Origin of the sequence: Hymenobacter jeollabukensis, from assembly GCF_005771675.1 — a bacterium.
In the GTDB taxonomy this organism is placed as follows: domain Bacteria; phylum Bacteroidota; class Bacteroidia; order Cytophagales; family Hymenobacteraceae; genus Solirubrum; species Solirubrum jeollabukense.
The window spans coordinates 1-57,671 of sequence record NZ_VAJM01000003.1 but is presented as its reverse complement, the minus strand read 5'-3'; the positions used below and the strand labels follow the sequence as shown (position 1 = coordinate 57,671).

The window sequence follows — 57,671 nt, the reverse complement described above, 5'->3', positions numbered from 1 at the left end:
CTCCTCGATCCACTTGAACAGGCCGTTCCAGTAGGCCGAGCCCACCAGCACGATGGGGAAGCGGCCGATTTTGCGGGTCTGAATCAGGGTAATGGCTTCGAACAGCTCGTCGAGGGTGCCGAAGCCGCCGGGCATGCCGATGAAGCCCTGCGAGTACTTCACGAACATCACCTTGCGCACGAAGAAGTAATCGAAGTTGATGACTTTGTCCGGGTCGATGTAGATGTTGTGGGTCTGCTCGAAGGGCAGCTCGATGTTGAGGCCCACCGACTTACCGCCTTCCGAGCGGGCACCCTTGTTGCCGGCTTCCATGATGCCGGGGCCGCCGCCGGTGATAACACCGTAGCCGTGGCGCACCAGCTTGGCCGCAATTTCCTCGGCCAGCTGGTAGTAGGGGTTGTCGGGCTTGGTGCGGGCCGAGCCGAACACCGATACGCAAGGCCCGATCTTGGCCATCTTCTCGAAGCCCTCCACGAACTCGGCCATGACCTTGAAGATCTGCCAGGAGTCGGCAATCTTAATCTCGTTCCAGTCCTTGTCGACGAAAGCCTTGCGGATGCGGTGCTCGTCGTCGAGCTGGGTGGTCCGCTCGCCGTGGGCCTGCTCGCGCAGGTCGCTGATGGTGGTAATCTTGTTGTCGTTGACGTCGGGCTGCACGATGGTCTTGCCGCTGCCGACGTTGTGGGCTTCTTCTTGAAGCTTGGTTTTGCTGGTTTTCTTCAGTTTGGTCATAGCCGCGCTGATGGTAATGGGCCGGGCCGCCTTCGTCGTCAAGGGCTGATGCTACCGCACAGGTTCAGGCACGGCGGGCCGGGAAGTGAGAAATGGGAATGTATGAGGGGGCAAAAGAAAGGCCGTTCAACGCCTTGGCGGCGGAACGACCAAAAGTATGGGCGCCCAAGTTAACAATTTGTTAACATCCAACTAGCAAGTATGGCGAATTTGTTATGCTGCCGAATGTTCCTCGAACGTCATGTCGAGCGCAGTCGAGACATCTCGCTGGATAGTAATCTGCTCGTTGAACAGAACGCTACTATCAAGCGTCAGCCCGCGAGATGTCTCGACTGCGCTCGACATGACCTCTTTTTTCAACTGGCTTTACTTCGCCCGGATGGCGTCCACGGGGTCCATCATAGCAGCTACCACGGCGGGCACAATGCCCGAGATGATGCCGATTAGCACCGACAGCCCCAGGCCCAGGATGATGCGGTTCAGCGTCATGAAAATGCGGAAGGAATCCTGGGGTATCAGCGTGACCAGCCACACCAGCAGCAGCCCGGCCGCCCCGCCGAGCAGGCACAGAAACACGGCTTCGAAGAGAAACTGCGAGAGAATGAAGTAGTTCTTGGCCCCGAGCGACTTCTGAATCCCGATGAGGCTGGTGCGCTCCTTCACCGACACGAACATGATGTTGGCAATGCCGAAGCCGCCCACCAGCGTGGCCAGCCCCCCAATCAGCGCCCCGGCCACTCCGATGACGCTGAACAGCTTGGTAATGGCGTCGGCCAGCATTTCGGGGCGGTTCAGGGCGAAGTCGTCCTCCTCGCGGGGCTTCAGGCCGCGGATGGTGCGCATGGCGCCCTGCACCTCGGCCTCCAGGTTGAGCAGGCCCGGGTCACTGTCGGCCCCCTTGATGCCGATGGTGCCCTGGGCCCCGCCCATGCCGCCGGTGCTCAGGGCATAAATCTTGGTGAAAGCGCCCAGGGGCACTAGGCAGTTGGTGTCGTTGCTGGGCGTGTCGATGAGCTTTTTGCCCTCGCGCTCCATCACCCCGATGATGACGAAGCGCCGCCCGTGCGTCTGGAACTCGCGGCCAACCGCCGAGCCCACGGGGTAGAGGTTGTGGGCAATGTCGTAGCCCACCACGGCCACGTTGCGGGCCGCTTCCACCTCCTGCGGGGTAAAATAGCGGCCTTCCTGAATCGGCACGTCCGACACCAGCCGGTACTCGAAGGTGACGCCCTGCAGGGCAATGCTTTCCATACTGTTGGAGCCGGCCTTGAGCGTATTGCCGCCCCGGGCCGCAAACAGGGCAATGCCGCGCTGGTTTTCCGGCGTGAGCAGGCGTTGCAGCTGGCGGAAGTCGCGCATGGTGGGGCTGGGCCGGTTGAAGTACTTCCACCAGGGGTAGTCGCCGCCGAAGGCCCAGGGCCACTTGGCCACGTAAATCACCTTGTCGCCCACGAAGCTCATGCTCTGCCGGATGCTGGCCTCCAGCGAGTCGACCACGGTGAAGACGGCAATGATGGCGAAGATGCCGATGGTGACGCCCAGCAACGAAAGAATGGTGCGCAGCAAATCAGCCTGCAGGGCCTGCCAGGCAAACCGGAAGCTTTCAAAGGTGAGGCGCAGGGTTTTCATAGCGGTGAGATGGGGAGGTGGGGAGATGGAGAGGTGGTGAATTGGTGGGTTCGACGTTCAGGCATTCGGAACAGCACTCACTATTTCACTATCTCACCATTTCACCTTTTTCGGGCGGAAGGTAACGATATATCCGGGCGGGTTCCGTACTTTTGCAACTCGAAAAAAATGCGTATTCTCCCCGCATTGTTGCCTGTCCCCAACGCTGGCCATGAAGCTTTCTGAGTTTAAGTTTGAACTGCCCGAGTCCCTGGTAGCGCAGCATCCTGCCAAGCAGCGCGACGAATCGCGCCTAATGGTGTTGCACCGCGACAGTGGCCGCATCGAGCACCGCACCTTCAAAGATATCATTGAATACTTCGACGACGGCGACGTATTTGTGGTAAATGACACGAAGGTATTTCCCGCCCGCCTCTACGGCAACAAAGAAAAAACCGGCGCCAAGATTGAAGTGTTCCTGCTGCGCGAGCTGAACAAGGAACTCCACCTCTGGGACGTGCTGGTGGACCCGGCGCGCAAAATCCGCGTCGGCAACAAGCTGTACTTCGACGACGACGGCGTAATGGTGGCCGAGGTCATTGACAACACCACCTCGCGCGGCCGGACCATCAAGTTCCTGTTCGACGGCCCGGAGGAGGACTTCTACAAAGCCCTGCACGACCTGGGCGAAACGCCCCTGCCCAAGGAGGTCATTACCCGCGAGCCGGAAACGGCTGACAAGGAGCGCTACCAGACCATCTACGCCAAGCACACGGGCGCCGTGGCCGCGCCTTCGGCCGGCCTGCACTTCACCCGCGAAGTCATCAAGCGCCTGGAAATCAAGGGCGTGGAAATGGTGCCGGTGACCATGCACGTGGGCCTGGGCACGTTCCGCCCCGTCGACGTGGAGGACCTGACCAAGCACAAGATGGATTCGGAAAACTTCATCGTGCCGGCCGATTCGGCGGCGGTGGTGAACCGGGCCCTCGACCAGAAAAAGCGCGTGTGCGCGGTGGGCACTACGTCCATGCGCGCCATGGAGTCGTCGGTGTCGGCCAACGCCCGCCTGAAGCCCACGGAAGGCTGGACGGATAAATTCATCTTCCCGCCCTACGAGTTCAAGATTGCCAACGCGCTGCTCACGAACTTCCACATGCCGGAAAGCACGCTGATGATGCTGGCCTCGGCCTTCGCCGGCTACGACCTGCTCATCGAAGCGTACAAGCTGGCTATCAAGGAGAAGTACAAGTTCTTCAGCTACGGCGACGCCATGCTGATTCTGTAACCGGGTGATGAGGTGAGAGGTGACCCGTAACAGGTCCCGGTAGCCTTAGCATCCAGCAAAAAGCCCGACTGCCAACCGCGGTCGGGCTTTTTTGTGCGCGTTTGACGGGCTATTCGGCCGGATTACGCTCGGCGGCTGCGCCGGGGGCATCCAGGATTTTGCGGACGACCAGCTCGTCGACCTGCAGCCGCCGGATGGTCAGCTCCCCGACTTCCAGCTTCTGCAGCCGGGCCTGGGCCACGCTCAGCCGCCGAATGGCCACCACGCCCACCGCCAGCGCCCCGACGGCCAAGGCGCCAATGGCCGCCGCGCCGACGGCCAACGCGCCGCGGGCGCCGGCGCCGGTGGCCTGCGCCCCGATAGCCGAAGCGCCCGTAGCCTGGGCGCCGATGGCCTGGTGGCGCAGGTGGGTAGCGGATGCTCCGGCAGCAGAGGCGGGGCTTGATGAACGGGAGGCGTAGTCAGCGGCTGGTTTCATGGCGACGAGCGTAAGGTGAAAGGCCTAAACCCGTTAAGACGCAGTCCCGGCGCCGAAGTTGCGGGCGGATCGGTGGCCGTTGGCCGCTTACTTTTGCGCCGGCTTCGTTTGCCGATCCTGTCTTCTCTGCCCGTGCCATCCACTCCCGCTCCCGTTACTTCCTCTCCCGATACCCGCCTGGCCATCATCGTGGCCGGGGGCAGCGGCACGCGCATGGGCGCCGACCGGCCCAAGCAGTTTCTGGAGCTGCGCGGTGAGCCGGTGCTGGTGCACACGCTGCGGCGCTTCGCCGAGCCAAGCCTGGGAGTGGCGCGCATCGTGCTGGTGCTGCCCGCCGAGCAGCTGAGCGTGTGGCAGGAGCTGCACGCCCGCTACGCGCCCGAGCTGGCCCTCACGGTGGCCACGGGCGGCGCCACGCGCTGGGCTTCGGTACGGCAGGGGTTGGCCCAACTCAAGGATTACGGCGCCGGCGTGGTGGCCGTGCACGACGGCGTGCGGCCCCTCACCCCCACCAGCGTTATCGAAAATACCTACGTGGCCGCCGCCCGGCACGGGGCCGCCGTGGCCGCCGTGGCCCCCAAGGATTCGGTGCGCGGCCTTTCGGCTACGGGTTCCTACGCCCTGGACCGCTCGCGCCTGCGCTTGGTGCAGACGCCGCAGTGCTTCGAGCTGGAGCTGCTGCGCCGCGCCTACCAGCTGCCCGAGCTGCCCACCTTCACCGACGACGCCAGCGTGGTGGAAGACCTGCACCCGATTCAGCTGGTGCCGGGCGACTACCGCAACCTGAAAATCACCACGCCGGAGGATTTGCTGCTGGCCGAGGTGCTGCTGGGGTAGCACCGGCGGGCGGTGTAGCTGGCAGTCAGTGCGAGGTGTAGCCGAAGCAGCCGCAGGAAGGCGTCGCTGATCGGGCCTGGCCAACGGGCTACACGTACAATGCCCTCCCGCCCGAAACCGTCTTTGTACAGTTTCGGGCCGTGTCGTTTTCGGTGGGTGCCGGTTGAGTCGGCGGTGAATGCGTGCTGGCCTTCAGTGCAAAGCGCAAGCCTGCATTTTCGAGTCAGTAAAGATTTAACCGTAGTTAGCCTTCACGACCTGCTGTCGGCAACGAGGGCTGGGCGTTTGCTTTTGTGGGGTTTTACTGCCTGCCGCATTAGCTTAAAATAAAATTAAAATTGAAGTATACCCATCATTAAACTTTCATTATTCCTACGCATCTTAGAGCTTACAACCGACCACTAAGCCAAGCACGCGCTGGTTATAAGGCTTTTTTCGACCAAAACCCCTGCCTATGGACCGTAGAGCTTTTCTCCGCAAACCGGCTTCGGCACTGACGGCCCCGGCGGCAGTCCTGGCCGCCCCGGCGCAGCAAACCGATCCGCCCGGCGAAACCGTCAGCCCCTACGCCAACAAGACGCTGCCGGTGCTACCGCGCACCAACGCGGGCCTCACGGCCTACACCGGCACCTGGGGCAAGGCGCAGGCGGCTCACCTGCTACGGCGCTGCCTGTTCGGCCCCACCCGGGCGCAGATTACGGCGGCGACCAGCTCCACCCTCTCGCAGGTGCTGACCAGCCTACTGACCGCTCCCGCGGCGCCCGCGCCGCCGGTCAACGTGTCGGCTACCGACACGAGCGTGCCTATCGGGCAGACCTGGGTGTCGCAAGTTTTCGACCAGAACTTCGAGGGCGTGCGGCGCTCTTCGCTGCGGGCGTGGTGGCTGGGCCAGCTGCTGGCCGACAACACCCTGCAGGCCAAGATGTGGCTGTTCTGGCACAACCACTTCGTCGTCGAGCTGGCCGATATCAACGACGCGCGCTACGGCTACCACTACGCCGAGCTGCTGCGCGGGCAGGCCCTGGGCAACGTGAAGCAGCTGTGCAAGGACGTGACCGTGGCCCCGGCCATGCTGCGCTACCTCAACGGCAACCAGAGCACCGCCACCGCGCCCAACGAAAACTACGGCCGCGAGCTGCTGGAGCTGTTTACGGTGGGCAAGGGCCCGCTCATCGGCGCCGGCAACTACACCAACTACACCGAGGCCGACGTGCAGGCTGCCGCCAAGGCCCTCACCGGCTGGCGCGACAACGCCACCACCATTGCCGGCTACTACACCGCCTCCCGCCACGATACCACCGTCAAGCAGTTCAGCGGCGCGTTTCAGAACCAGGCCATTCCGAACGGCGGCGACCAGGAATACAAAACGCTGGTGGACATGATTTTCGGGCAGGCCGAAACCGCCCGCTACCTCGTGCGCAAGCTCTACCGCTGGTTTGTGTACTACGTCATCGACGCGACGACCGAGCAGAACATTATCCAGCCCTTGGCCACCCAGCTGCAGCAAAATGGCTTCAACATCGGGCCGGTGCTGCGCACCTTGCTGGCCTCCGAGCACTTCTTCGACGCGGTGAACGTGGGCTGCTACATCAAGAGCCCGCTCGACTTCAGCCTGGGCCTGCTGCGCCAGCTGGAAGTAGCCCAGCCGACTTCCGCCAACGTAGCCCAGCAGTACTCGGTGTGGGACTATTTCAACGGGCTGACCAACCTGCAGCAGCAGTACCTGGGCGACCCGCCCAACGTGGCCGGCTGGGCCGCCTACTGGCAGACCCCGCAATTCAACGAGCTGTGGATCAACGCCGTGACCCTACCGCGCCGCACCCAGGTATCCGACGCGCTGCTCACCAGCACCGGCGTCACCCGCTCGGGCTTCCTGCTCATCGTCGACCCGGTGGCCTGGGTGCAGAGCCTGCCCGCCGCCACCGCCCAGGACCCGAACCTGCTCATCCAGGCCTTCGTCGACGTGCTGATGCCCTTCGCGCTGACCACCACGCAGCTGGCCTACCTCAACGACACGCTGCTGCCCGGCCTGCCCGACTTCGAGTGGACCGACGAGTGGAACCAGTACCTGGCCGCGCCCACCAACACGGCCAAGAAAAACGCCGTGGCCACCAAGCTCCGCGCCCTGCTCAAGGTCATGCTCAGCCAAGCCGAATACCAACTCAGCTAAGTGGTGAAATGGTGAGATGCTGAACTGGTGAGTGCCGTTCTGCTTGCGCAAGCTGCGCAGTGCTGGCCTCCAGAGCATCAAACTCACCAATCACCATCTCACCATTTCACCATCTTCTGATGAAACGCAGAGAATTTATCCAGACCGCGGCGGCCGGGGCGGTGCTGCCGGTGCTGCTGAACGGCTTCTCGGTGGCGGCTTACGGCCAGGAAAATGCCGTGCTGGCGGCTTTGGTCAACACCGCTATTCAGACCGACCGCGTGCTGGTGCTGGTGCAGCTCAACGGCGGCAACGACGGGCTGAACATGGTCATTCCGCTGGATCAGTACAGCGGGCTGATGACGGCCCGGCCCGACATTGCCATTCCGCAGGCCCAGGTGCTGCCGCTGACCACGCTCACCGGCATTCACCCGGCCATGACGGGTATCAAGAGCCTCTACGACAACGGCAAAATTGGCGTAGTGCAGAGCGTGGGCTACCCCAACCCCAACTTCTCCCACTTCCGCGCCACCGACATCTGGACCTCGGCCTCCGACTCCAACGTGACCTGGAACACCGGCTGGACCGGCCGCTACCTCGACGGCGAGTACCCCGGCTTCCCCACCGGCTACCCCAGCACCCAAAACCCCGACCCGCTGGCCATTACCGTGGGCTCGGTGGTAAGCAACTGCGTGCAGGGCCCTACCGTGAACATGGGCATGGCCATTGCCAGCACCAGCTCGTTCTACCAGCTGCTCACCGGCACCGTCGATACCGCCCCGAACACCCCGGCGGGCCACGAGCTGACGTTTATCCGGCAGGTGGTGCAGCAGACGCAGGTGTACACCTCGGCCATTCAGCGGGCGGCCCGGGCGGCCACCAACCTCTCACCGATGTGGCCCACCGCCGGGCAGAATGCCCTGGCTGATCAGCTCAAAATCGTGGCCCAGCTGATTGCCGGCGGGCTGCAGACGCGCATCTACTGCGTCAACCTCGGCGGCTTCGACACCCATGCCCTGCAGGTGCCGGCCACCGGCAGCACCGCCACCGGCACCCACGCCACGCTGCTGGGCAAGGTGTCGCAGGCCGTCGAAGCCTTCCAGGACGATTTGCGCCGCCTCGGCGTGCAGGACCGGGTGGTGGGCATGACGTTTTCGGAGTTCGGGCGGCGCATCAAGGCCAACTCCGGCAAGGGCACCGACCACGGCGCGGCGGCCCCGCTGCTGGTGTTCGGCACCAGCGTCAACCCGCGCATCCACGGCCAGAACGTGCAGGTGCCGACCAACGCCGGCGTCAACGACAACGTGCCGATGCAATACGACTTCCGCTCGGTGTACGCCTCCATTCTGCAGGACTGGTTCGCGGTGCCCGCCGCCACACTCAGCACCCTGTTCGGCCGCGCCTTCCCCTACGTGCCGGTGCTGCGCGCCGGCGTGGCCACCGGCACCACCGCCGCCGCCGACGTGAACGTGCCCAACTTCAGCGTGTACCCCAACCCCGTGCGCGAGCGGGCCACCATCACCTTCGACACCGACGGCGGCCACGTGCAGGTGCTGCTCTTCGACGGCACCGGCCGCGAAGTCAGCCGCTTGGTGGACCGCGCCCTGCCCCGCGGCCCGCAGCAGCTGCCGCTCGACGCCACAGCGCTGGCGGCGGGCACTTACTACTGCCACGTGCAGGAAGGCTCGCGCCTGAGCACCCGGCTGGTGGTGGTGGAATAAATGCTCGGCAAGCCGCCTTTTTCGGGCCGGCCTCAACCGTTACCATCAAAACTTGAAAAACTCCCCGCTCGGGCGTAGCCCTGGCGGGGAGTTTTGCGTAATGCCCAAACACGCCCGCCGGCCCCCGCCGCCGGGCGTTTGTTCCGACCCCCTAACTACCTCATCCGTTCCGTCATGGACACCCAGATCCAAAAACAGCTGGAAGACATTCTCCCGGAGGACATTGCGCGCACCTTCGAAAGCGCCTACCACGTGATTAAGGGCGACAACGAGCACGTCGAAGACCTGCTCCGCCACGGCGGCGCCCTGCTGCGCAAGGCCAGCCAGCGCCTCACGCCCACCCAGTTGGTGCTCGGCATTGCCGTGCTGGCCGCCGGCGCCGTGCTGGTGCTGACCAAGTACTCCGACCAGATTCAGGACGCCATTGAGGACTTCACCGACGGCGACGACGACAAAGAGCCCGCCAAGGATGCCAAACCGGCCGGCAAATAGCCGCTTCCGGACCCTATCAGCCGACGCAGTCCGTTTCCCTTTGAGGCGGGCTGCGTTTTGCTGAGCCCCAATAATTATAACAAATCATATTATTTATTGCATAATACAGTACAAAAGTATTATTATTGCTTCTCAACTCGCACGTTCCTTTTCCACCAACACAACCACTTACCCCTATGCGTAAGCAGCTTTACTATGCCCTGGCCGCACTGATCTTGGGCGGCGCGGCCGTGCCCGACGAGAGTTACGCCGAGCCCATGGCCCCAGTGGCTCCGACTACTGCCATTCTGAAAGCGGATGACGCGAGTCATGCCAGCAGCGTGGCCAAACGCAAAAAGCGCAAGAAGCGCCGGGCCGGTCGGCGGCGGCGCTAGCCTCGCATATTTGGGGTGGTAAAACCTTGGCCTGATTTGGTGTAAAATACTATCATTCAGCTGATAGCGCCACCCGTTCTCGTTTCCTCGGCGTAGCTCTGAGCTGCGCCAACCGACGGCTTCACATCTTCATGTGAGGCCATTTTTTTTTGGGCAGCGGCCTGGGCAGCGTAGCATTGCATCGTCAAACGATTCTAGGATTTCTCCACTTCTTCTTGCTCCACCGCTATGAAAACGCTTTGCTTCTCCCTGCTGCTTGCCGTGCTGGCCAGCGCCCCCTTCGAGGCCGCCTTCGCCGGCGCGCCCGTGGCCGAAACCACCTCACTCACCACGGCCGACCACGACGCGTTCGGCGGCGGGTACAAGTTCAAGCGCAAAAAGCGGAAGAAGAACCGTGGCAACCTGCGCCGCAAGCGCCACGGCCTGTTCGGCTTGGGCCGCTAACTACCCACGCTAGGCCGCGGCGGGCTGCAGCACCGCCGGGTCGTTGTGGGCCGGCGAGTTGACCAGGGTGGTTACCGCGTACTCCTTCAGCAGGCCGTCGGGCAGCGGGCGCAGCAGCGCCTGGTGCTCGGCGGCCGTTGTGCGGTCATCGAGCCAGGCCAGCTCGGCGGCGCGGTCGGGCAGGATGACGGGCATGCGGTTGTGCAGCTGGGCCATCAGGGCGTTGGGCTCGGTGGTGACGATGGTAAAGGTAGGCACCACTTCGCCGGTGTCGCGGTCGGTCCACTCGTCCCAGAGGCCGGCGAAGGCGAAGGGTGCTTCGTCCTGGCGCAGGATGCGGTGCGGAATCTTGCCGCGGCCCGTCTGTTGCCACTCGTAGAAGCTGTCGGCCAGCACCAGGCAGCGGCGACGCTGCAGCAGCTGCCGAAACGAGGGCTTTTCGGGCAGCGTTTCGGCGCGGGCGTTGATGGGTTTGGGCGCCTGCTTCACGTCCTTCACCCAGCCCGGAATCAGTCCCCACTGTACCGCCTGAATGTCATGCGGGGCCAGGTTGGTAATGATGGGCATACGCTGCGAGGGCGCGGCGTTGTAGTTGGCTTTACTGGGCGCCGCCGGCTTGGCATCGAAGCGCTTGGCCAGGCCCGAATCGGGGGTGATGATGGTGTAACGGCCGCACATAGCTGCAAGGGTTGGAAGTAGGAAGGAACGCGCCGGGCTGGGCGCTGTCGGCATAAAACTAAAACAATTAGCCACACAACTAAGTGCATTAGCCACACACTTTTCAGCCTGGCACGCTGATTTGCAGCTCGCCCATGAACTGCCGCAGGGCGCTAGCCACTTCACCGGGCGCTTCGAGCGGCAGCAGGTGCCCCGCCCCTTCGATCAGGTGGAAGGTGGTGGTTTCGGCCAGACAGGGCAGCAGCTCGCGCTGGTGTACCTGCGGGGGCAGCACGGCGTCGGCGGTGCCGGCAATCAGAAACACGGGCACCTGCACCCGGGGCATCAGGGCGCAGATGTCTTCCTTGCTGCCCTGCAGCAGCCAGGCGTCCCAGGCGGCTTGGCTGGTGCGCAGGTTGTCGGCAATGACCTGCTGGCGCAGGGCATCGGGCAGCGGGCGGGTCGTGATGTGCTCGAAGGTGGCTTCGGCGGCGGCCGGGTCGCCGTAGCTGCGCAGGCTGGCCTGCCGTTCTTCCTCGCGCATGGGCTCGGGCGTGGGCGGCGAGGGCGTGAGCAGGGCCAGGCCGCGCAGGCCGGGCGGCTGCCGGGCGGCCACGTCCAGCGCGATTTTGCCGCCCATGCTGTGGCCCACGAGCACGTAGTCGGTGAGCTGCTGGCGGCTGACGAGGGCTTCTACCTCGCTGGCATAGGCCTCCACGGAATAGCCCCCGGCCGGGGCCGGCGCGTCGCCGAAGCCGCCGAGGTCGGGCGTGAGGCAGCGGTAGCCGGGTTCGAGCGCCTCGACGACGGCCGACCACTCGCGGCCGGAACCGGCCCAGTAGTGCAGAAAAACGAGGGTGACGGGCGCGGGGGCAGCGGACATAAGCGAGGGGACAGACGGCAACATCGAATTGCTTACGGGAAAGTGGCGACGGAGTGGCATGGCGACGGGGGAGCATTACCGCTAGGTGGAATGCCGGTTATGGGTTGGTCGGCTGTCATCCTGAGCATGTCGCTTACGAATCATCCCCCAACTCATTGCCGAATGCCCAGCTGAATGACGGGAGGCCGTTTTTCGGCCTCGTGCTTCAGTCATCCGAGTCTGCAGGAAGCCTGATTATATAATTCTGATTATCATTAGCCTCACCTGTTGCCCACCCGCCGATGTCCACTTCCCCCGCCCCTTCGCCCTGGCCTGCTCTACCGGCCGATTCCTGGACCGCCACCCGCCAAACGCTGCACATGTGGACGCAGATAGTGGGCAAAACGCGGCTGGCCCTGAGTCCCATGCTCAACCACTGGTGGCAGGTGCCGCTGTACGTGACGCCCCGGGGCCTCTCCACCGGCTCGATGCCCTACGCCGGCGGCGCCTGCGAAGTCGTGTTCGATTTTCACCACCACGAGCTGCAGCTCTATACCAGCGACGGGGAGGTGCGCCGCATGGCCCTGGCCCCGCGCTCCGTGGCCGATTTCTACCACGAATACCGCAGCCTGCTGCGCGCGGCAGATGTGGCGGCGGCCATCTGGCCGGTGCCGGTGGAAGTGGAGGATGCTACCCCGTTTGCGCAGGACCGGCACCACCACAGCTACGACGCCGATGCCGTGCAGCGCTTCTGGCAGATTCTGCTGCGCGCCGATCAGCTGCTGGGCGAGTTTCGCGGGCACTTCACCGGCAAGGCCAGCCCGGTGCATTTCTTCTGGGGCTCGTTCGATCTGGCCGTCACGCGCTTTTCGGGGCGGCCGGCGCCCCCGCACCCCGGCGGTGTGCCCAACCTGGCCGACTGGGTGACGCGCGAAGCCTACTCGGCCGAGGTGAGCAGCGCGGGCTGGTGGCCCGGCGGCAACGGGCAGGACGCGGCCTTCTACAGCTACGCCTACCCCACGCCGGCCGGCTTTGGCACGGCCCCGGTGCGCCCCGACGCGGCCAGCTTCAGCGAACAGCTGGGCGAGTTTCTGCTGCCCTACGAAACCGTGCGCACCGCCGCCGACCCGCGCCGGCTGGTGCTCGATTTTCTGCAGAGCACCTACGAAGCCGCCGCCAACCTCGCCCACTGGGACCGGCGCCACCTGGAGCGGCACTGAGCCGCCACCGCAGCCTTACTTCCAACGGATTTTCTGCCCGGCGCCGCGGGCGTGCAGCCGCTCGGGCGTGCGCCGCAGCATGGTGTCGCGCAGCAGTGTGAGCAGGGGGCGCCGCACGAAGCTGTGGTGCACCACCAGGCTGATTTCGCGCACTGGCTCGGGCGCCTCGAAGCGCTTGATCATCGGGTTGTGGTCCAGCTCGCCGAGCACCGACAGCTCGGGCACCAGCGTGTAGCCGTGGTTTTGGCGCACCAGCTGCTTGAGCGTTTCGATGGAGCCGCTTTCGTAGGTGAAGGGACGGGCGTCGTTGGCGGCGCTGGGCGTGCAGATGTTGAGCGTTTGCTGCCGGAAGCAGTGGCCCTGCTGCAGCAGCCACATGTTGTCGTGGGCCTGCAGGTCCTGGGGGCGGATGGTGGCCTGCGCGTGCAGCGGGTGGTCGTCGGCCACGTAGACGAGGAACGGCTCTTCCAGCAGCGGTATTTCCTGCAGGGCGCGGTCGTCGAGCGGGGTGACGAGCAGGCCCACGTCGAGCTGATTGGCTTTGAGGCGCTGCACGATGTGCTCGGTTTGCAGCTCTTCCACCTGCACGCGCAGCTGCGGGTGCTGCTGCACCAGCTCCAGCAGAAACAGCGGCACCAGGTAGGGTGCCAGCGTGGGGATGATGCCCAGGCGCAGCTCGCCCACCAGCTCGCCTTTTTCCAGCTGCACCGTTTCGCGCAGCTGCTTCACCGAGCGCAGCACCTCGCGGGCATGCTGCACCACCTTGGCGCCCACCGCCGTGGGCTCGATGCCGCTTTTGGTGCGGTGAAACAGCAGTACGCCCAGTTCGCCTTCCAGCTTCTGCACCTGCATGCTGAGCGTGGGCTGGGTGACAAAGCACTTCTCCGCCGCCAGTACGAACTGCCGGTGCGTGTCGAGGGCGACGAGATACTCCAGCTGCTGCAGAGTCATATAATCATTATCAATACCTGAATCAAAACTATCAATTTTCTTGATAATCCTTTAATAAACAACTTTGCGGCACCTCAACCACAGAAATAACCGCTGCTTACGATGTCCGAAAATCAGAACCCGAACCGCCTGACTACTGCCGCTGGCCGCCCCATCTGGGACAACCAAAACTCGCAAACTGCCGGGCCGCGCGGGCCGGTGCTGCTGCAGGACTACCTGCTGCACGAAAAGCTGGCGCACTTCAACCGGGAGCGGATTCCGGAGCGCGTGGTGCACGCCAAGGGTTCGGGCGCCTACGGCACCTTCACCATCACGCAGGATCTGACCGCGTTTACCCGCGCCAAGGTGTTTTCGGCCGTTGGCAAGCAGACGCGCGTGTTTCTGCGCTTCAGCACCGTGGGCGGCGAGAAAGGCTCGGCCGATACAGAGCGCGACCCGCGCGGCTTCGCGGTGAAGTTCTACACCGAAGACGGGAACTGGGATTTGGTGGGCAACAACACGCCGGTGTTCTTCGTGAAGGACCCGGTGAAGTTCCCCGACTTCATCCACACCCAGAAGCGCGACCCGCAGACCAACTGCAAGTCGGCCACGGCCATGTGGGACTTCTGGAGCCTGAACCCCGAGTCGCTGCACCAGGTGCTGATCCTGATGTCGGACCGCGGCACGCCCTACGGCTACCGCCACATGCACGGGTTCGGCTCGCATACCTTCTCATTTATCAACGCCGCCAACGAGCGGTTCTACGTCAAATTCCACTTCATCACGGAGCAGGGCATTCGGAACTTCACGGCCGAAGAAGCTACCGAAATGAAGGGTTTGGACCCGGATTTCGCCCAGCGCGACCTGTTTGAGGCCATTGAGCAGGGCAATTTCCCGCGCTGGACGCTGAAAGTGCAGATTATGCCCGAGGCCGACGCGGCCACCTACCACCTCAACCCCTTCGACCTCACGAAGGTGTGGCCCCACGCCGACTATCCGTTGCGGGAGCTGGGCGTGCTGGAGCTGAACGAAAACCCCGTGAACTACCACGCCCACGTGGAGCAGGCCGCCTTCGCCCCGGCCCATGTGGTCGACGGCATTGGTTACTCGCCCGACAAGATGCTGCAGGGCCGCCTGCTGGGCTACCCCGACGCGCAACGCTACCGCCTGGGCACCAACTACGAGCACCTGCCCGTGAACCGCTGCCCCTTCGGCTTCAGCAACTACCAGCGCGACGGGCAGATGGCCCTGGGCGACAACGGCGGCAGCGGCCCAAACTACTTCCCGAACTCCTTCGACGGGCCGCGGGAAGACCCGGCCGTGGGCGAGCCGGCCGAGGCCCTGCACGGCTTGGCCGCCCGCTACGACCGCAACGCCCCGGGCGAAAACGACCATTACTCCCAGCCCGGCGCCTTGTTCCGCCTGATGACGCCCGAGGCCCAGCGCAGCACCATCGACAACATCGTGGGAGCCATGAGCGGGGTGAGCGGGCCGAAGCGCGAGGAAATCCTGCAGCGCCAGCTCTGCCACTGGTTCCGCGCCGATATCGGCCTGGGAATGGCCGTGGCCCGGGGCCTGGGGTTGGATGTAGCCGTGCCGACCCACCACGCCCCGGCGGCAGCCATATAAGGAACTTAGTAAGCCTTTTATCGTAGGCGCATCTTTCCTTCCGAAAACCAAGAACCCGGCTTCAGGCCGGGTTCTTGGTTTTCTGCCGGCCCTTCCTAACCTTTGTTAGTCAGGCCACTCCGGTTGTCGGCACCTAAACTAACCTGTCAATTAATAACAGATAATGAACAACATAGGAGGACTATATTAACATCAAGCTTGATAAAACCCTTACATTGGCATTTGATTAACCTTGATTCGTTTTCCCTTTCACTTTTTTTCTTTTTACATGAGTACAAAACTCTACTCTCGCTCCGCTTCATTGCGGCGCAAGCTGCAGGGTGCCTTGGCAGCACTGGCCATTAGTGCCGGCCTGGCGCCGGCTGCAATGGCTCAGGTGGTAGTGCCTGCCGGCAACCCCAACTCCTTCGTGAGCCGCTACCCGTTCGGCACCTACTACGGCTACGAGCGCAGCGCCATGATTTACACGGCGGGCGAAATCGGCTCCAGCGGCAACATCACGCAGATCGGGTTCTACACCGCCAGCGTAAGCACGCCCGGTAACGCCCCGACGAAAATTTACATCAAAACCACCACCGCCAGCTCGTTCGCCGCCGCCACCACGGTAGCCGCGGAGGAAGCTGGCGCTACGCTGGTATACGACGCGACCATCCCGGCTTCGTCGTTTACGGCCAACTCCTGGGTGAACGTGCCGCTGACCACGCCTTTCGCGTACAACGGCACCAGCAACCTGGAGGTAATCGTGGAAACCAACGCCACGGGCGCCGGCAACGAAGACGCAACGAGCAAGCGTTTCCGCATGACCGAGCTGGGCGTTAACCGCTTTCAGATCTGGGCGACGGATAACGCCGCGCCCACCACGGCCGGCACCCTGGCTACGCCCCGCCCCAACATTCAGCTGACGGGCCTGACGGCTCCGAACTGCGCGGGTCCGACTGCTCCGGTGGTATCGGGCATCACCACCACCGCGGCCAGCGTAGCCTTTACGCCGGCCACGGGCGCTACCAACTACACGGTTACCTACACGCCCCAGGGCGGCACGGCTACCACCGTTACGCCGGCTCCTACGGCTTCGCCCATTTCCCTGTCGGGCCTGACGCCGGGCACCGCTTACACGGTGACGATTGCCTCGAACTGCGCGGGCAGCACTACCTCGCAGCAGACCACCATTGGCTTCACCACGCTGGCCAACGCCCCGGCCAACGACAACTGCGCGGGCGCGGTGCTGCTGACGGCGGCTGCTACCTGCACCACCACCAACGGCACGGTAAGCGGCGCCACCCAGAGCCAGGCGCCCAGCACCTGCTCGCAGGCCACGTCCTCTACCGCGCTTGACGTATGGTACCGCTTTGTGGCCACGGGTACTTCCCACGTAGTTACCGTTGCCGGTGGCTTCGACGGGGTACTGGAAGGCTTCAGCGGCGCCTGCGGCACCCTGACGAGCCTGGGCTGCATCGATGCTATCGGCAACGGTGAAACCCTGACCCTGACCGGCCTGACCTCGGGCAGCACCTACTACGTGCGCTACTACGCGTTCGAAGACAGCAGCCTGCCCCAGCCCACCAACGGCGCCTTTACCATCTGCGTAACGAACCCGGCCACTTCGACGGGCCCGGCCAACGACAACCCGACCGGCGCCATTGCCCTGACCATCGGCGCTACCTGCACCCCGGTTAACGGCACCAACACCGGCGCCACGACCACGACCGTGAACGGTTACGTGAACGGCACCAACCCCAACACGGCCTGCGGCATCGCGGTGAGCCCGAAAGATGTGTGGTACAAGTTTACGACGGCCGCCAGCGGCGCTGGCAGCACGGCCGTGCGCATCCAAGTAACCGGCGCTCCGGCTGGCTACCTGCGCCTGTTCTCGAGCCCTGGTGGTGCTGCTACTGGCCCGTTCACGGAAATTGCCTGCGCTTCGGGCCGGGCCAACAACACCGTATCGGAACCGCTGGTGGCCTACGGCCTCACGCCCAACACGACCTACTACGTATTCGTAGCTGGCTTCGGCTCTACCGATACGCAGGGCGCTTTCACCATCTGCGCTACCTCGCTGCCCGACAACGATGCCGCCGTACAGGCCATCTACACGCTGGGCAAAACCCCGGCTGGCTCGCCGGTAACGGTGCAGGCCGTTATTCGTAACGCCGGCGGCAGCCCCATCAGCTCGGTGCCGGTTTCGCTGACTGTGGCAGGTGTCACCACCTTCACCAATGCCCAGCTGACCGGTACGATTGCCCCGGGCACCGCAGCAACGGTTACGTTCACAGCCTACACGCCCGCCACGGCTGGCAACAACACCATCACCGTATCGCTGCTGGCCGACGATGTAGCCAGCAACAACACGCTGACCTTCGCCCAGGTTGTTACCACCAACGTACTGAGCTACGCCAACAACACGGCGTTTGATCCGCAACTCAGCGTAGGCTTCGGCATTACGTCGACCGCTGCATTTGTGGCCCGCTTCACCACGGCCGAAGCCCGCACGCTGACGGCTGTAACGGCTGGTCTGGGTGGCGTTGCCTCGGGCGGCGTCAACCCCACCGTCGGCAATACGGTGTACGGTGTCGCCTATAGCTCGACCGGTGCCCTGCTCGGCCGCACGCCGAACTACGTGGTAACGACGGCCGACATTGGCACGCGCAAGACGTTCACGTTTGCCACGCCGATCAGCCTGGCGGCCGGTACCACCTTCCACGTGGGTATGGTACAAACGCCGCCCGTGGACGCCGCTACCCGCTACTTCCCGATGGCTACGCTGCCCCAGTCTCCCACGCAGCCGGGCACGTTCTTCACCGTGGCTGCCGCCGGTGGTACCCTCACCGACGCTGCTGCCAGCAACCTGGGCATCTTCGTTATCGAGGCCCTGGCTGACCGCGTAACGGGTACCTCGGCCGCGCTGAACCGCGCTATCAGCCTGTACCCCAACCCGAGCACCAACGGCGAAGTGACGCTGAGCGTGCAGAACGCCAAGGCCCAAAACGGCCTGGAAGTGCAGATCATCAACACGCTGGGCCAGACGGTGTACACCAAAGGCCAGCTGCGCGACAACTTCGAGAACAAGCTGAACCTCTCGCACCTTGCCGCCGGCATGTACACGCTGAAAGTGAAATCGGGCGATGAGTACACGATCCGTCAACTCTCGCTGACCAAGTAAGCGCGTCGGATTTCCGACTAAGCTAAAAAGCCTGCTTCCGCTAGGAGGCAGGCTTTTTTCGTGCTTCAAGCCCCCGGCGCCGGGCTCAGATATCGACCTTCAGCGAGGCCGGCCGGGGCGAAATTTCGAACAGTTCGCCGTGGGGCACCATGGTAATCTGCCCAAACTCGCGGATCATCATCTTGTAGCTCTCCCCGACGGGGCGGATTTTCCGGTCGAGGTCGTAGAGGCCGCAGGGGTTCACGGCCAGGCGCTTTTCGGCCAGGCTGATGTCCCAGTCGAGCTGGTCGAGCAGGGAGTACCAGGTGAAGCCCACGACGGGCACGCCGTCCTGGCGCATGCGCGTCACGTTCACCCACTGCTTCCAGAGCCAGCATTCGGCATCCTTGGCGTTGAAGGAGTTGGTTTCGGTGTGGAATACGGGCTTGCGGTACCGCTCGTAGTACTGCTTGGTCATGGTGTACCAGCCCAGCACGTCCTCGGCCGCGCACCAGTTGCCGTCGGGCTTGATGATGCGCTCATTGCGGCCGTAGTAGTCGTTGCCCATGATCTGGTAGCCGGGCGGCTCGCCGGCCATAAACCACTTCAGCTCGTCCCGGGTCAGGCCGTTGTCGAGGCAGTAGAGCAGCACTTCCGCGTCGATGGTGTGGGCGTAGAGCAAATCGAGCGAGAGGAAGCGGAGCTTGTTGGTGAGCCGGATTTCGGAGCTCTGCACGGCGCGCATCTCGTGGATGTACTCGGCCGATTCGCTCTGCACGATGACGCAGTCGGGCCGGTACTTGGCAATCTGCTGGTTGCCCATGATGCTGGCGGCCGTGATGTGCTTCATGGCGGTGATGAAGGCGCGGTCGTCCTTGAGCTGCTCGTTCCAGATGCCGTCCTTGGCGGAGGCGCGGGCCGTCACGTAGATTTCGTTGACGGGCGTGTAAAAGCGCACCCAGGGGTAGCGCCGGGCCACCGCGCCGCAGTACTCGGCGAAATGCACCGGCAGCTCGGGGTTCTGGAAGTTGCCTACCCAGTCGGGCACGCCGAAGTGCATCAGGTCCAGGATGGGCGTGATGCCCAGGCGCTGGATTTCGGCCATGGCCAGGTCGGCAAACTCCCAGTCATACTGGCCCGGTGCCTTATGGATTTTATAGTACGGCAGGTTGTAGCGCAGCACTTTCAGGCCCAGCTCCCGCACCAGGCCCAGGTCTTCCTTGTACCGCTCGTAGTGGTAGCTTTCGGCCAGCTGGTCGCGGCGGGTGCGGCCGTGGTCGATGGTGGGGTACGAGCACTCGATGCCGGTGGCAAACATGAAGTTGCTGGGCGAGCCGGTGGGCAGGCCGCGGCCGTCGTGGCCGGCCGCGCCGCCGTACTCGTCGCCGGCGTAGTGCCCGTCGCCGAATTTGGCCTTGATGTGGGTGAGAAAGTCCTTGGGCATGTGGTGTGGTTGGGTGTGGCGGCGGCAAAGCCCTTCGTCAAGGGCGGCTTGATCTTGCTGGTGACTTTTAGCCCGCAGAAGGCGCAGAGGCTTCCGCAGAGGGCGCAGAGTTGTTCTGGCGCCAGAAACCAACGGCTTAATTATCCCGGCGCTGCTGCTTTTCGAGGAACCGGTCGGCGGTGCGCAGGCTCAGGGCCATGATGGTCAGGGCCGGATTCACGCTCAGGGCGCTGGGAAAAACGGAGTTGTCGCAGATGTAGAGGTTGGGCACGTCGAAGCAGCGGCCGTCGGCGTCGACCACCGCGTCGTCGCCCGAGCGGCCCATGCGGCAGGTGCCGATGACGTGGGCGCTGCGCTGGAAAGTCCAGATGTCGCGGGCGCCGGCGGCTTCCCAGATTTGGCGCATCGTCCGCTCAGCGTGGGCGTTCATGCGCAGCTCGTTTTCCTGGTTGGTGAAGTAGACGCGCGGTTTGGGCAGGCCGCGGCTGTCCTTCTCATCGGAGAGTTCGAGGTAGTTATCGGCGTGGGGCAGACAGTCGCCGAGGATGTTGATGCCGGCCACGTGGTTGTACTGGCTCATGTACTCGCGCAGCTTCGGGCCCCACAGGCCGCGGCCCCGGGCCACCTGCCCGGCAAAGGTCACGGGCATCACGCCGATGCTCTGCAGCAGGTAGCCGCCGGCAAAGTCGGCGTCCTTGGCGCGGTGCGTGTCCTCGGAAATCAGCCCGCCGGGAATGCCTTTGTTGGGCCGCACCATCTCCTCGAACGTGCCCCAGAGCTGCAGGCCGGGGTGGGCCATCAGGTTCTTGCCCACGTGCCCGCTGCTCAAAGCCAGTTCGTTGAGCAGCAGCAGCCGGGGCGTTTCCACCGAGCCGGCGCAGAGAAACAGCGTGCGGCACCGCTGGCGCCGCTCCTGCCCGTGCTGCTGGTACACCACGCCCGTCACCCGGCCCTGCGCGTCCCGCTCGATTTCCGTCACGAAGCAGTCGGCGCGCACTTCGGCCCCGTGGGCTTCGGCCAGCGGAATAAACGTGACGTCCATGCTGGCCTTGGCCCCGTTGGAGCAGCCGGCCTGGCAGAAGCCGCGGTTGGTGCAGGCCTCGCGCCAGCCGATGCCCTCCTGATAGTAGCGCGCCGACACGGCCGCGTTAGCCGCCGGCGAGGTGCGGATGCCCAGCTTCTCGCAGGCCCGCTGCATCAGCTGGGCCGCGCCGTTGAGCGGCAGCGGCGGCAGCGGGTAGCCCCGCTTACGCTCGGGTCCCCAGGGGTAGGGCGAGGGGCCCGAAATGCCCAGCAGCCACTCCAGCTCGTCGTAGTAGGGCGCCAGGTCGTCGTAGCTCAGGGGCCAGTCCTGACCCACGCCAAAGTCGGTGCGCAGGCGCAGGTCGTCGGGCTGCACGCGGGGGGTGTAGGCGGTGTAGTGCAGGGTGCTGCCGCCCACGCCGGTGCCGGAGTTGTTGCGGCCGAAGGCCAGCGGGTGCTGCCCGGCCGAGAGCCGCTCGTCGTTCCAGAACAGGAAGTCCTGGGCCCGCTCGTCGGTGGCGTAGTCGCGGCGCGAGTCGTGGCGCGGGCCGGCTTCCAGGGCCACCACCCGCAGCCCGGCCATAGCCAGGCGGGCCAGCAGCGGCGCCCCGCCCGCCCCGGTCCCAATCACCACGCAGTCGACCTCCTCGGCCGGCTCGGGCAGCTTCTCGGGTTGGGGCTCGGGCGCATCAGCCGGGGTTGGCGCGTCTTGGAGCAGTTTGCGCAGCAGCGGGTCCTGCACTTCGGGCTGAACGGGGCTGACGACGCCTTCCTCCAGCAGTTCTTCTTCGTCGGGCACGGTGTGGTGAGATGGTGAGATGGTGAGATGGTGAAATAGTGAGCGGCAGCATGGTAAAATGGAGTGGCGTCAGAACGCCAAACTCACCATTTCACCATCTCACTATTTCACTTCCAGCGGTTCCCGCTCTTCGCGCTCATCGAGGCCGATGCGCGTCCAGGCGGGCAGGTCGGCCATGCCGACGTAGCCGATTTCTTCCTGGGCCAGCGGGTGGGAGTAGTACAGGGCAGTGGCTTCGGCCAGCAACTCCTCGAAAAAGCGCCGGGCCTCGACTTTCAGCCATAGGTCGCCGGGGGCCGTGCCGGCCTGCACGGCGGCCAGCACCTGGTCCTGCTGCTCGGCGCTCAGCGCCAGGAAATCCTGCTGAAACTGCGCCTGCGCCGCCTGCTGAATGCCGCCCAGGCCAAGGCGGTAGGCTTCGCGGTCGGGCGGCAGTGCGTCGTAGCGCCAGCCGTCGGCCAGGCCGCTGAGCAGGCGCGCATCAATACCGGCGGGCAGGTCGATGGCCTCGGCACCGCGCTCGGGCTGGGGCAGCAACCGGGCGCACACCGCCCCGAGCAGCCGGTAGCTGTCGGCATCGAAAAACTGCGGCTCGTAGGCCGGGGCATCAAGCCGCGCTTGCAAAGCGGCGCGGGTGGCGTCGCTCACGTGGGGCGTATCGAGCAGGGCCCGAACGGTACCGGGGGGGTATTTCATGTGGTGAGATGGTGAGGTGGTGAACTGGTGAGTTTGATGTTTGGGAGGCGCGCAGCTGCGCAGCTTGCGCAGGCGGAACGGCACTCACCAGTTCACCACCTCACCATCTCACCTACTGGTCGCTGCTCATTTTGCCGCCGGTCACGTGGACCAGGGAGCCGGTCATGAAGGAGCCGTCCTGGGAGGCCAGCAGCACGTAGGCGGGGGCAATTTCCTCGGGCTGGCCGGGGCGTTTCAGGGCTACTTCGTGGCCGAACTTCTCGATTTCCTCCCGCGGCATGGTACCGGGAATATTGGGCGTCCACACCGGGCCGGGCACCACGCAGTTCACGCGGATGCCCCGCTCGCCCAGGTACTGGGCCAGGCTCTTGGTGAAGGCGTGAATGGCCGACTTGGTGCTGGCGTAGTCGATCAGCAGCGGAATGCCCGTCAGGCCCACGATGCTGCCGGTGTTGATGATACTGTCGCCCTTGCGCAAGTGCGGAATGGCGGCCTGGGCCAGCCAGATGTAGCCGAGGATGTTGGTGTCGAAGGTGCGGCGGATCTGCTCCTCCGGGATGTCCTCGAACTTCTCCTGGGCCATCTGGAAGGCGGCGTTGTTGACCAGCACGTTCAGCCCGCCCAGCTCCTTGGTGGTGCGGCGCACGGCCTGCTTGCACTGCTCTGGGTCGCGCACGTCCAGCTTCAGTAGCAGGCAGCGGCGCTTCTGGCCTTCCACCAGGCGCTGGGTTTCCTTAGCGTCCACGTCGTTTTCGTTGTAGAGCACGGCCACGTCGGCGCCCTCCATGGCGAAGGCCAGCGCCACCGCCCGCCCGATGCCCGAGTCGGCCCCGGTAATCAGCGCGATTTTGCCCTTGAGCTTGCCGGCGGGCTGGTAGCCCGAGAGATTCGAGTCGGGCTGGAGCTTCATGTCGGCCTGCTTGGCCGGGTAGGGCAGCTTCTGGGCGTGCTCCTTCATCTGGGCGGCCGTGGGGCGCTTTTCGCGCTTGGGCGCCGGGGCTTTGGTTTTGGCCGCGGCGGCTTTGGGCGTGGCGGGTTTGGCGGCGGCTTTGGGGTCGTCGGCGGGCTTAGGCGCCGGGCGGGCGGGGGCGGCTTTGGGGGCAGCAGATTTCTTGGCGGCCATAGGGAGCGGGCGTCGGTGGTGGTTGTGCCCTTGGCCTTACGCAAAAGCTCGGCAGAACGGTTGAGCCGGGGCGGTGACGCGCAGCATACCTGCCCAAAAACGCGTTGCCCCGCTACCAGGGCGGTAACGGGGCAACGGTATCTGCAGGAAGGTCGGCCTGTCGGAGTTGGTCTGGCCGTTTGTAGAGGATCGGTGAAAAGATATTTGATTCTCTACACCGTTCGGCCGGCGGGGCCTTAGCTGCCCTGGTACTCGGCGGCCTTTTCCTGGTTGGCTTCCTGCAGCGAAGGGTAGTCGATGTAGCCCTTGTCGCCGGGCACGTAGAAGGTGGCGAAATCGGGCTGGTTCAGGGCCGCGCCCTGCTCGAAGCGGGCCACCAGGTCGGGGTTGGCAATGAAGGGCACGCCGAAGGAAATCAGGTCGGCCTCGTTGTTTTCCAGGGCCAGCTCGGCCGTTTCCTGGGTGTAGCCGCCGTTCAGCATAAAGGTGCCCTTGAAGATCTTGCGCAGGGCCGGGCCGATGGCGGGCTTGCCTTCGGGGCGGGCCATGGGGTGGCCGGGCAGAGGCTCCAGCACGTGCAGGTAGGCCAGCCCGAAGCGGTTCAGCTGCTCGGTGACGTAGCTGAAGGTGCCCAGCGCGTCGGAGTCTTGGATGCTGGCGCTGCCCTGGGGCGAGAGGCGGATACCCACGCGGTCGGCGCCCAGCTCATCGACGACGGCCTGCACCACTTCCAGCACGAAGCGGCTGCGGTTTTCCACCGAGCCGCCGTACGCGTCGGTGCGCTGGTTGGAGCCGTCCTGCAGGAACTGGTCGAGCAAATAGCCGTTGGCGCCGTGGATTTCCACGCCGTCGAAGCCGGCCGTTTTGGCGTTGCGGGCGGCCTGGCGGAACTGCTCCACCACGCCCGGAATTTCGCTCAGCTCCAGGGCCCGGGGGGCGGGCACTTCCTCGAAGCCGGCGCCGGTGAAGGCCTTCGCGCCCTCCGGTTTGATGGCCGACGGCCCCACCGGCAGCTCGCCATTATGGAAGAAGGGGTGCGACACCCGGCCCACGTGCCAGAGCTGGGCAAAAATGCGCCCGCCGGCCGCGTGTACGGCCTCGGTAACTTTCTGCCAGGCAGCCACCTGCGCCTCGGAGTAGATGCCGGGCGTGTTGATGTAGCCCACGCCCTGCGGCGACACCTGCGTGCCTTCGGTGATGATGAGGCCGGCCGTGGCGCGCTGCACGTAGTACTTCACCACCGAGTCGGTAGCGGCGGTTTCGGGATTGGTGGCGCGGCTGCGCGTCATGGGCGCCATGACGATGCGGTTGGGCAGCTCGATGGGGCCCAGCTGGAAGGATGAAAACAGCTTCGGAGTGATGTTGCTCATGGCAAAAAGGGGATTAGCGCCAGCAAAAGGCGTTTTTTCAGAGTTGATTGCTACCCGGCTGCGGGCGCAATGGCTGTCTAACCCCCGATTCCCCTCCGCGGTTATGGCCGCCGCCCACTTTGCCCGGTATACTCCGTGAAACCGGTGGAATGCTGACTGAGTGATTTAGCGACTTAGTGAATTGAGGTTCAACAACTCACTAAATCACCGAGTCACCGCGCTACCAGCTCCACGCGGCGGTTGCGCGGGCGCTGCTGCGGGTCGCGGTTGTCGGCCACGGGGCGGGTGCCGCCGTAACCCACGGCCGTCAGCCGCGCCGAATCGATGCCGTGCTGCACCAGATACGCCCGCACCACCCGCGCCCGCTGCTCCGAGAGTACCTGATTTTTTTGCGCGTCGCCCACGTTGTCGGTGTGGCCGGCTATTTCAAACCGCAGCGCCGGCTGCTCCTGCAGCACGCGCACCAGCCGCTTCAGCTCGGGCTGGGAAGTGGGCAGCAGCCGGGCCTGGCTTTGCCCGAAGTATAGCCGCTTCAGGGCCACGGTTTCGCCCCGGCGCAGCTTGGTCAGATCGGGCAGGGAGTCGCCCAGGCCCACCACGGCCGGAACTGCCGCCCGGCGCCCAGCTGGCTCGGGCCGCTGGGCCGCCGGGCGCCGCACCAGGCGGGGTGGCGCGACGGCGGCTACTCGGCGCACGGCGGGCTGGACTGGCGACGGGGCCGCCCCCGGACGGGTGGCTGGCGCCGCGCGTACCACGAGGGCCGGCGGCGCGGGGGGCGGCACCGGCTTGGCGGAGGCCGGCAGAGCCGCAAACATGTAGGTGGCCCCAACGGTCTGCAGGGCTGCCGCGTTGGGCAGGCGCCAGCGCAGCACGGCGCGGCTGTCGAGGATGGTCTGGAAATAGTCGACGCGCAGGCGGTAGTAGCGGCCGGCCTCCAGGCGCAGGCGCACGGTGGCGGGCACGTGGTCCTGCTCGCGCCAGGCGTCGATGATGCGCTTGCCGCCCACCCACACGCGCAGCCCGTCGTCCATCACCGTCGAAAACTCGTACTCGCCGGTCGTCGGGGCCAGCAGGTAGCCCTCCCAGCGCACCGAGAAATACTCCCACCCGAGCCCGTCGACGGGTGGCTGCCTTTTCCAGTCGAAGTCGATGTTGGCGTCGCGGCGGCGCAGGACCAGCTGCTGGAAGTTGGTGCCGTTGTAATACGCCGCCTGCAGCCCCGAGCCGGCGGGCTGGGGCCGGCCGGGCGCCTGGGCCTGGGCTAGTTGGACGGTGAGCAGCCCCAGGAAAAGAAGCGTAGCAGTGCGCATCGGACAAAGGAAAAGCAACGCTAAAAAAATGGTTTCCGTGTTCCCAAAGCTGATGCTGCTCTGCGGTGGCCAACCAGCCCCTGGCCAGCCCCGTATTTCCGGGGGTAAGTGTGATTCACCCAGCCACTTGCCTCCACACCATGCCGACCAAGAAAACGACTGCCGCGCATTCATCGACGCATAAAAAAGAAGACCCGTGCTGGAAAGGCTACGAGCAGGCCGGCACCAAGAAAAAGGACGGCAAGACCGTACCAAACTGCGTCAAAAAAGATTAGGCGCCAGCTCCGCCTGGTGGGCGAGAGGTTTCACGCCGCACCCGTGCCGACCGTCTATTATCGTCCGAAGCCCCGGCCTGCCGCCGGGGCTTTTTGCTGCGCGGGTCGCCTCCTTTTTCCTGATTTCACCAAAGAAAGCACGCTGATGCGGCGCGGCGGGCGGCGGCTTGTACTTTAGCCCCCACGACCTCCCACCCACTGGTTAATTCCTTCCACCTCAACCACCTTCCTACCGAATGGGTAAACGTCTACTCCTGTTTTTGCTGCTGCTGGGCGGCTTGGCGGCGGCGCCCGCCGCCCGCGCGGCCACCGGCGACACCACCCGCGTGGTGCTCTTCAGCAACCGCCCGCTCACCCGCTACGGCAACTACGACACCACCGCCACGCTGCCGGCCACCGGGCGCTACCGCAAAATTCTGCTGCATTACGTGCTCGGGCGCTACGCCTGCCCGCCCGGTACGCAGTACTGCGGCTCCTGGGACTACACCACCCGCGTGCTGCTGATGCCGCCCGCCAACGACACCGTGGAGCTGGCCCGCATCATCACGCCCTACGCCACCGACTGGCTGGCCCAGAACCGCCGCCACGACTTCGTGCAGGACGTGACCGACTACGCCCCGCTGCTGAAGGGCCAGCGCGGCTTGCGCTTCCTCTACGACGGCTACTCCTGGGGCTTCACCCTCACGCTGTACCTGGAGTTCATCGAGGGCATCCCGCCGCAGGACGCCATAGCGGTGAAAAACGTGTACGACGGCAACTTCCTCTACGGCAGCGCCACCGACCTGCTCGAAAACCACCTCTCGGCCAAGACCGTGACGGCGCCGGCCGGCAGCGGGCGCACCGTGCTCAAGAGCTTTATCACCGGCCACGGCTCCGATTCGCGCAACTGCGCCGAGTTCTGCCGCAAAAACTACACCCTGAAGCTCAACGGCACCGCCGTGGCCACCACCGACCTCTGGCGGGCCGACTGCGGCCTGAACCCGGTGTCGCCGCAAACGGGCACCTGGGTGTATAATCGCAGCAACTGGTGCCCCGGCAGCGCCGTGGCCCCGCTCTACCACGACATCACCGCGGGGCTGAGCGGCGGCTCGGCCACCGTCGACATCGACATGGCCAACTACCTGATTTCCAACCAGGCCAACGTGAGTGCCCGCTGGATCTGGCAAACCCAGGCCGTGAGCTACAGCACCCCCAACTTCACCACCGACGCGGCCCTGGAGCGCATCATTGCCCCCAGCACCGACCCGAACTTCCGCCGCGACAACCCCATCTGCGACGCGCCCAAGGTGACGCTGCGCAACACCGGCTCGGCCCCGCTTACGGCCGCCACCATCCGCTACCGGGTGGGCAGCAGCCCCTGGCGCACGTATCAGTGGACGGGCAGCCTCAACTTCCTGGCCCAGACCGACGTGACGCTGCCGCCCGTGCCCGCCGATTTTGCGGGGCAGTCGGTGTTCAAGGTCTACGTGATGACGCCCAACGGCCAGGCCGACCAGAATCACACCAATGACACCCTAAGCACCCGCTTCAGCCCGGTGAGCGTGCTGCCGCCGAGCTTCGTGGTGAACATGACCACCAACGCCTCGACCATCAGCGGTGGCCTGAGCCAGACCTCGTGGACGGTAACCGACGCCAACGGGCAGCCCGTGGCCAGCCGTACCGGCGCCCTGCCTAACACCGACTACGCCGACACGCTGCGCCTAGCGCCGGGCTGCTACACGCTGAGCGTCAACGACACCGGTTGCGACGGGCTGGCGTGGTGGGCCAACCCCAACGCCGGTACCGGCAGCATGCGCCTGCTCGGCCTGAACAACGCCGTGCTCAATACCATCAGCGGCGACTTTGGCTGCCAAGCCCAGCTGCGCTTCTCGGTGACCCAGGCCCTGGCCAGCGCCCCCGCCCGCGCCCTGGCCGCCCTCGACGTGTACCCCAACCCAGCCCAGGACGGCCGCTTCACCCTCGATCTGAACCTGCCCGCCCGCCAGGACGTGCGCGTGCAGGTGCGCAGCGTGACGGGCCAATTGGTGCATCATACTACCCTCGCCCAAGTGCAGGCCACCAAGCGTCCGCTCGACCTGCACCAGCTGCCGGCCGGGGTGTACCTGCTCGAATGCCGCGGCCAGAACGGCCTGCAACTGCACCGCCGCCTGCTGATTCCGTAATTCGGTTCTGTTCGCATCAAAAAAGCCCTTGCCGGTCGCGGCAAGGGCTTTTTTGATGACGGATATTTCGGTGCTAGTCTTGTACCACAATGCGCAGGGGCTTGCCGCCAGCTACCCGCAGCCAGTATTGGCCTGCCGGCAGGCGGTGCGTATCGATGGCCCGCCCGCCGTCGGCCGCAGCGGTCGGCGTGGCCACGCGGCGGCCCAACAGGTCGAAAAGCTGCACGGCGCTGCCGGCGGGCAGCGCCGTACGCAGCAGCTCACCGCGGCGCACGGGATTGGGGTAGGCCGCCAAGATGCTGGTACCGCAGTGCACGGCCACGGCCGCCGTGGTAGCCGACTCGCCATTGGTATCGACCTGTCGTACGCGGTAGTACACCGTGCCGGCGGGCGGCTGCGCGTCGGAGGCCGTGTAGCGGCGGGCGCTGGTGCTGTGGCCGGCGCCGGCCACCCGCGCGCCGCAGGCCACGAAGGTGCGCCCGTCGAGGCTGCGCTCGGCCTGGAAGTAGGCGTTGTCTTTCTCCTGGGCGGTGGTCCAGCGGAGCAGCACGCGGCCAGCGGCATAGGCCGCGTCGAAGTGCGCCCAGCTGACGGGCAACGGGGCCGCCGTGCCGCTGGTGCGGAACACCAGCGTGTTCACGCCCCCGTCGGTGGCACCGTTGGGCGGAAACTCGGCCAGGCCCGGCGAGGTCGATACGCCGCCGCGGCCCCCGCTGAGGCTGTAGCTGAAGCCCGTCAGGTCGGCCCCGCCGGTTACGCCGATGTAGCCCGCGCCGCCGCCGCCGCCCGGCCCGTAGGCCTTGATGACGGTGTTGACGGTGTTGCCGCCGCTGCCGCCATTGGCGCTGGCCGCCACGCTCACGGTGCCGGCCGCCAGCACGACGGCGCCACCCGCGCCGCCGCCACCCGCGCCATCGGCGAAGGAGCTGCCGCCATTGGAAGTAGCGCCGGCCGCGCCATCGGCCACCACGCTGCCGCTGCCGCCGATGACCGCCCCGAGCAGGTAGATCAGTCCGCCACCGTTGCCGCCCACGCCCGCCACCGCCGTGTTGCCGTCGCCGCTGCCGCCGCCGCCGCCCAGAAACAGGCGCCCGGCATCGTAGCTGAGCGGCCGGCCACCGATGCCGCCGGTGTTGGGCCGGCTATACGGGCCCCAGCTGCCCTGCCCGGGCCCGACGCTCAGGGCATCCAGGTCGTTGTCGGACACGCCGTAGCCCCCGCGCCCGCCGCCCGTCGACCCGCTGCTGGCAAAACCGGCGCCCTCTAGGTTCCAGGCCGTGGCCCAGCCGGGCGTGCTCGTGTTGGGTCGCCCGGTGCCCGTCCACACCGCCGGGTTGCCGCCGTTGGCCCCGCCGCCCCCGCCGGAGTTAACCGAGTTGCCGCCGCCGCCGCCGTTGGCCGCGGCACCGCGGCCGCGGCTGCCGCCCGCGTAGCTGTTGCCGTAGCCGGCCACGCCTTCCCCCTTTTCCCCGCCGGTGTTGCCCGAGCCGAGGTAATTGGCGTTGTTGTCCACGCCGTTGTTGACGAACGCGCCGCCGCGGAAGCCCAGCCCGGTGGCCGTGATGCTGCCGTTGACGGTGATGCTGCCCTGCGCTTCTAGGGCCACCACCCCGCCGCTGCTGCCGTTCCAGGCCTGCCCCGTGATAGAGCCGCCGCTGCTGACAGTCACCGTGGTGTAGCGCGGAATGCGTACCACCTGCGCCCCGTCGTTGGCCGTGTAGGCGCGGGCCAACGGCTGGCTCAGGCTCAGCGTGGTGCCGCTGACGGCCTGCACCACCGCCAGCTCGTAGTTGCCCGCGTTGCGCAGGTTCACGATGTCGCCGTAGCTCGCCGTGTTGGAGTTGTTGATCAGCGCGCCCTGCATCTGAATGAGGAGCACCAGGTCGCCGGCGCTGAGGCCCGCGGCGCTGGCCACACTGACGGCGGTGCTGCCGGCGGCGGCATTGGCGCCCAGCGCGGTGTACTGGTTCACCACCACGTTGGCTGTACCAACGGTCAGGGCGCCGTTTTTGCCGGCCTGCGCGTGAGCGGTAGTCAGCGCGACAAGGCTAGCTGCGGTGAGCAGAAGAGGACTGATGGAGCGTCGAAGTGGCGTCATAAGCAGAAGCGTTGGTCGGGCGCAAGCGGCTGCTTCCTGGCACGGTGCAAGCCGGCCCAAAATCGCACAAATGTAATGGCACTGAAGTAGTAAGCCGGTTATGACTATATGATTTTTTTCATAGATTATTGCTCTGATTTGTTATTACGTGCCCGCTGATTTATCTTCGCTACTGCTTATCCAGAAAGACCGAGGGACTGGGCCCTGTGACGTCTTAGCAACCAGCCGCTGCGGCAGAGGTGCTAACTCCCATCCGAGGCGGCTCGTGCCGCGTTCGGAAAAGATGAGCGAAACCGGCACTTTCCGAAGTAGCCGGGGCTTTCTGGATAGCGCCTTGCGCACCTCTAGACCCAGAAAGCCATGCCGACTCTGCCCGCTTCTCCCCTCGCCGACCTGCTCCGCCAGCGCGTACTCGTGCTCGACGGAGCCATGGGCACCATGATTCAGCGCCACCAGCTCACCGAGGAAGACTTCCGCGGCGCCCGGTTTGCTGACCACTCGAAGCCCCTGCGCGGCAACAACGATTTGCTGTGTCTGACGCGCCCCGACATCGTGCGCGGCATTCACGCCGAGTACTTCGCCGCGGGCGCGGACATCGTAGAAACCAACACCTTCTCGGGCACCACCGTGGCCCAGGCCGACTACGCTCTGGAGCCCATCGTGTACGAGCTGAACTACGAGGCCGCCCGCCTGGCCCGCTCAGCCGCCGATGAGTACAGCACGCCCGAGCGGCCGCGCTTCGTGGCTGGCGCCATCGGGCCCACCAACCGCACGGCCTCGCTCTCGCCCGACGTGAACCGGCCCGGTTTCCGCGCCATCACCTTCGACGAGCTGGCCGAGGCCTACCACGAGCAGGTGCGCGGGCTCATCGACGGCGGCTCCGACGCGCTGCTGATCGAAACCATCTTCGACACGCTCAACGCCAAAGCGGCATTGTTTGCCACTCAGCGCTTCTTCGACGAGGGCGGCCGGGTGGTGCCCATCATGATTTCGGGCACCATCACCGACGCCTCGGGCCGGACGCTGAGCGGGCAGACGGTGGAGGCGTTCTGGAACTCCATGCGCCATTTGCCCATCCTGAGCATCGGTCTGAACTGCGCCCTCGGGGCCAAGCAGCTCAAGGTGTACCTGCAGGAGCTGAGCCGCCTGGCCGACTGCTACGTCTCCGCCTACCCCAACGCGGGCCTGCCCAACGCCTTCGGGGGCTACGACGAATCGGCCCAGGAATTTGCGGCGGTGCTGGAAGAGTACCTGCAGGAAGGCCTCGTGAACATCGTGGGCGGCTGCTGCGGCACTACCCCGCTGCACATTGCCGAGGCCGCGAAGCTGACGGACCGGTACGCCCCGCGCCAACTGCCGGTGCGGCCCCAGGCCACGCGCCTGGCCGGGCTGGAGCCGGTGAATATCCACCCCGAAAGTTTGTTCGTGAACGTGGGCGAGCGGTGCAACGTGACCGGCTCCCGCGCCTTCGCCCGCCTGATCCGGGCCGGGCAGTTCGATGAGGCCGTGGCCGTGGCCCGCGCCCAGGTGGAAGGCGGTGCCCAGGTGCTCGACGTGAACATGGACGAGGGCCTGCTGGACTCGGTGGAGGCCATGACCACCTTCCTGAATCTAATGGCCTCGGAGCCCGACGTGGCCCGGCTGCCCATCATGATTGACTCCTCGAAGTGGGAGGTGCTCGAAGCCGGCCTGAAATGCACCCAGGGCAAGAGCATCGTCAACTCCATTTCGCTGAAAGAGGGCGAGGAAGTGTTCCGGCACCACGCTCGGCTGGTGCGCGCCTACGGAGCGGCCGTCATCGTCATGGCCTTCGACGAGCAGGGCCAGGCCGACAGCTACCAGCGCCGCATCGACATCTGCCAGCGCGCCTACCGCATCCTGACCGAGGAAGTGGGTTTGCGGGCCGAGGACATCATCTTCGACCCGAACATCCTCACCGTGGGCACCGGCATCGAGGAGCACCGCCGCTACGCCATCGACTTCATCGAGGCCGTGCGCTGGATCAAGCAGCACCTGCCCGGCACGCTCACCAGCGGCGGCGTGTCGAACATCAGCTTTGCCTTCCGGGGCCAGGACGTGGTGCGCGAGGCCATGCACGCGGCCTTCCTCTACCACGCCATCCAGGCCGGGCTGGACATGGGCATCGTCAACCCCAGCCAGCTGGCCGTGTACGACGAGGTGCCCAAGCCCCTGCTCGAAGCCGTGGAAGACGTGCTCTTCGACCGCCGCGACGACGCCACCGAGCGGCTGGTGCAGCTGGGCGAAATGCTGAGTCTGACCAAGGGCGGCGCGGCGGCCAAGAAAGTGGAGGCCGAAGAATGGCGCAGCTGGCCGGTGGAAAAACGCCTGGAGCACGCCCTGGTGAAGGGCATTACCGACCACATCGAAGCCGACACCGAGGAAACCCTGCAGCGCCTGGGCCGCCCGCTGGCCGTCATCGAAGGGCCGCTGATGGCCGGCATGACGGTCGTGGGCGACCTGTTTGGGGCGGGCAAGATGTTTTTGCCGCAGGTGGTGAAATCGGCGCGGGTGATGAAGCGGGCCGTGGCCTGGCTGGAGCCCTACATGCAGGCCGAGCGCGACGCGGCGGCCCTGTCGGGCGGCACCGAGGCCCGGCAGACGGCCGGCCGGGTGCTGCTGGCCACCGTGAAGGGCGACGTGCACGACATCGGCAAGAACATCGTGGGCGTGGTGCTGGCCTGCAACAACTACGAGGTCATCGACCTGGGCGTGATGGTGCCGCTGGAGAAAATCGTCAGCGAAGCCGAGCGGCTGCAAGCGGATATTGTGGGGCTGAGCGGGCTGATTACGCCCTCGCTCGATGAAATGGTGTACGTGGCCCAGGCCCTGGAAAAGCGCCAGTTGCGCGTGCCCCTGCTCATCGGCGGGGCCACCACCTCGCGCCTGCACACGGCCGTGCGCATCGCGCCGGCTTACAACGGGCCGGTGATTCACGTCAACGACGCCTCGCGGGCGGTGCCGGTGGCCTCGCAGCTGCTGGGCCTAGGCCGCGACGCCTTTGCCAACGACGTGGCGGCCGAGTACCTGCAGCTGCGCGACGACCACGCCGGCCGGCAGCGCAACAAGGACTACGTGCCCATCGAGGAAGCCCGCCGGCAGAAGTTCCAGGCCGACTGGGCCGCCGCCGACCTGGTGAGGCCCAGCTTCCTCGGCGCCCGCGTTTTCGAGGACTACCCGCTGCCCGAGCTGCTGCCCTACATCGACTGGACGCCCTTTTTCCACGCCTGGGAGCTGAAGGGCCGCTACCCGCGCATCCTCGACGACGCTACGTACGGCGAAGCCGCCACCAAGCTGTTCGAGGACGGGCAGGCATTGCTGAAGCGCATTATTGACGAGAAGCTGCTGACGGCCCGCGCCACGGTGGGTTTCTGGCCTGCCAACACGGTGGATTCCGACACCATCGAAATCTACCAGGACGACACCCGCCAGCACGTGCGGGCCGAAACCTTCACCCTGCGCCAGCAGAGCCTGAAAGCCGCCGGCCTGCCCTACCTCGCCTTCTCCGACTTCCTGGCGCCCAAAGACTCGGGCCGCGCCGACTACCTCGGCGGCTTCGCCGTCACGGCCGGCATCGGGCTGGACGAGCTGGTGGCCGAGTTCGACGCCCAGCACGACGACTACTCCGGCATCCTGGCCAAGGCCCTGGCCGACCGCCTGGCCGAAGCCCTGGCCGAGCGCCTGCACGAGCGGGTGCGCCGGGAACTGTGGGGCTACGCGCCGCAGGAACATTTCTCGAACGAGGACCTGATCAAGGAAGAGTACCGCGGCATCCGCCCGGCGCCCGGCTACCCCGGCTGCCCTGACCACACCGAGAAAATCGTGCTGTTCGAGCTGCTGGGCGGCGCCGAGCAAACGGGCATCACCCTCACCGAAAACCTGGCCATGTACCCCACCGCCGCCATCAGCGGCTTCTACTACGCCCACCCCGACGCGCGCTACTTCGGCCTCGGCCGCATTGCCCAGGACCAGGTGCAGGACCTGGCCCGGCGCAAAGGCATGCCGCTGGCCGAGCTGGAGCGGTGGTTGTCGCCCAACCTGAACTACGAGCCCGCCGCCGAAGCCGCGCCAGTAGCGGCCGGGCAGTAGCGCGCAGCGCCAGGCTCCCCTCCTTTTTGAAGGAGGGGACGCCAAGCCGCAGGCTTGGCTGGGGTGGTTGCGTCGTCCGCGCCGTCAGATAGTAACTTCTTTCATCCAGCCGAGCACCCAACCGCTACGTCTGCCATCCTGCCGGATAAATCCGCTCATCTATTCACGTCAGCGGGCTAAACAACGTCAGCAACGAAGCAACCACCCCAGCCGCGCCTTCGGCACGGCATCCCCTCCTTCAAAAAGGAGGGGAGCTTCCTCTTCCACCCATGAAAGTCACCGAGCACCTGACCCGCGCCAACGGCAAAACGCAGTTTTCCTTTGAAGTGCTGCCGCCCAAGAAGGGCGAGAACATCCAGACGCTGTTTTCCAACATTGAGCCGCTGATGGAGTTCAAGCCGCCGTTTATCGACGTGACGTATCACCGCGAGGAGTACGTGTACCGGCAGCACCCCAACGGCCTGCTGGAAAAGAAAACCGTGCGCCGCCGCCCCGGCACCGTCGGCATCTGCGCCGCCATCAAAAACCGCTTCGACGTGGACACCGTGCCGCACCTGATCTGCGGCGGCTTCTCGAAGGAGGAGACGGAAAACGCCCTCATCGACCTGCACTTCCTGGGCATCGACAACGTGCTGGCCCTGCGCGGCGACCCAATCAAGTCGGAAGGCCGCTTCGTGCCCGAGCCCGACGGCCATTCCTACGCCTGCGACCTGATCGGGCAGGTATCGGACCTCAACAAGGGCGCCTACCTCGACGAGGAGCAGGACGACACCTGGGCCACCGACTTCTGCATCGGCACGGCCGGCTACCCCGAAAAGCACTTCGAGGCCCCCAGCCACGCCGCCGATTTGCGCTACCTCAAGCACAAAGTGGACCGCGGCGCCGACTACATCGTCACCCAGATGTTTTTCGACAACGAGCAGTTTTTCAGCTTCGAAAAGCGCTGCCGGGAGGCCGGCATCCACGTGCCCATCATTCCCGGGCTGAAGCCCATCACCACCAAGGCCCAGCTCACGGCCCTGCCCCGCTCCTTTTTCCTGAACCTGCCCGACGAGCTGGTCGACACCATTCACCGGGCCCCCGACAACGCGGCGGCCCGCGAAATCGGCATCGAGTGGTGCATCAACCAGAGCCGGGAGCTGATGGACCACGGCGTGCCCGTGCTCCACTACTACAGCATGGGCAAGGCCGACAGCGTGCGGCGCGTGGCGGCGGCCCTGTTTTAAGCCCTCCAATGCCCGGGCGCAGCGGCAGCCGGCGGCCTTCGGGTCGTCGGCTGCCGTTTTTATCGGCGTACCTTGTCCATCCCCATCCGCGGTCCGTTTAACTCTATCGTTGCCATCCGCGCGTTTTCCATGCCCGACCGTCCTCAACAGCTTGATGAGCTCTTTCAGCGCCTGCAGACGGCCACGGCCCCGCTCGAAATCGAGGCCCTGCAGCAGGGCATCTGGCAGCTGTGGCTGGAAACCGACGATGTGGCCCTGAACAAGCGCCTGGAAAGCGGCATGCGCGCCCTTTCGGCCGAAGATTACACCCGCGCCATTGCCGATTTTGGCTGGATCGTGGAGCAGCACCCGACCTACGCCGAGGGCTGGAATAAGCGCGCCACCGCCCATTACCTGCGCGGCGAGTACCGCGCTTCCCTGCTCGACATTGCCCGCACGCTGCGCCTGGAGCCGCGCCACTTCGGGGCACTGTCGGGCAAGGCCACCATCCTGCGCATGGTAGGCGACGACCGGGGCGCCCTGCGCACCCTGCGCCGCCTCAGCCAGCTGTGCCCGCACCTGCCCGGCCTGCAAACCCAGCTGCACGACCTGCAGCGCCGCCTCGACAACCCGGATACACAATAGCTAGGGCTACTGGAATTTTCCGAGAAAAACTCAAAGATCTTCGCAAGATATTTTCGTAAGTTTATGTTTACGATTGGATTATCCCGCTAATCCAGCCGCTTACTGCCCTCGTCCGACTTTCCACCAATACCCCCCGGAACGGCGTCCCCACGTCTGCTCCGGCTGCATTCCCCCACATGCGAGTACCTCTACTGCTCCTTTTCGGCGCCTGCTGCTGCGCGCCCCTCACGCTGCGCGCCCAAGGCAAGGTGCGCCAAACCGACCTCGACAGCGGCCGCGTGGAAAAAGGCCGCAAACTCGGGCCCTGGTCGTATTACGCCATGACGCCCAGCGGCCGCAAGGTGCTGGTGCAGCGCTACGATTACGACCAGAAAAAACTGCTCTACTACCGCAAGCCCGACGAGCACCCCTACCGCCACCAGCAGGGCACCGACTGGCAGGTGGGCTACCTCGACCGCCCGCCGCTGTACGTGGGCGGCGAAACCATGCTGTCGGCCTTTATGCGGCAGTTGAACTATCCCGAGCAGGCCCGCCTGAAGAACGTGCAGGGCCGGGTGATAGTCAGCTTCGTGGTCGATACCCTGGGCGTGGCCCAGAACTACAAGGTGCTGACCGGCATCGGGGCCGGCTGCGACGAGGAAGCCCTACGCGTGGCCCGCACCATCCCGTCCGACTGGATTCCGGGCCGCAAGAACGGCCGTGCCGTGCCGGTGGAGTACGAGCTGCCCTTTACCTTCCGCATTGCCCGGCAGTAGCTGCGGGCCGGCGCCGCAGCATCTTGTGCGCGCCGGCTTGCGTAAACTGCGCCTATGAAACTTCCCGCCGCTTTTCGCCGCCGTTTGGCCCCTCTGCTGCTGGCCGCCCCCGCCCTGGCCCTGCTCCTCACCGCCTGCGACTCCACGCCGCGCGAGCGGCAGGACGCCGTGAAGAACAGTGCCCGCGAAATCGATACCCTGGCCGACAAAGCCGGCAACGCTATTGAGCGCATCGGCCACCGCGCCGCCCGCTGGGACTCCGCCTCCCGCGTCCGCAACGGTCAGGCCCTCGACACGGTGGCTTCGGCCGCGTTTGCGCAGGAGCTGCTGGGGCCCTATGCCCGCGTGAGCACGCTGACGGTGACGAACCTCGACCCGGCCTACACCCAGCTGCTGCGCCAGACGCGGGCCAAGCGCCGGGAGTGGACGCAGCGCGACTGGGACTACGCCACCGCCATCTTCGACCGCCTGAACGCCCGTTACCGGGCCCTGCGGCTCGACTTGCCGGCTCGCCAGGAAATCCACATCAAGGCGCTGCAGGCCGAGTTTGAAACCCTGGAAACCACCCGCGACCTGAAGGACCTCGGCGACGCCGTGCGCGACAAGCCCGCCACGGCCCGCTAGATACCGGCACCACGCCATACAACGTTTGCCAGCCGGCAACGCTCCTCTGCTGCGGGCGTTGCCGGCTTTTTTTGCCCCATCAGCGGTCCAGGTCTACCCACTCCGTTTTCCCGCTGCTATGCGTTGCTGTTACGTCCTTCTTGCCGGGCTCTGCCTCACCACCTTGCCCGCCCTGGCCCAGCAAACGCCCGGCTGGCAAATGGGCCTGCGCCTGGGCCATACCACCACGTCCTGGCAGCAGCGGAACGCCACCGAGCTACCCGGCGTCGGCTACCAGGGGCCGCGCACCGGCCGCCTGGTGCCCACGCTGCTGGTGCAGCGCACCTTTGCCGGCGGCTGGCTGGCCCGCGCCTCGCTCAACCGCCTGCTGCTTTCGACCGCGGTGGGCTTCCGGGCCCGCCGCGCCGATACCACCTGGCATTACCGCTCGGGCCCGGTGGCCCGCACCACCGTGCTGCGCCTGGAAGGCGGCCGTAGCTGGCCACTGGGAGCCAATGGCCGCACCCGCGTGCTGGGGGCCGCCGGCCTGGGCCTGCTGCTGGCCCGCACGCCCAGTCAGCTGTACAGCGGCCCGGCCGATACGCTGAGCCAGCTGCCGTCGGACCGCCAGGCCTGGGGCGCCACCACCCAATCCCTGGCCCGCCTGCACAAGGTGAATGGGCTGCTGAGTCTGCGCCTGGGGCTGACGCGGGAGCTGCGCCGCCACAACGTGCTCAGCCTGGAACTGTCCCACCAGTACGGCCTGGGCCCGGTGTACCGCACCACCAACGAGGTCGAGTTTGCCGCGCCGGGCGGCCCGCTACGCCTGGGCGCTACCTACGACACCCGCGCCAGCTTCACCGAAATCAGCCTGGGCTACCACTGGCAGCTGCGGAAAAAAGAGTTGGGCCTAGAGCCCTACGAGTCTCGACGGGCAGCCCGTCAGGCGTGGCAGCCCCTGCCCGCTCGCGGACTGTACCTGAGCACCGGCATGCGTATGGGCGTGGCCCTGGCCCGGCAGGAGCGCGGCGCCTCTGCGCAGCAAAGTACCGCGGCCAACGTGGCCCTGCCCGTGTTTTCGGCCCGCCTAGGCTATCAGTGGGCACCCGGCTGGCTGGCCGAAGCCGGCCCGCAAACGGCCTGGGTGCCGCTGTTTTTCAGCATCGACCCCACGGTGGATGCCCCGGCCACCCGAGGCGCCCGCAACCATTCGCACTTCATGGTGGCGCCACAGCACACCACCGAGCTGTCGGGCTTCCCGGCCAATACGGCCTGGGCGCTGCTGGGTGGCCGCCGCTGGACCCTGCGCCCCGACCGCCTCTACCTCGCGGCCAAAGCCGGCGCGGTGCTGCACCACTACACCGGCCCCGAATCGTTTGGGGACCGGGTGACGCTGATGAACTCCACTCCGACCGACGACTATTCTGAATTCTCGCTGGGCTACCGCATGCCCCGGCGCTGGCGGGTGCTGATGCAGGTGGAGGGCGAAATCGAGGCGCGCATCAGCCGGCGTACCCTGCTGGGGCTGCAGCTGGCCTACGCCGCCCGGCCCGTGGGCCGCCGCGGGGCCGATCAGCTGACGGTGAGCTGGTACCACAACGGCGCGGAGCAGGTACCGGTGCAGGTGTACTCGCGCATGGCCAGCCTGACGGCGGGCGTGCAGCTGCGCCGCGTGCTGCATTTGTAGCCTCCCGGCGCATCCTGGCGCGGCCGGGGCCGTTTCTTTGCAGCATGAATGCTCCCTGGTTCCGCCCGCGCCGGCTCGTCGGCCCGCTGCTGTTGCTCGTCGCCCTGCTCCCTGCGCTGCCCGCCGCGGCCCAGCGCCTACTCGAATCGGCGGAAACGGTGCCGGCCCGCGACCAGTGGCTGCAGCCCGGCGACCGGCTGCAGCTGCGCGTGAAAGCCCAACCCGGTGCCCGGGTGAGCGTGCTGCAAACCCTGACGCCCGGCCTGCCCGGCCCCGATGGCAAGCCGACCAAAGTGCTGCGCGAGGTGCCGCTGACCGAGCTGTCCGCCCCCGACGGCAAGCGCGGCAGCGGCATCTACCAGCTCAGCTACGTGGTGCAGGCCGCCGATACCACGCTGGGCACCGTCGCCGGCCGGCCGCTGCTGGTGCGCCTGCAGCTGCCCGACGGCCGCCGCGACTCGCTGCTGACTAAGACCACCGTGCGCCTGCTCAACCCGGCCCTGCCGCAGCTGGCCCGCACCAATACCTCGCTGGCTTACCTTAACTACGGCCTGGGCGAGGACCGCCTCGGCGGGGCCAAAATCGGCTACCTCGACTCCTTGGTGCTTCTGCACGTGACGGGCCGCGTGGGCGAGTACCTGCGCGTGCGCCTGGCCGAAAACCAGACCGCCTGGGTGCCCGATGAAACCGTGCGCCTGCTGCCGCCCGGCGGCTTCGCGCCCCAGTCGCTCACCGGCTCGTGGAGCGTGAGCGGCGACGAGCAGTACGACTACGTGCGCGTGCCCCTGCAGGAACGCCTGCCCTACCGCTCGCAACTGCAACTGGAGCCCACGCGGCTGGTCGTCGACGTGTTCGGGGCTACCTCCAATACCAACTGGATAACCCAGCGGGCGGGGCTGCGCGAAATCACCAACGTGTACTACGAGCAGCCCCAGCCCGACGTATTCCGCATCGTCATCGACCTGCGGCACCGCCAGAGCTGGGGCTACGCCATCGGCTACCAGAACAACGTGCTGACCATCCGGGTGCGGCGCCCCCCGGCCCGGCTGGAGCTGAAAGGACTGACCGTGGCCGTAGACGCCGGCCACGGCGGCGACAACCAGGGCGCCGTGGGCAGCGCTGGGGTGATGGAGAAGACGCTCACGCTGAGCATTGCCCAGAAGCTGCGCGCCGAGCTGGAAAAAGCCGGCGCCACCGTGCTCATGACCCGCGAAGCCGACGTGAGCGTGGGCAACGAGCTGCGCATCCGCCGCCTGCGCAAGCTGATGCCCCAGCTGCTGGTGAGCGTGCACGTCAACAGCACCGGCTCGGCCGAGGCCAAGGGCACGGCCGCGTTTTACCGCTACGTGGCGTTCCGGCCGCTGTCGGCCGCCATCTACGAGCAGATGCAGCAGACCGGCCTGGCGCCCTGGGGCAACGTGGGCTCGTTCAACTTCGGCCTGAACGGCCCCACTGAATACCCCAACGCCCTGGTCGAAACCGCGTTCATCTCCAACCCTGACGACGAAAAGCGCCTGCTCGACCCGGCCTTTCAGCAGCAGATAGCCGAGCGCATCACCGTCGGCCTCGAAAACTTCCTGAAAGCCACCCGCGCCAAGCGCTTCCTCGGCCACAGTAAGACGGAGGCGGAGGAACAGTGAAATGGCGAGATGGTGAACTGGCGAGTTGACGTGCTGGCGGCACCTGATCAAATCAAGAAAGCCAAACGGCCCCGGCAGCAGATGTTGCCGGGGCCGTTTGCGCATTCAGGGCAGCCAGAACGTTAAACTCACCAGTTCACCATCTCGCCATTTCACCACTTAGAAGGGGTAGCCGATGGCCAGGTTCAGGCGGCCGTCGACAAAGCTGCCGACGCGCGGGATGGTGTCTTCTTCGCCCGGAGGAATGTTGGTGGTGGAGTAGGGCACGCGCATGGGCACGGCGTAATCGAGGCGGATGACGAGAAACTGCACGTCGACGCGGATGCCGGCGCCGGCGCCCACGGCCAGCTCCTTGAAGAAGGAATTCAGCTGGAACTGCCCGTTTTTGCCGTCGGGGTTGCCGCTGCTGTCGAAGGTGGTGCGGCTCGGGTCTGGGTTGGCCAGCCAGATGTTGCCCGCATCCACGAACAAAGCGCCCTTCACGTAGGGAAACAGGTCCTGCCGGTACTCGGCGTTGACCTCGAAGCGGATGTCGCCCACCTGGTCGTAGAAGCGGTTGTTGATCTGGTTGGCGCCCGTGGGGCGGTAGGTGCCCGGCCCCACGTAGCGCGCCCCGAAGGCCCGCACGCTGTTGGGCCCGCCGATGCCGTACTGCTTCAGGTAGGGCAGCACGCGCGAGTTGCCGTAGGGCGTGCCCAGGCCCAGCAGCACGCGGGTGGCTATTTTGTTGCCGCTGGTCGGGTTTTGGGTGATGCGGTAGTAGTTGCGAAACTCCAGGTCGACTTTGGAATACTGCGAAAACGCCTGCCCGAAAATTTCCTTCTGGGTGCGGCCGTCGGCGGTGGTGCTGCTTTGGCGGCTCACGGCGCTGGCCAGGTTGCCGGCCAGCTCCAGCCCGCCGCTGAAGTACACCTGCTCGCGCCGCTTCTCATACACCTGCGTGTTGTAGGTGTAGCGGTACGACGAAGCGGGGATGAACTGCTGGTCGAAGCTCAGGCGCAAGAAGGGTCGCTGCACCAGCAGGTCCCGGAACGCCTGCTCGGTGTTGGCCAGGCGGATGTACTGCAAATCGACGGGCCGGAACTCGTGCTCGTTGGTAATCTTGGTTTTCCAGCTGTAGCCGTAATTCAGGTTGAAGAAGTCTTCCTGAAAAAACTGCCGCCGCTCCACGTAGCGGTAACCGGCCCCGAAGGTGGTGCGCGGCTGAAAGTCCGACTCGCGCAGCCGGATGTCGAAGGGGGCGATGAACCGCGGCACCAGCAGCTGCCCGTTCACGCCCGCCTCCACCGACGAGAGGCCGAGCACCGGCGCGTCGGGCGTGGCTTTGGGCGGGGCCGAGCGCGTCTCGAAGGTGCCCACGAAGTTCAGAATCAGCTGTTCGGCGCCGCGCAGGGCCGAGCGGTTGCGAAACTGCGCCGTGAAGCCCGGGCCGGTGAAGCCGTTGGTTTTCTGCACCAGCTGCACTTCGGCCCGGATGGACTTGCGCTTGAGCTGCGTCATGCGCACCTGCGCGTTCAGGAAGCCGTAGCCGGCCGAGTCGGGCTTCTGCCGGGCCGGCCGAAACTGAATGTCGACGAACTTGAACGTGCCCAGGCTCATCAGGCGGCTCAGCGTCTGGTCCTGGCGGTGGCGGCGGTACAGCGAGTCGGGGTGCAGGAAGGTGGCCCGGGTAATGGCCTTAGCCTTGAACACCTCCTCATCGGGCACGTAGCGAAACTTCTGGTAGATGATGGGCTTGATGCTCTCGGTGGTATCGGTCAGGCCGAAGCGCGTGTTCAGGGTCACGCGGTTGAGCACGTAGGGCTTGGCGGCCCGCTTCGGAATGCTGCCCTTCACCCGCAGGTACACGTCCACCGTGTTGTGCTCGGTGCTGTCGACTTCGTAGATGAGGTAATCGGGCGCGAAGTAGTAATACCCGGTCTGCTTCAGCTCGTTGTCGATGCGCGTGCGCTCGTCGATGAGGCGGTTGAGGTTGTACGGGTCGCCCACCTTCAGCAGGGAGCCGGCCTGGGTCTTGCGGATGTCGCGGTCGATGAGCGTGTCGCGGTCCGGAAAGTGGATTTCCTTGATGGTGTAGGCCTTCTGCACCCGCGCCGTGTAGTCGACGGTGGCGGTGCGCCCCTTGGCCGTCACCTTGCTCTGCACCACGGGGTTGGCGAAGAACCCGTTGTTGTAGAGGCGGTTGAGCATCAGGTTTTTCACCTTCTGGGTGTCCACCTGGCTGAGCAGCACCGGGGCTTCGCCGTACTTGTCGGCCAGCCACTTGCCCAGGCCCTTGGTTTTGCCCGCGCCCATGTGCCAGAAGTACAGCTTGGGCCGCAGCCCCAGGATGGAGGCGTTGGGCTTGGGCGTAATCATCGATTCCAGCTCCGTATTCAGGGCGGCTTCGTTGGCAATGGGGTAGGGCGAGGTCACCTTCACCGCCGAGCCGGTGTAAAGCTTGTCGTTGTCGGGAATAAAGCGCGTGCCGCTGCAGCCGGCCAGCAGCAGCAGGCCCGCCAGCGCAGCGGCGCGCAGCACCGGGTGAGTCGTCCGCATCGGCGTCGTCGGGGTAGGTTCTGACATCTGCGGTCCTAGTTCAGGGCGTTGTTTTTAAGCGTATCCTGGGCGGCGGCCTTTTCGGCTTTGCGCTCCTTGCGGTCCGTTTTCACCGCCTGCTTTATCTCCGGCGCCACTTTCTGGAACAGCTCCTGCAGGGAGTTGTAGTCGCGCTGGAAGATGAGCGAGGTGCCGGTGCGGATGAATTGGCCATCGATGTCCTCGTAGGCGTTGTTGCGGAAGGCGCGCAGGCGCAGGCGGCCGTCGGGCAGGATGTTGTACTCGATGCTCACGTCGCCGGCAAACTGGCTGGCGGCGGCGGTGCCCGAAGTGGCCTGGGTGCCGTTGCTGCCCCCGCCCAGCGGCACGTCGGTGCCGAGGCGGACCGAGAGCCGGTCGTTGAAGAGCTGCCGGCGCATGGCCACGTTCAGGTCGGTGCGGTTTTGCTGGGCGCCGGTGCCCGTCACGGCCGTGTACGAGTCCACGCCCAGCTCCAGGCCCAGGCCGGCCAGGTACTCGCCGGTCAGGTTGTTGAGCTGGTCCGTCAGCACCTGGCTGGCCGAGCCGCGCAGCTGGTTGCCCACGAAGGTGCCCGGGCCGGCGGTGCTCTGGAAGGGGTTTTCGGCGATGAAGCGGTTCAGGGCCAGCAGGGAGAAGACCTGCTTGTTCAGCTCGTTCACGTTGCTGGGCTGGCGCAGCTGCTCCAGCTTGGCGCGCACCGGCTCGGCCACCGGGCTGGTCGTGCCCTCCGGCACCCGAATGTCGAAGCCGATGGTGGGCTTGAGCAGCTGGTCGGTCACGTTCAGGTACACCTCGAAGGGCAGGCGGTTGCGCGAGAGGTTGCTCAGCTCCGAGCCCGCGTCGAGCTGGTTGGCAATGAGGTCGGCGGCCACGGCCCGCACCTTGTAAATGGCCGTCACGTTGAGCTGGGCGTTGTACGGGTCGCCGCTCCAGGTGATGAAGGAGCCCGGGGCAATGTCGAATTTGCGCTCCGCCAGGTCGTAGAGGCTCAGCACGTACTGGCCCTGGGTCACGTCGAGGCGGCCGGTGAGCGTCTGGGCGCCCCGCTCGTCGAGGGTGGCGTTCAGGGTGCCGTCGGCCCGCACTTTCAGGTTGTCGCCGGCCGCCTCGTCGATGACGATGGTGAAGGGCGTGTTGTCGTTGACGGTGATGTTGGCGCGCACGTCGTAGCCGGTGGCCACGGCCGCGCTGTCGATGTCGTCGGCCATAGCTGTCAGCAGCGAATCGGCGTTGGGCTTGGGCGCGTCCTTGTCCACGAACACCACGATGCCCTCCCGCTCCACGGCCACGGCCTCGTCGGTGGGTACCACCACGGTCAGGTTCGAGCCTTCAGCCACGGTGGCGCGGGTGCGCACGTTGGGCCGCTGCAGGTTGCCGCGCACCTGGCTGTCCGAATCCACGAACAGCGTGCCGTAGTAGAGCGGGTTGTCGCGGCGGGTACTCTGCACGGCCAGGAAGTGGTCGGTGGTGGCGGTGAGCTGCAGGCGGTACTGGCCCACCTGCGCCAGGTTGCGCGCCGGCTCGATGTAGCCGTCCACGATGGCGCGGCTGCCCAGGGAGTCGATGATGGCAAACTGGTCGAAGTGCAGGCCGCGGTCATTGAGCACCAGCTCCTGGTCGGAGAGGCGGAACGGGGCGCCCAGCTGCGAGAGGGTGAAGCCCCCGTCGCGGAAGCGGGCGGCCCCGCGCAGCTGCGGCGCGGCGGTGGTGCCCGTCACGGTGAAGCGCCCGGTCAGCGCGCCGGTAGCTTCGCGGATCTGCCCGGCCGAGAAGGGCTCAATGGCTTTCAGGTTGAACTGCGCGATGTTGGCCACCACGTTAATGGAGCCGTTGGTATTGTAAAAACCGCTCAGCCGCACGTCGGTGCCGTCGTTCTTGGTCAGGTTGGCGGTCAGGTCGTAGCGGTCGGCGGTGTTGTTCACGACCTGGGCGCGCAGGTCGCCGAGCACGTACTTATTGTAGGCAAAGCCGCCCAGCGTGAGGTCGGCCGTGAAGGCCTGCCCGGTGCGGCCCAGGTTGTAGGCCACGGCCTGCCCGTTGAGGGTGCCGCCCACCAGGGAGTCCTGCAGGCCGGCGGCGCGGCCCAGGCCGTTCAGGTCGAGGTTGCCGAGCTGTACCTGCAGCGGGTTACGCGGGCCCGCCAGCGTCTGCAGGGCCAGAAACCGGTCGGCGGCGCCCTGGCTGCGCGAGATGCGCACGTTCTGGGCGTCGATGTTGCCGGTCGACAAGGTGTAGCGCACCACCCCGCCGGGGGCGGCGGTCCACTGCTTGTTGTCGAGCACGATGTCGGGCGCGAAGCTGAACTGGTAGGTCTGCGCCCCGTTGAGCACCTGCAGGGTGCCGCCCAGACTCAGCCGCTGCACCGAGTCCGACTCGGCAATGCGCAGGCGCGTCCCGATCTGGTTGTTGGCAATGCTGCCGGTCAGGCTCGGATTCGGAATCTTCAGGGTCGTGTCCTGGTACACCTGGTCGATCAGCAGGCCGTAGTCCAGCTTCTGCGGGTCGGAGGTCACGCGCAGCTTCATCGAGTCGACGGTGGTGCCGGAGTAGCGCAGGCGGGCAATGTCGGTGCGCACCGTCAGGTTGGCGGCGCGGCTGTCGTAGCTGCCGGCCAGCTTGAAGGGCGAAATCCGGGTGAGCCCCGGCACGAAGCGCGGCAGCAGCAGCGCCCCGGTTTTGGGCACGTTCACGTCGAAGGTAAACTGCCGCGCCACCGCCGAGGGCCGGTACTGCACGTCCGGCAGGTCGAAGTACCGGTCGATGTGGCGCTGCAGCTCGGTGGCAATGTCGCCGAGGCGGGTGTTGCCGCGCAGCGTGGCCTGCAGAATGCGCGAGGTAAAGTCCACCTCGGTGCGGCCCGGCTGCTGCAGGATGCGGGCGTCGAGCGAGTCGAGCGGAATGCTTTGCCCGTTGAGGTTGATGACCACGTTGTCGCCCTTCACCGTGCCGTTGAGTGAGTTCAGGTCCGAGCCGCGCAGGTTGGCGTCCAGGTCGCCCTTCAGGCTGAGCTGCCCGCCCGAGTAGAAGCCCAGGGCAGTCAGGTTCAGCCCCTGCAAGGAGCCGCCGAAGGAGTACTGCGGGGCGTTCGGGTTGCTCAGATCAACGACGCCCTTGATGTTGAAGGCCGCGTTCGAGTCGCCGGTGCTGCGGGCCACGATGTCGTAGCGCTGCCCGGTGATGCCCACGTTGGCGTCGATGTTCTGGTAGGTGTAGTTGCCGTAGCGGGCGCGCTGCAACTTGGCCGTCAGCTGCCCGCGCATGGTCTCGGGGTCGAAGCCGACGCCGGTATAGGTGCCCGAGCCCGTCACCGGCCCGATGTCAGGCTGCTTGAGCAGGCGGCCGAGCTGGAAGTTCTGCAGGTTGAAGCGGGCATCAACGGGCTCCTTGCCCGTGGGCCCCGGCCGCAGGTTGGCCGCAATGGTAGCCCCGCCGAAGGAGGTATTGGCCTTCAGGTTCAGCGCGAGGTCGTTGGCCGTGGGCCGCCCCTTGATGGTGCCGCTGAGCGTGGCCCGCTCCGGCAGTTCGATGACGTCCTGCGGAATGGTACCGGCGGGCAAAATGTCGTTCAAGTCGCGGCGGGTGGTGGTCAGCTGCCGGATGTTCAGGTCGGTGTAGAGGCGGCGGTCGGTATTGGGCAGCCCCTGGATGCGGCCCGAGGCCTTCACGATGGTGTTGCGCAGCCCCACGATTTCCACGTTGTTGAGCGCGAAATTGTCGATGCGGCCGTTCACCTGCCCGCTCAGCAGCACCGACTGGTTCGGGCCGCTGGTGAAAGGCTTTTCGGTAATCAGATCGGGCGCCAGGTACAGAATGTCGCGGAAGCCCAGGCGGGTGTTCTGCAGGTTGGCCTCGATGCGCGTGCGCCCCAGGGTGCGGCTGTCGGCCAGCGCGCCCAAGGAGTCGAAGCCGATGGCCAGGGTGCGGCGGATGCGGGTGTGGGGCGTAATCAGGTCGAGGTTGTCGAGGCGGATCTGCACCGAGTCGTACACCACGTCGGCCTGGGCCTTATCCACCCGGAAGCCGCTCTGCTCCCGGCCCCGCAAGAGGTCGATGCGGCCGGTGGTGCGGTTTTCGGTGTAGAGCAGGTCGCGGGTGCGCAGGGCCAGCGAGTCGAACAGCAGGTGGTTGTAGTCCATGGCCGGCAGGCGGGTGCGCTGCCGCTTCTCGTCGAGGTTGTCGAAGGCGAAGCGCACCCCGCTGATGTCGGAGTTGCGCAGGGCCACCCGCCAGCTGGTGGGCGCGCCAGTGGTCTGGGCCACCGCCGAGTCCACTTTCTGCACCGCTTCGGCCGGGTTCACCACGCGCTGCTCCACCGGCACCGTGGAGTTCTGGGCGTAGCTGATATCGGAGTTGCGCAGCACCAGCGAGTTCAGGCTGATGCGCTGCCGGATCAGGTCGATGTTGTCGGCCGTCACCCGCGCCTGCCCGATGCGCGTCCTGATGTACTGCTTGGAGGGGTCGTTGGCATAGTTCAGGGCCACGTTGTCGAGGGTGGCCTGGCCCAGCCCGAAGGTGAGCGTGAGCGGCTCGGCGGGCGTATCCGGCGGCACCTTGGTTTGCCGGATGTTGATGCCGGTGTTCTTCAGGCTGGCCGTTTCCACCCGGTAGATGCTGCGGTCCACGTCCACTTCCTTCATGCGCACCGCTAAGTCGCCCACGCGGCCGCGCACGTTCATGCCGTCCACCTGGTCGTCGTAGGTCAGGTACACGCGGGCCAGGTGGGCCTCGCCGATGTCGTACTTGAAGCCGCCGGTGGAGTCGGCCGGGGTGGCGGTGGTGGTGTCGCCGGTGGCGAAGGCGGCCAGGATGTAGTCGAAGTTGTAAGTCGAGTCGGGCAGCGTGCGCGCGATGTGCACCGTGCCGTCGGTCAGCTCCACGTTGCTCACGTTGATCTGCGACTTGGCCAGGGCCCACAGGTCGATGCCCGCGGCCAGCTTGCCCACCGACAGCAGGGTGTCGCCCTTCTGGTCTTCCAGGTACACGCCTTCCAGGGCTAAGCCGTGGCGCCAGTCGGTGCGGAATTTATTGATGCGGACTTCCGTGCCGATTTTACCCTGCAGGTAGCCGGCCGCTTTCTGGGCGGCCCAGTCCTGCACCGAGGGCACCTGCAGCGCGAAATACAGCCCGACGGCCACGAGGACAATCAGACCGACGAGGCCCAGCAGGCCCCAGAGCAGCCAGCGCAGGGGACCGGGCAGCCGGTGGCGCGGCGCGGGCTGGGGAGCCGGCGCCGCGGGTGGAGTAGTATTCGTAGAGTTTGCCAAGCGAGAGAGAAGGGCTGAGTGCCGTGCGCCCGAAAGCAGAACGGCTACTGAGCCCTTTCGGACGAACAAAAAGGCCAGAATGTTACATCGGCCCTTTTTTTGTGGGCCCCGGCTTGGCAGTTTCGCCCGCCGCCGTTTCGGACGGCGGCGCGGCCCAAAACCCCGTTGGTGACAGCCGTTTTTTGGCGGTGGGCCCGCCGCCGCCGCGGGTCTTATCCGGGCTTGTGGGCGTCCCTAGCCACTTTCCAACCCTACGGCGCGGCGCGGAGTAAACACTTACTCGCCACCGCAAAGCTTCCGCTCAGAAACTGCGGTAGAATCGGCTAAATATCCGACTTTTGCCCTCCGATTTCTTGCATCGTTTTTTTATGCGCCTCCGTTTCCGCATTCCCTATTTCACGACCTGGGGCCAGCGCCTCGAAGTGCGCGGCACCGGCCCCGCCCTCGGCGACTGGCAGCCCGCCCAAGCCCTGCGCCTGACCTACTACCCCGGCACCAACACCTGGGAAGGCGAAACGGAGCTGCCCGCCGACCCAGCGGAGCTGCGCTATAAATACGTGTTGGTGGACGACAACGGCGGCGCCGTGACCTGGGAGGGCGGCCCCGACCGCACCCTCAGCCTCGCCGGCGAAACCTACGCCACGGTGGTCGTCGACGAGTTCTGGCACCAGCCCGAGCTGCCCGAGTACGAGCTGCAGACCAACGCCTTCACCCAGGCCATTTTCCGCCGCCCGGCCGAGTCGCCCTGTCACCAGCCCAAGAAGGCCCGCGCCCGCACCGCCGACGCCACCACGCGCTTCTCGCTCACGGCCCCGCGCATCGCGCCCGGGCAGTGCCTGTGCGTGCTCGGCTCCGACGAAGCCCTCGGCGCCTGGGACAACCGGAAGCCGCTGGTCCTCTCCGATGCCACCTTCCCGACCTGGTCGGCCGACGTGGTGCTGGCCGACGCGGAAAAGCCCGTCATCTATAAGTACGGCCTCTACGACCCGGCGAAACAGCAGTGCATCGACCTGGAAGGCGGCCCCGACCGCGTGCTGCCGCCCTTGCAGGGGCGTGACACCCTGCGCTGGCGCCACGACGAGCTGTACCGCTACACCACCGGCCCCTGGCACGGCGCGGGCGTGGCCCTGCCGGTCTTTGCCCTGCGCAGCAAGCAGGGCTTAGGCGTGGGCGAATTCCCCGACCTCAAGCTGCTGGTCGATTGGGCCGTCGAAACCGGCTTGCAACTGGTGCAGGTGCTGCCCATTAACGACACCACCGCCACCCATACCTGGGTCGATTCGTACCCCTACGCGGCCATTTCGGTCTTCGCCCTGCACCCGCAGTACGTCAACCTCGACAGCATTGCCAAGCTCAAGGACGCCGCGCTGCAGAAGGAGCTGGACGAAACCCGGGAGCTGCTCAACACGCGCGAGTTCGTGGACTACCAGCCGGTGACGGAGGCCAAGTGGAAGTTTCTGCGCGCCCTCTACAAGCAGGAGAAGAAAGCCTTCCTGGCCGACCAGGACTACCAGCAGTTCTACCAGGAGCAGAAAGCCTGGCTGGCGCCCTACGCCGTGTTCAGCGGCCTGCGCGACCGGTTCCGCACCGTCGACTTTCGCCAATGGCCCCAGGAGTTCCAGCAGCCCGGCGCCTGGCTCGAGGCCCTGCTCGACCCCAAGCACAAGGAGTTCGACGAATTCGGCCTGCACCTCTTCATCCAGTATCACCTCGACAAGCAGCTGCGCGAGGCCGTGGAATACGCCCGGCAGCGCGGCGTGGTGCTCAAGGGAGACCTGCCCATCGGCATCTACCGCCACTCCGTGGAGGCCTGGACCCAGCCCGAGCTCTACCACCTCGACCAGCAGGCCGGTGCCCCGCCGGATGACTTCTCCGTCACGGGCCAAAACTGGCGCTTCCCCACCTACAACTGGGAGAAAATGGCCGAGGACGGCTACCAGTGGTGGCAGCAGCGCATGGGCCACCTCAGCCGCTACTTCGATGCCTTGCGCATCGACCACATCCTGGGCTTCTTCCGCATCTGGGAAATCCCCAACCACGCCGTAGAGGGCCTGCTTGGGCACTTCTCGCCCGCCCTGCCCCTGCACCGCGACGAAATCCGCGACCGGCTGGGCTGGTGGGATGCCCAGCGCCTCACGCAGCCTTACATCCGCTGGCACATCCTGGAGGAGCTGTTCGACGCCGACGCCAACGCCGTGCGCGAGGAATTCCTCGACGAAACCGGCCACGGCGCCTTCCGCCTGAAGGAGGCCGTCAGTACTCAGCGCAAGGTGGAAGCTGTGTTCGAAGCGCGCCTGGAGTTTGCCGAAGGTGCCGAGCTGGAGCGGCTCACCCGCCAGCGCCTCGGCCTCTACCGCCTGCTCACCGAAGTACTGTTCGTGGAAGCCGAAGGCTCGAACGGGGAGTTCTGGCACCCGCGCATCACGGTGGACAAGTCGCGCACCTTCCGCGAGCTGGACGACCAGACGCGCCAGCGCATGAACGACCTCTACGTCGACTTCTTCTTCCGCCGCCACGAGAACTTCTGGCGCGAGCAGGGCCTGGTGAAGCTGCCCGCCGTGCGCTACGCCACCGACATGCTCATCTGCGGCGAAGACCTGGGCATGGTGCCCGCCTCGGTGCCCGGCGTAATGCGCCAGCTCGGCATGCTCGGCCTGAACATCCAGCGCATGCCCGCCGCCACCGGCATCGAATTCTCGCACCCCAACGACGCGGCCTACCTCTCCGTGGTGTCCCCGTCGTGCCACGACATGAGCACCGTGCGCGGCTGGTGGGAAGAGGACCACGAGCGGACCCAGCGCTTCTTCGAGCAGCTGCTGGGACACCGTGGTCAGCAGGCGCCCTACTTCGCCGAGCCCTGGGTGGCCCGCGAAATGATGGTGCAGCACCTCTATTCGCCCGCCATGTGGGCCATCTTCCCCCTGCAGGACCTAGTGGCCCTCGACGAGCACCTGCGCCGCCAGAACCCACAGGACGAGCAGATCAACGTGCCCGCCAACCCCGAGCACTTTTGGAAGTACCGCTTCCACATCCCGCTCGAAGACCTGAAGCAGCAAACCGAGTTCAACCAGCAGATCAAGCAGCTGGTCGAGCAAAGTGGCCGCGGCCCGGTGCACTAACCGACGCCGCCCGCAGACCCGCAGAAGCCAAAAGCGCGGCACCCCGAAAGAGGTGCCGCGCTTTTGGCTTCTGCGGATCATACGAATCGTCTGGCTCCCCCTCTCCTTTTCATGTCGTGCATCAAGCGAGGTAGGGGGCCGGGAGGTGAGGCGTCCTACCGCAGCATCACGCGCTGGCTGCTGCTCGCACGCCCGTTGCTCAGGCGCAGCAGGTACACGCCCGCCGCCTGCCCGCGCAGGTCCACCGTCTGGCTGACATCCGCCCCGGCGGGCAGCGCCTGCCGGAGAACCGGCCGGCCCAGCGCATCCAGCACTTCCAGCGTCAGCGCGCCCTGGGCCCCGCGCACGGCCACAGTCAGCAGGCCAGCCGAGGGGTTCGGGTACACGCTGGTCTGCCAGCTGGCCTGGGCCAGGGTCGCGGCCGTCACGCAGATGTTGGTTTCGTCGGCCCCGATGACGGAATACGAGGTGCTGCGCACGTCTCCATCGATATCAGTCGGTACGCTGGTGAGCGGGAGCCCCACGCCGACCAGGCCGCAGTTCTGCCCGGTCAGGTGCAGGTCGGCAGCTGATACGAAGACCGGGGCTACCGATACGCTGCGTTGGTCCCCGTTGGTGCCGGTGCGCAGGGCCGCTATGGCCGACGCCTCGACGCCGTTGATGCTGGCCAGGGCAGCCGACGTGCCTGCCGTCACGTAGTAGTCATTGCTGTTGCTGTTCAGCAGCGTATTGCCCGCCATGCCTACCACCATCAGCGAGTACACCCGGCCGCCGGCGGGAGTGCTGCTAATGTTGTTTACGAGAATGTTGTTGAGTACCGTCACGTTGGTCACGCCGGTGTTCAGCAGCAGAGCCGAGCTTTGCGGGGTGGCCCCGCCGCTCATCGTGCCGCTCAACGCCACCGTGTTGTAGGTGATGCCGTACCCCCCGCCGCTGCTGGCCAGAATGCCGTGCGGGGCGAAGCTGAAGCCGTCGTCGCCGTAGCTGAGCACGTCGCGCACCATGTTGTTGTTCACCAGTACCGCGGCGGCTGCTTCCGACGAAGCCAGGCGGATGCCCACCGCGCCGTAGGAAGTCGAGGTGGTGCTGCCGGTGTGGGTGATGTCGCTGATGAAGTTGCCGCGCACGTAGCCTTCGCGCGAGGTACCGCTCACCTGCACGCCCGTCACGGCCGGGCTGGCCGCCCGCGTCACGCCCGATACGGTGTTGCCGCGCACGTCGAAGTGCTGGCTGCTGAGCACCACCACGCCCGTCGTTCCGATTTTATCGGCCGCCACAGTAGCCCCGATGCTGTTGCCAATCACCTGCACCGAGTCGCAGTTGTTCTGCAGCTGCACGCCCACGTTGGCGCGTTGCACCAAGCAATTGGCCAGCCGCCCCGCCACCACCGCGTCAAACGCCACGCCGTAGCCCGTCGTGCTGCTGCCCGCAATCAGCTCCGAGTTGCTGATGACCACGTTGCGCCCCGAGGCGAAGATGACACCGCTGGCCGAGCCGACGCCGTCGTTGCGCAGCCGCAGCCGCCGGTTCTGCGCCGTACCCCCGTCGATGCCCACGTAGTTGGCGTTGATGATGAGCAGCGGCGTGGTGGCCGTGCCGCGCAGCAGCACCGTGCCCGTACCCGTCGCCGGCTGAATCAGCACCGCCCGCGGCGAAGTCGCCGGCGTGGGCCGGGTGCCGGGGTTGGCGTTGATGGTTATCGGGAACGTCTCCCCCGTGTAGCTGGCGTCGATGAGGCGGAAGGTCAGGTTGCCGTTCAGCTCCGAGCGGTTCAGGTCGGCCACGGCGGCCGTTAGCGTGGGATAATCGGCCGCGGCCGAGGTGCCCACCGTCTTCACCCCGCTGATAAAGCCCAGCACGCGGTACACGTAGGGCCGCGTCGGGGCGCTGCTGATAGCCGCCACCGAAGTACCCGCGAAACCCACGCCGGGGCTGGCGGCCACGTTGGGCGTCGCGGCCAGGTCCTGGGCCACCACGAAGTACTGCACCGAGTCGCCGGCCGCCGGGGCGCTGCGCAGCTTGCTCACGTCGAGCGTGAAGCTGAAGGGCGAGGCCGCGTTGCTGGCTTCGGTCCACTTCCAGCCGTTGCCGGTAGCGTCGTTGGCGGCCGTAAACACGTTGGCGTCGGTGTTCTTTTTATAGTACAGCCGCGGCTTGGTGCCGGCCGCCACGTTCACCCCGCTGGCATCAGTAATAGCCACCCCGCTCAGCGTGCGGCTGGTCAGGCTGCTGGTGTTGCCCAGCGGCGTCAGCACAATGGCCGGGCCGGCCAGGTCCACGCGCTGGAAGGTGCCCTCGTCGGCCCCGATGTCCGGCGTAGTCACGTTGCGCGCGTCCCCGTCGATATCCGTGCCTACGCCAGTGCCGCCCACCAGGCTCTGCCCGCCGCTTTCCACCTGCGTGGGCGTCGTCGGGCTGATGTGTAGGTTGGTGCTGCTCACGAAGGGCGGGTTTTCCGTCACCGAGGCCTGCTCGGCCGGCGAAGCCAGCTGCTTGAAGTCGGCCAGCGTGGTAGCCAGGGCCGGGGCCGTGGTATTGGCCCCGTAGAAAATCGGGTGCTCGGCCGAGGGCGGGCCCGCGTAATACAGGTTATTGCCCGAGCCCGCCGACAGCGTCGTCAGCGTATTCGTCGCCTTGAAAAACGCTGCCCCAATGCCGCCCGCGCCCGGCGTCAACCCGGTCACGCGGTTCACGAAGATGTTGTTAGCCACGTAGCCCGGCGTGCTGGCCCCCGACATAAAGAAGGCCCCGCTCTTGTTGCTGGCCACCGTAGCGGCGTACTCCACCAGCACGGTGTTGTGAAACACGTTGTTGTTGGTGCCGCCGCGCAGGCTCAGGGCCCGCACCGCCGTACCCGCCGTGCTGGCCGGGGCCGCCACGTTCTGCACGAAGTTGTTCACCACGTTGTTGGTCGTGCCGCCCGTCACGTCGATGCCCACCGCAAACGCCGTCGAGCCGCCCGCCCGCACTCCGTCGAGCCGGTTGCGGAAGATATTCGAGGTCGTACCACCGTCGATGTAAATGGCCTCCACGATGCCCGTGCCGGTGGCGTTGCTCACCACGTTGCGCAGGGTGTTGTCGGTCAGGTCGGCCGAGTTGCTGGTGCCCGTCGAGTACAATCCGTACACGCTGCCCGGCCCCTGCACGTCCGTCAGCTCCAGCCCAAACACCTTCACCCGCGTCTGCGACTTCAGGTACACCGCGTACACGATGGTCGTCACGGGCGGTCCGCCCGCAGCCGGCACCCCGATCTGCGATACCAGGCTGCGCCCACCCGGCAGCGTCCCGATTTCGTTGTCCGTGTCGTAGGTGGCCGTCGTGCCCGCCAGGTAGTAGGCGCTGGTGCAGTTGCTCACCGCATCGTTGTAGAAGCGGTTGGCGCTGTTGTTCCCGTCCAGCACGTACACGCCGTAGGATTTGTTGGCGTTGCTGCGGCTCAGCTCGATGCTGCAGCCCTGCACCGTGTTGTTCGTGGCACCGTTCTTCAGCCACAGGCCGTACTCCGTCATTTCCGCCGCTGTGGCGTTGGCCGGGTTTTCCCGCAGGGTCAGGCTGTCGAGGCGCACGTAATCGGCCCCGTCCAGCGTCAGCACCGCGTCGGTTGCGCCCGCGCCCACCAGCTGCAGCACCGGGTTGGTTCCCCGCCCGCTCTTGCTGAATCGAATCGGATTAGCTGTCGTCCCGGTTGCCGTGATGGCCGGAATGGTTTCGGTAAACGTCGCGCCGGCTTTCACCTGAAACGTTACCCCGCCCGCTCCGACCCCGCCAGCGTTGAGGGCTTGCACCGCCGCCGTAAACGTGAGGTAGTTATTGGTGCCCGTACCAGCCGGGTCAATTGTCTTGGTACCTGAAAGTTGGGCCATAGCCCCGGTACTGAGGCCGCAGGCCGCCAGCAAAAGTAATAGGTGTCGCATAGGCAAGTGGGGAAAGGTTGATGGCCCAAGTACCAGAAAATCCGGAACTACTTCAATCTTCTTTAGCTCTTAAGCACAACCTTACCCCTGCGGCCACGGTATTTCCGAGCTAACACGGTCCCGTCAGCAATGCCCATATCCACACGTCGCCCCTTCCGGCGCCCCCGCCACGTCCCCGCCACCGACTACGAAGTGGTCATCGTCGGGGCCGGGGCCGCCGGCCTGAGTGCCGCCCTGCTCCTGGGCCGTTGCCGCCGCCGCGTCCTGCTCTGCGACGGAGGCCGGCCCCGCAACCACTTCTCCCCCGCCGTCCACGGTTTCCTCTCCCGCGACGGCATTAAGCCGCACGAACTGCTCCGTATCGGCCACGAGCAACTCGCAAGTTACCCCACCGTTGAGCGGCGCGAGAACTGCGTTTCCCAAGCTTCGAAAGACCCCGAAACCGGCATCTTCCACCTCACCCTGGATTCCGGCCGCGCAGTCACTACCCGCAAAATTATCCTCGCCACCGGCGTCACCGATATCCTGCCCCCGATCGACGGCATGCACGAGCTCTGGGGCCGTGGCGTGCTGCACTGCCCCTACTGCCATGGCTTCGAAGTCTGCGACCAGCCCGTCGCTGTCTACGGCACCAATAAATCCGTAGCCGGCTTTGCCCTCCTCATCAGCCGCTGGTCCAAGGACGTAGCCGTCTGTACCGATGGTTGGACCGGCCTGTCCGAGCACGCTCGTCACCGCCTCAAGCGCCATCATATCATCCTCCACGAGCAGCCCATTAGCCAATTAATCGGCCGTCGCAACCGCCAACTCCACCGCATAAATTTCCAAGACGGCACTAGCCTCGCCCGTCATGCCCTCTTTATTCACCCCGAACAGCAGCACCGCAGCCCTTTGGCTGAACAGCTAGGTTGCCGCCTGCTCCAGCGCAGCGGTGCCGTGTGGGTCGACAAACGCATCCAGACGTCCGTCTCTGGGGTCTATGCCGCCGGCGACATTACTCCCGCGGCCCAACAAGCCCTTATCGCCGCCGCCGAAGGCGCGCAGGCAGCCATCAGTTGCAACGAGCAGCTCACGCGCGAAGAATGCACTTAGCGCGGCTAGCAGCAAGAGCTTGGACCGGCATTCTGAGAGCAGGTTTTGACAGAAACGCTTCATGCAGTTGCAAACCGGCAACGCTCCGCAGTCCTATAAGCAGCGGCGCATGCAGCAACGGGCAGGAAAAGCGGTAATCGGCGCCAAACGTGCTCGGCGCGTGGGGGCAGGCCGGGGGGCGGCGGGGGCCCATAAACGGGCACAGCCCCCGCGGCCGAAGAGGC

At 65.9% G+C, this 57,671-nt stretch carries 37 protein-coding genes and 1 riboswitch (1 of these 38 running past the window's edge); of the genes, 21 read left to right on the top strand and 16 right to left on the bottom strand.

The window, feature by feature from the left end:
* Both FDY95_RS07640 and FDY95_RS07635 read right to left on the bottom strand, forming a co-directional pair.
* Positions 1–732: the 5' portion of an LOG family protein gene (locus tag FDY95_RS07640; RefSeq protein ID WP_111477575.1), read on the bottom strand. Its footprint begins 132 nt before the window's first position; the window shows 732 of its 864 coding nt (coding positions 1–732); the start codon lies at positions 730–732; the stop codon falls past the left edge of the window.
* Between the two features lie 366 nt (positions 733–1,098).
* A complete protein-coding gene (locus tag FDY95_RS07635; RefSeq protein WP_138076334.1) occupies positions 1,099–2,361 on the bottom strand; it encodes an ABC transporter permease in 1,263 nt (420 codons plus the stop codon).
* Between the two features lie 211 nt (positions 2,362–2,572).
* On the opposite strand from FDY95_RS07635, the gene queA reads away from it, so the two are divergent.
* Positions 2,573–3,625, top strand: a complete 1,053-nt coding sequence (gene queA, locus FDY95_RS07630) for a tRNA preQ1(34) S-adenosylmethionine ribosyltransferase-isomerase QueA (RefSeq protein ID WP_138076332.1) — start codon at positions 2,573–2,575, stop codon at positions 3,623–3,625.
* Positions 3,626–3,734: 109 nt separating this feature from the next.
* On the opposite strand, the gene FDY95_RS26250 is transcribed toward queA, so the two are convergent.
* A complete protein-coding gene (locus FDY95_RS26250) occupies positions 3,735–4,103 on the bottom strand; it encodes a hypothetical protein (protein ID WP_171025580.1) in 369 nt (122 codons plus the stop codon).
* Positions 4,104–4,235: 132 nt separating this feature from the next.
* Between FDY95_RS26250 and FDY95_RS07620 the strand changes: the two genes are divergently transcribed.
* From FDY95_RS07620 to FDY95_RS07595, 6 genes are all read left to right on the top strand, one after another.
* A complete protein-coding gene (locus tag FDY95_RS07620; protein ID WP_246073959.1) occupies positions 4,236–4,940 on the top strand; it encodes a 2-C-methyl-D-erythritol 4-phosphate cytidylyltransferase in 705 nt (234 codons plus the stop codon).
* Positions 4,941–5,394: 454 nt separating this feature from the next.
* The gene (locus FDY95_RS07615; protein WP_138076329.1) at positions 5,395–7,110 is read left to right on the top strand and encodes a DUF1800 domain-containing protein; all 1,716 of its coding nucleotides are present in this window, start codon (positions 5,395–5,397) and stop codon (positions 7,108–7,110) included.
* Positions 7,111–7,229: 119 nt separating this feature from the next.
* On the top strand, positions 7,230–8,810 hold the full coding sequence (locus FDY95_RS07610; RefSeq protein ID WP_212744871.1) for a DUF1501 domain-containing protein: 1,581 nt from the start codon (positions 7,230–7,232) through the stop codon (positions 8,808–8,810).
* A gap of 174 nt (positions 8,811–8,984) precedes the next feature.
* Complete coding sequence (locus tag FDY95_RS07605; protein WP_138076327.1) at positions 8,985–9,302, top strand: hypothetical protein; 318 nt, start codon at positions 8,985–8,987, stop codon at positions 9,300–9,302.
* A gap of 176 nt (positions 9,303–9,478) precedes the next feature.
* On the top strand, positions 9,479–9,676 hold the full coding sequence (locus FDY95_RS07600; RefSeq protein ID WP_138076326.1) for a hypothetical protein: 198 nt from the start codon (positions 9,479–9,481) through the stop codon (positions 9,674–9,676).
* A gap of 228 nt (positions 9,677–9,904) precedes the next feature.
* Positions 9,905–10,120 carry a hypothetical protein gene (locus FDY95_RS07595; protein ID WP_138076325.1) on the top strand — a complete coding sequence of 72 codons (216 nt, stop codon included), beginning with the start codon at positions 9,905–9,907 and terminating at the stop codon, positions 10,118–10,120.
* A gap of 9 nt (positions 10,121–10,129) precedes the next feature.
* On the opposite strand, the gene FDY95_RS07590 is transcribed toward FDY95_RS07595, so the two are convergent.
* Both FDY95_RS07590 and FDY95_RS07585 read right to left on the bottom strand, forming a co-directional pair.
* Positions 10,130–10,798, bottom strand: coding sequence for an SOS response-associated peptidase (locus tag FDY95_RS07590; RefSeq protein WP_138076323.1), 669 nt, complete (start codon positions 10,796–10,798; stop codon positions 10,130–10,132).
* A gap of 103 nt (positions 10,799–10,901) precedes the next feature.
* Complete coding sequence (locus tag FDY95_RS07585; protein ID WP_246073958.1) at positions 10,902–11,660, bottom strand: alpha/beta fold hydrolase; 759 nt, start codon at positions 11,658–11,660, stop codon at positions 10,902–10,904.
* Positions 11,661–11,941: 281 nt separating this feature from the next.
* Here FDY95_RS07585 and FDY95_RS07580 point away from each other — a divergent pair, with 281 nt between their 5' ends.
* Positions 11,942–12,859: a DUF5996 family protein gene (locus FDY95_RS07580; protein ID WP_138076320.1), complete on the top strand. Its 918-nt coding sequence runs from the start codon at positions 11,942–11,944 to the stop codon at positions 12,857–12,859.
* A gap of 15 nt (positions 12,860–12,874) precedes the next feature.
* On the opposite strand, the gene FDY95_RS07575 is transcribed toward FDY95_RS07580, so the two are convergent.
* Positions 12,875–13,810, bottom strand: coding sequence for a hydrogen peroxide-inducible genes activator (locus FDY95_RS07575; protein WP_138076319.1), 936 nt, complete (start codon positions 13,808–13,810; stop codon positions 12,875–12,877).
* 102 nt (positions 13,811–13,912) lie between these two features.
* On the opposite strand from FDY95_RS07575, the gene FDY95_RS07570 reads away from it, so the two are divergent.
* A complete protein-coding gene (locus tag FDY95_RS07570) occupies positions 13,913–15,418 on the top strand; it encodes a catalase (protein WP_138076317.1) in 1,506 nt (501 codons plus the stop codon).
* A 268-nt stretch (positions 15,419–15,686) separates the two neighbouring features.
* Entirely contained in the window at positions 15,687–18,578 is a 2,892-nt protein-coding gene (locus FDY95_RS07565; protein ID WP_138076316.1) for a T9SS type A sorting domain-containing protein, read from the top strand.
* A gap of 85 nt (positions 18,579–18,663) precedes the next feature.
* On the opposite strand, the gene FDY95_RS07560 is transcribed toward FDY95_RS07565, so the two are convergent.
* From FDY95_RS07560 to FDY95_RS26930, 6 genes are all read right to left on the bottom strand, one after another.
* Positions 18,664–20,001: a family 1 glycosylhydrolase gene (locus tag FDY95_RS07560; protein WP_138076314.1), complete on the bottom strand. Its 1,338-nt coding sequence runs from the start codon at positions 19,999–20,001 to the stop codon at positions 18,664–18,666.
* Between the two features lie 136 nt (positions 20,002–20,137).
* Positions 20,138–21,823, bottom strand: coding sequence for a GMC family oxidoreductase (locus FDY95_RS07555; RefSeq protein ID WP_138076313.1), 1,686 nt, complete (start codon positions 21,821–21,823; stop codon positions 20,138–20,140).
* A 102-nt stretch (positions 21,824–21,925) separates the two neighbouring features.
* Positions 21,926–22,519, bottom strand: coding sequence for a gluconate 2-dehydrogenase subunit 3 family protein (locus FDY95_RS07550; protein WP_138076312.1), 594 nt, complete (start codon positions 22,517–22,519; stop codon positions 21,926–21,928).
* 112 nt (positions 22,520–22,631) lie between these two features.
* Positions 22,632–23,477, bottom strand: coding sequence for an SDR family oxidoreductase (locus tag FDY95_RS07545; RefSeq protein ID WP_246073983.1), 846 nt, complete (start codon positions 23,475–23,477; stop codon positions 22,632–22,634).
* Positions 23,478–23,878: 401 nt separating this feature from the next.
* Positions 23,879–25,012: an alkene reductase gene (locus FDY95_RS07540; RefSeq protein ID WP_138076308.1), complete on the bottom strand. Its 1,134-nt coding sequence runs from the start codon at positions 25,010–25,012 to the stop codon at positions 23,879–23,881.
* A 212-nt stretch (positions 25,013–25,224) separates the two neighbouring features.
* The gene (locus FDY95_RS26930) at positions 25,225–26,322 is read right to left on the bottom strand and encodes an OmpA family protein (protein WP_171025579.1); all 1,098 of its coding nucleotides are present in this window, start codon (positions 26,320–26,322) and stop codon (positions 25,225–25,227) included.
* Positions 26,323–26,462: 140 nt separating this feature from the next.
* On the opposite strand from FDY95_RS26930, the gene FDY95_RS26925 reads away from it, so the two are divergent.
* Entirely contained in the window at positions 26,463–26,597 is a 135-nt protein-coding gene (locus tag FDY95_RS26925) for a hypothetical protein (protein WP_262710174.1), read from the top strand.
* Between the two features lie 236 nt (positions 26,598–26,833).
* The gene (locus tag FDY95_RS07530; RefSeq protein WP_138076304.1) at positions 26,834–28,759 is read left to right on the top strand and encodes a peptide-N-glycosidase F-related protein; all 1,926 of its coding nucleotides are present in this window, start codon (positions 26,834–26,836) and stop codon (positions 28,757–28,759) included.
* Between the two features lie 73 nt (positions 28,760–28,832).
* On the opposite strand, the gene FDY95_RS26920 is transcribed toward FDY95_RS07530, so the two are convergent.
* Positions 28,833–30,857, bottom strand: a complete 2,025-nt coding sequence (locus FDY95_RS26920) for a T9SS type A sorting domain-containing protein (RefSeq protein WP_138076302.1) — start codon at positions 30,855–30,857, stop codon at positions 28,833–28,835.
* A 173-nt stretch (positions 30,858–31,030) separates the two neighbouring features.
* Positions 31,031–31,147, top strand: a riboswitch (SAM riboswitch).
* Positions 31,148–31,217: 70 nt separating this feature from the next.
* Between FDY95_RS26920 and metH the strand changes: the two genes are divergently transcribed.
* The 7 genes from metH (at position 31,218) to FDY95_RS07490 (ending at position 41,499) form a co-directional block, all read left to right on the top strand.
* Positions 31,218–34,964 (top strand): methionine synthase, encoded by a 3,747-nt coding sequence (metH, locus tag FDY95_RS07520; RefSeq protein WP_138076300.1) that lies wholly within the window; start codon positions 31,218–31,220, stop codon positions 34,962–34,964.
* Positions 34,965–35,233: 269 nt separating this feature from the next.
* Complete coding sequence (gene metF / locus FDY95_RS07515; protein WP_138076298.1) at positions 35,234–36,190, top strand: methylenetetrahydrofolate reductase [NAD(P)H]; 957 nt, start codon at positions 35,234–35,236, stop codon at positions 36,188–36,190.
* 129 nt (positions 36,191–36,319) lie between these two features.
* The gene (locus tag FDY95_RS07510; RefSeq protein WP_138076296.1) at positions 36,320–36,814 is read left to right on the top strand and encodes a tetratricopeptide repeat protein; all 495 of its coding nucleotides are present in this window, start codon (positions 36,320–36,322) and stop codon (positions 36,812–36,814) included.
* Positions 36,815–36,990: 176 nt separating this feature from the next.
* Entirely contained in the window at positions 36,991–37,569 is a 579-nt protein-coding gene (locus FDY95_RS07505; RefSeq protein ID WP_138076294.1) for an energy transducer TonB, read from the top strand.
* A 54-nt stretch (positions 37,570–37,623) separates the two neighbouring features.
* Positions 37,624–38,193, top strand: a complete 570-nt coding sequence (locus FDY95_RS07500; protein ID WP_138076292.1) for a hypothetical protein — start codon at positions 37,624–37,626, stop codon at positions 38,191–38,193.
* 118 nt (positions 38,194–38,311) lie between these two features.
* Positions 38,312–39,859: a hypothetical protein gene (locus FDY95_RS07495; protein ID WP_138076290.1), complete on the top strand. Its 1,548-nt coding sequence runs from the start codon at positions 38,312–38,314 to the stop codon at positions 39,857–39,859.
* A gap of 44 nt (positions 39,860–39,903) precedes the next feature.
* Entirely contained in the window at positions 39,904–41,499 is a 1,596-nt protein-coding gene (locus FDY95_RS07490; RefSeq protein ID WP_138076288.1) for an N-acetylmuramoyl-L-alanine amidase, read from the top strand.
* Between the two features lie 159 nt (positions 41,500–41,658).
* Here FDY95_RS07490 and tamL read toward each other — a convergent pair whose 3' ends face one another.
* Both tamL and FDY95_RS07480 read right to left on the bottom strand, forming a co-directional pair.
* The gene (tamL, locus tag FDY95_RS07485) at positions 41,659–44,037 is read right to left on the bottom strand and encodes a translocation and assembly module lipoprotein TamL (RefSeq protein ID WP_138076286.1); all 2,379 of its coding nucleotides are present in this window, start codon (positions 44,035–44,037) and stop codon (positions 41,659–41,661) included.
* A 35-nt stretch (positions 44,038–44,072) separates the two neighbouring features.
* A complete protein-coding gene (locus tag FDY95_RS07480) occupies positions 44,073–49,322 on the bottom strand; it encodes a translocation/assembly module TamB domain-containing protein (protein ID WP_138076284.1) in 5,250 nt (1,749 codons plus the stop codon).
* A 368-nt stretch (positions 49,323–49,690) separates the two neighbouring features.
* On the opposite strand from FDY95_RS07480, the gene FDY95_RS07475 reads away from it, so the two are divergent.
* On the top strand, positions 49,691–52,441 hold the full coding sequence (locus tag FDY95_RS07475) for a 4-alpha-glucanotransferase (protein WP_138076282.1): 2,751 nt from the start codon (positions 49,691–49,693) through the stop codon (positions 52,439–52,441).
* A gap of 155 nt (positions 52,442–52,596) precedes the next feature.
* Here FDY95_RS07475 and FDY95_RS07470 read toward each other — a convergent pair whose 3' ends face one another.
* Positions 52,597–56,355 (bottom strand): T9SS type A sorting domain-containing protein, encoded by a 3,759-nt coding sequence (locus tag FDY95_RS07470; protein ID WP_138076280.1) that lies wholly within the window; start codon positions 56,353–56,355, stop codon positions 52,597–52,599.
* A gap of 129 nt (positions 56,356–56,484) precedes the next feature.
* Here FDY95_RS07470 and FDY95_RS07465 point away from each other — a divergent pair, with 129 nt between their 5' ends.
* On the top strand, positions 56,485–57,447 hold the full coding sequence (locus tag FDY95_RS07465; RefSeq protein ID WP_138076278.1) for an NAD(P)/FAD-dependent oxidoreductase: 963 nt from the start codon (positions 56,485–56,487) through the stop codon (positions 57,445–57,447).
* Positions 57,448–57,671: the final 224 nt, after the last annotated feature.

What these genes read in the sequence shown, in the direction of transcription:
- FDY95_RS07635 (WP_138076334.1), bottom strand. Translation starts at nt 2,361, where the DNA reads ATGAAAACCCTGCGCCTCACCTTTGAAAGCTTCCGGTTTGCCTGGCAG.
- queA (WP_138076332.1), top strand. Translation starts at nt 2,573, where the DNA reads ATGAAGCTTTCTGAGTTTAAGTTTGAACTGCCCGAGTCCCTGGTAGCG.
- FDY95_RS26250 (WP_171025580.1), bottom strand. Translation starts at nt 4,103, where the DNA reads ATGAAACCAGCCGCTGACTACGCCTCCCGTTCATCAAGCCCCGCCTCT.
- FDY95_RS07615 (WP_138076329.1), top strand. Translation starts at nt 5,395, where the DNA reads ATGGACCGTAGAGCTTTTCTCCGCAAACCGGCTTCGGCACTGACGGCC.
- FDY95_RS07610 (WP_212744871.1), top strand. Translation starts at nt 7,230, where the DNA reads ATGAAACGCAGAGAATTTATCCAGACCGCGGCGGCCGGGGCGGTGCTG.
- FDY95_RS07605 (WP_138076327.1), top strand. Translation starts at nt 8,985, where the DNA reads ATGGACACCCAGATCCAAAAACAGCTGGAAGACATTCTCCCGGAGGAC.
- FDY95_RS07600 (WP_138076326.1), top strand. Translation starts at nt 9,479, where the DNA reads ATGCGTAAGCAGCTTTACTATGCCCTGGCCGCACTGATCTTGGGCGGC.
- FDY95_RS07595 (WP_138076325.1), top strand. Translation starts at nt 9,905, where the DNA reads ATGAAAACGCTTTGCTTCTCCCTGCTGCTTGCCGTGCTGGCCAGCGCC.
- FDY95_RS07590 (WP_138076323.1), bottom strand. Translation starts at nt 10,798, where the DNA reads ATGTGCGGCCGTTACACCATCATCACCCCCGATTCGGGCCTGGCCAAG.
- FDY95_RS07585 (WP_246073958.1), bottom strand. Translation starts at nt 11,660, where the DNA reads ATGTCCGCTGCCCCCGCGCCCGTCACCCTCGTTTTTCTGCACTACTGG.
- FDY95_RS07580 (WP_138076320.1), top strand. Translation starts at nt 11,942, where the DNA reads ATGTCCACTTCCCCCGCCCCTTCGCCCTGGCCTGCTCTACCGGCCGAT.
- FDY95_RS07575 (WP_138076319.1), bottom strand. Translation starts at nt 13,810, where the DNA reads ATGACTCTGCAGCAGCTGGAGTATCTCGTCGCCCTCGACACGCACCGG.
- FDY95_RS07570 (WP_138076317.1), top strand. Translation starts at nt 13,913, where the DNA reads ATGTCCGAAAATCAGAACCCGAACCGCCTGACTACTGCCGCTGGCCGC.
- FDY95_RS07565 (WP_138076316.1), top strand. Translation starts at nt 15,687, where the DNA reads ATGAGTACAAAACTCTACTCTCGCTCCGCTTCATTGCGGCGCAAGCTG.
- FDY95_RS07560 (WP_138076314.1), bottom strand. Translation starts at nt 20,001, where the DNA reads ATGCCCAAGGACTTTCTCACCCACATCAAGGCCAAATTCGGCGACGGG.
- FDY95_RS07550 (WP_138076312.1), bottom strand. Translation starts at nt 22,519, where the DNA reads ATGAAATACCCCCCCGGTACCGTTCGGGCCCTGCTCGATACGCCCCAC.
- FDY95_RS07545 (WP_246073983.1), bottom strand. Translation starts at nt 23,477, where the DNA reads ATGAAGGAGCACGCCCAGAAGCTGCCCTACCCGGCCAAGCAGGCCGAC.
- FDY95_RS07540 (WP_138076308.1), bottom strand. Translation starts at nt 25,012, where the DNA reads ATGAGCAACATCACTCCGAAGCTGTTTTCATCCTTCCAGCTGGGCCCC.
- FDY95_RS26930 (WP_171025579.1), bottom strand. Translation starts at nt 26,322, where the DNA reads ATGCGCACTGCTACGCTTCTTTTCCTGGGGCTGCTCACCGTCCAACTA.
- FDY95_RS26925 (WP_262710174.1), top strand. Translation starts at nt 26,463, where the DNA reads ATGCCGACCAAGAAAACGACTGCCGCGCATTCATCGACGCATAAAAAA.
- FDY95_RS07530 (WP_138076304.1), top strand. Translation starts at nt 26,834, where the DNA reads ATGGGTAAACGTCTACTCCTGTTTTTGCTGCTGCTGGGCGGCTTGGCG.
- FDY95_RS26920 (WP_138076302.1), bottom strand. Translation starts at nt 30,857, where the DNA reads ATGACGCCACTTCGACGCTCCATCAGTCCTCTTCTGCTCACCGCAGCT.
- metH (WP_138076300.1), top strand. Translation starts at nt 31,218, where the DNA reads ATGCCGACTCTGCCCGCTTCTCCCCTCGCCGACCTGCTCCGCCAGCGC.
- metF (WP_138076298.1), top strand. Translation starts at nt 35,234, where the DNA reads ATGAAAGTCACCGAGCACCTGACCCGCGCCAACGGCAAAACGCAGTTT.
- FDY95_RS07510 (WP_138076296.1), top strand. Translation starts at nt 36,320, where the DNA reads ATGCCCGACCGTCCTCAACAGCTTGATGAGCTCTTTCAGCGCCTGCAG.
- FDY95_RS07505 (WP_138076294.1), top strand. Translation starts at nt 36,991, where the DNA reads ATGCGAGTACCTCTACTGCTCCTTTTCGGCGCCTGCTGCTGCGCGCCC.
- FDY95_RS07500 (WP_138076292.1), top strand. Translation starts at nt 37,624, where the DNA reads ATGAAACTTCCCGCCGCTTTTCGCCGCCGTTTGGCCCCTCTGCTGCTG.
- FDY95_RS07495 (WP_138076290.1), top strand. Translation starts at nt 38,312, where the DNA reads ATGCGTTGCTGTTACGTCCTTCTTGCCGGGCTCTGCCTCACCACCTTG.
- FDY95_RS07490 (WP_138076288.1), top strand. Translation starts at nt 39,904, where the DNA reads ATGAATGCTCCCTGGTTCCGCCCGCGCCGGCTCGTCGGCCCGCTGCTG.
- tamL (WP_138076286.1), bottom strand. Translation starts at nt 44,037, where the DNA reads ATGCGGACGACTCACCCGGTGCTGCGCGCCGCTGCGCTGGCGGGCCTG.
- FDY95_RS07475 (WP_138076282.1), top strand. Translation starts at nt 49,691, where the DNA reads ATGCGCCTCCGTTTCCGCATTCCCTATTTCACGACCTGGGGCCAGCGC.
- FDY95_RS07470 (WP_138076280.1), bottom strand. Translation starts at nt 56,355, where the DNA reads ATGCGACACCTATTACTTTTGCTGGCGGCCTGCGGCCTCAGTACCGGG.
- FDY95_RS07465 (WP_138076278.1), top strand. Translation starts at nt 56,485, where the DNA reads ATGCCCATATCCACACGTCGCCCCTTCCGGCGCCCCCGCCACGTCCCC.